Source organism: Corynebacterium sp. MSK006 (genome assembly GCF_030232385.1).
Taxonomy (GTDB): Bacteria; Actinomycetota; Actinomycetes; order Mycobacteriales; family Mycobacteriaceae; genus Corynebacterium; species Corynebacterium frankenforstense_A.
On sequence record NZ_JASPJZ010000021.1, the window covers coordinates 3,184 to 51,098 of the forward strand.

At 71.5% G+C, this 47,915-nt stretch carries 40 protein-coding genes, 1 tRNA gene and 1 other RNA gene; 29 read left to right on the forward strand and 13 right to left on the reverse strand.

All coding sequences use genetic code 11. From position 1 onward, the window contains the following. Positions 1–655 (reverse strand): 3-phosphoshikimate 1-carboxyvinyltransferase (locus tag QQA02_RS10440; RefSeq protein ID WP_502870993.1); only part of this gene is annotated, 655 nt, incomplete at its 3' end. 18 nt (positions 656–673) lie between these two features. On the opposite strand from QQA02_RS10440, the gene QQA02_RS10445 reads away from it, so the two are divergent. The 3 genes from QQA02_RS10445 to rsrA all read left to right on the forward strand — a co-directional run bounded on the left by QQA02_RS10445 (position 674) and on the right by rsrA (position 2,336). Further along, positions 674–1,348, forward strand: a complete 675-nt coding sequence (locus tag QQA02_RS10445) for an SOS response-associated peptidase (protein WP_284864249.1) — start codon at positions 674–676, stop codon at positions 1,346–1,348. Between the two features lie 61 nt (positions 1,349–1,409). After that, the gene (locus QQA02_RS10450) at positions 1,410–2,051 is read left to right on the forward strand and encodes a sigma-70 family RNA polymerase sigma factor (protein ID WP_284775607.1); all 642 of its coding nucleotides are present in this window, start codon (positions 1,410–1,412) and stop codon (positions 2,049–2,051) included. Positions 2,052–2,054: 3 nt separating this feature from the next. Further along, positions 2,055–2,336, forward strand: coding sequence for a mycothiol system anti-sigma-R factor (rsrA, locus tag QQA02_RS10455; RefSeq protein ID WP_284864250.1), 282 nt, complete (start codon positions 2,055–2,057; stop codon positions 2,334–2,336). A gap of 139 nt (positions 2,337–2,475) precedes the next feature. Here rsrA and QQA02_RS11730 read toward each other — a convergent pair whose 3' ends face one another. Together QQA02_RS11730 and QQA02_RS10460 are read right to left on the reverse strand one after the other, a co-directional pair. Beyond that, on the reverse strand, positions 2,476–2,550 hold the full coding sequence (locus tag QQA02_RS11730) for a 50S ribosomal protein bL37 (RefSeq protein ID WP_415684509.1): 75 nt from the start codon (positions 2,548–2,550) through the stop codon (positions 2,476–2,478). A 123-nt stretch (positions 2,551–2,673) separates the two neighbouring features. Further along, positions 2,674–2,931 carry a WhiB family transcriptional regulator gene (locus QQA02_RS10460; protein WP_075663404.1) on the reverse strand — a complete coding sequence of 86 codons (258 nt, stop codon included), beginning with the start codon at positions 2,929–2,931 and terminating at the stop codon, positions 2,674–2,676. 508 nt (positions 2,932–3,439) lie between these two features. On the opposite strand from QQA02_RS10460, the gene QQA02_RS10465 reads away from it, so the two are divergent. After that, positions 3,440–3,943: a hypothetical protein gene (locus QQA02_RS10465; RefSeq protein ID WP_284776091.1), complete on the forward strand. Its 504-nt coding sequence runs from the start codon at positions 3,440–3,442 to the stop codon at positions 3,941–3,943. A gap of 166 nt (positions 3,944–4,109) precedes the next feature. Here QQA02_RS10465 and QQA02_RS10470 read toward each other — a convergent pair whose 3' ends face one another. Further along, complete coding sequence (locus tag QQA02_RS10470; RefSeq protein WP_284864251.1) at positions 4,110–5,372, reverse strand: Rv3212 family protein; 1,263 nt, start codon at positions 5,370–5,372, stop codon at positions 4,110–4,112. Continuing rightward, on the reverse strand, positions 5,369–6,706 hold the full coding sequence (locus tag QQA02_RS10475; protein ID WP_284776096.1) for a DEAD/DEAH box helicase: 1,338 nt from the start codon (positions 6,704–6,706) through the stop codon (positions 5,369–5,371). The genes QQA02_RS10470 and QQA02_RS10475 overlap by 4 nt, the downstream gene beginning before the upstream one ends. 137 nt (positions 6,707–6,843) lie before the next feature. Between QQA02_RS10475 and QQA02_RS10480 the strand changes: the two genes are divergently transcribed. The 8 genes from QQA02_RS10480 (at position 6,844) to QQA02_RS10515 (ending at position 19,756) form a co-directional block, all read left to right on the forward strand. After that, the gene (locus QQA02_RS10480; protein ID WP_284776098.1) at positions 6,844–7,071 is read left to right on the forward strand and encodes a DUF3107 domain-containing protein; all 228 of its coding nucleotides are present in this window, start codon (positions 6,844–6,846) and stop codon (positions 7,069–7,071) included. A 90-nt stretch (positions 7,072–7,161) separates the two neighbouring features. Beyond that, positions 7,162–8,022 carry a DUF3152 domain-containing protein gene (locus tag QQA02_RS10485; protein WP_284864252.1) on the forward strand — a complete coding sequence of 287 codons (861 nt, stop codon included), beginning with the start codon at positions 7,162–7,164 and terminating at the stop codon, positions 8,020–8,022. Beyond that, complete coding sequence (locus QQA02_RS10490) at positions 8,019–8,975, forward strand: TIGR02569 family protein (RefSeq protein ID WP_284864253.1); 957 nt, start codon at positions 8,019–8,021, stop codon at positions 8,973–8,975. The genes QQA02_RS10485 and QQA02_RS10490 overlap by 4 nt, the downstream gene beginning before the upstream one ends. A gap of 3 nt (positions 8,976–8,978) precedes the next feature. Then, positions 8,979–12,197 (forward strand): PD-(D/E)XK nuclease family protein, encoded by a 3,219-nt coding sequence (locus QQA02_RS10495; RefSeq protein WP_284864254.1) that lies wholly within the window; start codon positions 8,979–8,981, stop codon positions 12,195–12,197. Then, positions 12,190–15,630 carry an ATP-dependent helicase gene (locus tag QQA02_RS10500; RefSeq protein ID WP_284864255.1) on the forward strand — a complete coding sequence of 1,147 codons (3,441 nt, stop codon included), beginning with the start codon at positions 12,190–12,192 and terminating at the stop codon, positions 15,628–15,630. Before QQA02_RS10495 ends, QQA02_RS10500 begins: the two co-directional genes overlap by 8 nt. A gap of 198 nt (positions 15,631–15,828) precedes the next feature. Next, positions 15,829–16,911 (forward strand): potassium channel family protein, encoded by a 1,083-nt coding sequence (locus QQA02_RS10505; protein ID WP_083666796.1) that lies wholly within the window; start codon positions 15,829–15,831, stop codon positions 16,909–16,911. After that, positions 16,908–17,684, forward strand: a complete 777-nt coding sequence (locus QQA02_RS10510; RefSeq protein ID WP_284864256.1) for an NAD(+) diphosphatase — start codon at positions 16,908–16,910, stop codon at positions 17,682–17,684. Before QQA02_RS10505 ends, QQA02_RS10510 begins: the two co-directional genes overlap by 4 nt. After that, on the forward strand, positions 17,681–19,756 hold the full coding sequence (locus QQA02_RS10515) for an ATP-dependent DNA helicase UvrD2 (protein ID WP_284864257.1): 2,076 nt from the start codon (positions 17,681–17,683) through the stop codon (positions 19,754–19,756). The genes QQA02_RS10510 and QQA02_RS10515 overlap by 4 nt, the downstream gene beginning before the upstream one ends. Here the strand turns inward: QQA02_RS10515 and QQA02_RS10520 are convergent. Further along, positions 19,695–20,657: a hypothetical protein gene (locus QQA02_RS10520; protein ID WP_284864258.1), complete on the reverse strand. Its 963-nt coding sequence runs from the start codon at positions 20,655–20,657 to the stop codon at positions 19,695–19,697. The genes QQA02_RS10515 and QQA02_RS10520 overlap by 62 nt on opposite strands. A 69-nt stretch (positions 20,658–20,726) precedes the next feature. Here QQA02_RS10520 and QQA02_RS10525 point away from each other — a divergent pair, with 69 nt between their 5' ends. Beyond that, entirely contained in the window at positions 20,727–21,263 is a 537-nt protein-coding gene (locus tag QQA02_RS10525) for a M48 metallopeptidase family protein (protein ID WP_284864259.1), read from the forward strand. Positions 21,264–21,268: 5 nt separating this feature from the next. On the opposite strand, the gene QQA02_RS10530 is transcribed toward QQA02_RS10525, so the two are convergent. Beyond that, positions 21,269–22,690, reverse strand: a complete 1,422-nt coding sequence (locus QQA02_RS10530; RefSeq protein WP_284864260.1) for a zinc-dependent metalloprotease — start codon at positions 22,688–22,690, stop codon at positions 21,269–21,271. Positions 22,691–22,773: 83 nt separating this feature from the next. Between QQA02_RS10530 and QQA02_RS10535 the strand changes: the two genes are divergently transcribed. Further along, a complete protein-coding gene (locus tag QQA02_RS10535; RefSeq protein WP_284864261.1) occupies positions 22,774–23,826 on the forward strand; it encodes a YlbL family protein in 1,053 nt (350 codons plus the stop codon). 72 nt (positions 23,827–23,898) lie between these two features. On the opposite strand, the gene QQA02_RS10540 is transcribed toward QQA02_RS10535, so the two are convergent. Together QQA02_RS10540 and QQA02_RS10545 are read right to left on the reverse strand one after the other, a co-directional pair. Beyond that, on the reverse strand, positions 23,899–24,621 hold the full coding sequence (locus QQA02_RS10540) for a hypothetical protein (protein ID WP_284864262.1): 723 nt from the start codon (positions 24,619–24,621) through the stop codon (positions 23,899–23,901). A gap of 91 nt (positions 24,622–24,712) precedes the next feature. Further along, positions 24,713–25,201, reverse strand: coding sequence for a PPA1309 family protein (locus QQA02_RS10545; protein WP_284864276.1), 489 nt, complete (start codon positions 25,199–25,201; stop codon positions 24,713–24,715). 354 nt (positions 25,202–25,555) lie between these two features. Between QQA02_RS10545 and QQA02_RS10550 the strand changes: the two genes are divergently transcribed. The 3 genes from QQA02_RS10550 to QQA02_RS10560 all read left to right on the forward strand — a co-directional run bounded on the left by QQA02_RS10550 (position 25,556) and on the right by QQA02_RS10560 (position 30,767). Next, on the forward strand, positions 25,556–28,552 hold the full coding sequence (locus QQA02_RS10550; RefSeq protein ID WP_284864263.1) for a UPF0182 family protein: 2,997 nt from the start codon (positions 25,556–25,558) through the stop codon (positions 28,550–28,552). Positions 28,553–28,784: 232 nt separating this feature from the next. Further along, positions 28,785–28,861 (forward strand) — tRNA-Met (locus QQA02_RS10555). Positions 28,862–29,621: 760 nt separating this feature from the next. Next, positions 29,622–30,767 (forward strand): YihY/virulence factor BrkB family protein, encoded by a 1,146-nt coding sequence (locus QQA02_RS10560; RefSeq protein ID WP_284864264.1) that lies wholly within the window; start codon positions 29,622–29,624, stop codon positions 30,765–30,767. Positions 30,768–30,776: 9 nt separating this feature from the next. Here QQA02_RS10560 and QQA02_RS10565 read toward each other — a convergent pair whose 3' ends face one another. Then, positions 30,777–32,048 carry an MFS transporter gene (locus QQA02_RS10565; RefSeq protein ID WP_284864265.1) on the reverse strand — a complete coding sequence of 424 codons (1,272 nt, stop codon included), beginning with the start codon at positions 32,046–32,048 and terminating at the stop codon, positions 30,777–30,779. A 198-nt stretch (positions 32,049–32,246) separates the two neighbouring features. Here QQA02_RS10565 and QQA02_RS10570 point away from each other — a divergent pair, with 198 nt between their 5' ends. Continuing rightward, complete coding sequence (locus tag QQA02_RS10570; RefSeq protein WP_284864266.1) at positions 32,247–33,296, forward strand: asparaginase; 1,050 nt, start codon at positions 32,247–32,249, stop codon at positions 33,294–33,296. Positions 33,297–33,493: 197 nt separating this feature from the next. Then, positions 33,494–34,603: a S1 family peptidase gene (locus QQA02_RS10575; protein WP_284864267.1), complete on the forward strand. Its 1,110-nt coding sequence runs from the start codon at positions 33,494–33,496 to the stop codon at positions 34,601–34,603. A 104-nt stretch (positions 34,604–34,707) separates the two neighbouring features. On the opposite strand, the gene hisN is transcribed toward QQA02_RS10575, so the two are convergent. Both hisN and QQA02_RS10585 read right to left on the reverse strand, forming a co-directional pair. Then, a complete protein-coding gene (gene hisN / locus QQA02_RS10580; protein WP_284864268.1) occupies positions 34,708–35,499 on the reverse strand; it encodes a histidinol-phosphatase in 792 nt (263 codons plus the stop codon). Positions 35,500–35,524: 25 nt separating this feature from the next. Further along, a complete protein-coding gene (locus tag QQA02_RS10585) occupies positions 35,525–36,355 on the reverse strand; it encodes an inositol monophosphatase family protein (protein WP_284776189.1) in 831 nt (276 codons plus the stop codon). A 164-nt stretch (positions 36,356–36,519) separates the two neighbouring features. On the opposite strand from QQA02_RS10585, the gene prfB reads away from it, so the two are divergent. From prfB to QQA02_RS10610, 5 genes are all read left to right on the forward strand, one after another. Then, positions 36,520–37,632: a peptide chain release factor 2 gene (gene prfB / locus QQA02_RS10590; RefSeq protein WP_284864269.1), complete on the forward strand. Its 1,113-nt coding sequence runs from the start codon at positions 36,520–36,522 to the stop codon at positions 37,630–37,632. A gap of 164 nt (positions 37,633–37,796) precedes the next feature. After that, entirely contained in the window at positions 37,797–38,486 is a 690-nt protein-coding gene (gene ftsE, locus QQA02_RS10595; RefSeq protein ID WP_284864270.1) for a cell division ATP-binding protein FtsE, read from the forward strand. A gap of 33 nt (positions 38,487–38,519) precedes the next feature. Next, on the forward strand, positions 38,520–39,422 hold the full coding sequence (ftsX, locus tag QQA02_RS10600; protein ID WP_284864271.1) for a permease-like cell division protein FtsX: 903 nt from the start codon (positions 38,520–38,522) through the stop codon (positions 39,420–39,422). A gap of 102 nt (positions 39,423–39,524) precedes the next feature. Beyond that, positions 39,525–40,022 carry an SsrA-binding protein SmpB gene (gene smpB / locus QQA02_RS10605; RefSeq protein ID WP_284864272.1) on the forward strand — a complete coding sequence of 166 codons (498 nt, stop codon included), beginning with the start codon at positions 39,525–39,527 and terminating at the stop codon, positions 40,020–40,022. Further along, complete coding sequence (locus QQA02_RS10610; RefSeq protein ID WP_284864273.1) at positions 40,019–40,408, forward strand: DUF488 domain-containing protein; 390 nt, start codon at positions 40,019–40,021, stop codon at positions 40,406–40,408. The genes smpB and QQA02_RS10610 overlap by 4 nt, the downstream gene beginning before the upstream one ends. A gap of 41 nt (positions 40,409–40,449) precedes the next feature. On the opposite strand, the gene QQA02_RS10615 is transcribed toward QQA02_RS10610, so the two are convergent. After that, complete coding sequence (locus tag QQA02_RS10615) at positions 40,450–42,147, reverse strand: AbgT family transporter (RefSeq protein WP_284864274.1); 1,698 nt, start codon at positions 42,145–42,147, stop codon at positions 40,450–40,452. Positions 42,148–42,465: 318 nt separating this feature from the next. On the opposite strand from QQA02_RS10615, the gene ssrA reads away from it, so the two are divergent. The 5 genes from ssrA to QQA02_RS10640 all read left to right on the forward strand — a co-directional run bounded on the left by ssrA (position 42,466) and on the right by QQA02_RS10640 (position 47,461). Then, positions 42,466–42,840: a transfer-messenger RNA gene (gene ssrA / locus QQA02_RS10620) on the forward strand. Positions 42,841–43,249: 409 nt separating this feature from the next. After that, positions 43,250–44,263, forward strand: coding sequence for a siderophore ABC transporter substrate-binding protein (locus QQA02_RS10625; protein WP_284864275.1), 1,014 nt, complete (start codon positions 43,250–43,252; stop codon positions 44,261–44,263). 255 nt (positions 44,264–44,518) lie between these two features. Then, positions 44,519–45,568 (forward strand): ABC transporter permease, encoded by a 1,050-nt coding sequence (locus QQA02_RS10630; protein WP_502870994.1) that lies wholly within the window; start codon positions 44,519–44,521, stop codon positions 45,566–45,568. Continuing rightward, a complete protein-coding gene (locus QQA02_RS10635) occupies positions 45,561–46,709 on the forward strand; it encodes an iron chelate uptake ABC transporter family permease subunit (RefSeq protein ID WP_284776159.1) in 1,149 nt (382 codons plus the stop codon). Before QQA02_RS10630 ends, QQA02_RS10635 begins: the two co-directional genes overlap by 8 nt. Further along, on the forward strand, positions 46,706–47,461 hold the full coding sequence (locus QQA02_RS10640; protein WP_284776158.1) for an iron ABC transporter ATP-binding protein: 756 nt from the start codon (positions 46,706–46,708) through the stop codon (positions 47,459–47,461). Before QQA02_RS10635 ends, QQA02_RS10640 begins: the two co-directional genes overlap by 4 nt. Positions 47,462–47,915 lie beyond the last annotated feature (454 nt).

A 47,915-nucleotide genomic window follows, 5' to 3' on the forward strand; every position in this document is an offset into this window, starting at 1 on the left:
GCACACCGGCGGTGCGCAGCATGTCGACGGTCATCTCGATGTGGGGTACCGAGGGCAGCCGCCCGCCCTGGTGGCGCACGGTGATGCCCTCCTCGAAGCAGGCGCCGGCCAGCAGCAGCCCGGAGACGAACTGCGAGGAGCCGGAGGCGTCAATGGTGACCTCGCCGCCGCGGGCCGCGCCCCCGCGTACCGTGCAGGGCAGCGCGTCGCCGTGGACCTCCACGCCGAGGTCGCGCAGGGCGTTGAGGATCGTGCCCATCGGGCGGCGGCGCGCCTGGGCGTCGCCGTCGAAGACCACGTAGGCGCCCTCCGGGGTCAGCGCGGCGATCGGGGGCACGAAGCGCATCACCGTGCCGGCCAGGCCGCACTCGACGGTGCCGCCGCGCAGCGGGCCGGGGTCGACGGCCACCGTCGTCGAGGCGGTGCCGTGACCGGGCTCGTCGGAGTGGATCCGCGCGCCGATGGCGCGCAGGGCCTCGGCCATTAGGTGGGTGTCGCGGGAGTGCAGGGCGCCGGCGATCTCCGAGGGGCCGGAGGCGAGGGCGGACAGCACGAGCGCCCGGTTCGTGATGGACTTCGAACCGGGTACATGTTGGCGCCAGCGGACCGGGCCGCGGGCGGCGGGGGCGGGCCAGGGCGGGACATTTTTACTCACACCCTCATAATAGAGAGCATGTGCGGAAGGTTCGTCCTGTTCACCACCGGGGAGCGCCTCCTCGACGCCGTCGGCACCCTGCCGGGCGTCACCGAGGTGCGTGCGCCGCGCGACACCCCGCCGGCGCGCTACAACATCGCCCCGACCCAGATCGCCCCCGTCGTCCGCCTCGGCGGCGAGGCCAACTCCGAGGCGCTGGTGGAGCCGGCGCGCTGGGGCCTGCTGCCGCACTGGAAGCGCGACGAGAAGGGCCCGACCCTGTTCAACGCCCGCTCCGAGACCGTCGCCGAGAAGCCCTCCTTCCGCGACGCCTTCGCCAAGCGGCGCTGCGTGATCCCCATGGACGGCTACTACGAGTGGCACGAGAAGGTGCCGCACTTCATCAGCCGCGACGACGGCGGGCTGCTGTGGGCCGCCGGGCTGTGGGACACCGGGCTGGACCAGCTGTCCTGCACCATCGTGACCACCGCCTCCGCCGGGCCGTTGGAGTGGCTGCACGACCGCATGCCGTTGCTTCTCGACGCCGCGTCGGCCGCCGCCTGGTGCACCGGCTCGGCCGGGTCCGCCACGGAGATGCTGGCGCCTGCGGTGCCCACGCTGCGCGCGCACCTTCAAGACCGGCCGGTGCGACGCGACGTCGGCAATGTCTCCAACGACTTTCCCGGGCTCCTCGACGCCGTCGAGGCGGAGTAGACGCGCCCGGGCCTAGAATGGTTCCCCGACCCCGACCGTGGAAAGGACGGTGGCCCGGCAGATGGCGGACAGTGACGTCGAGGACGACACGCGGCTGCGCGAGCGCTTCGAGAGCGAGGCGCTGCCGCTGCTCGACCAGCTCTACGGCGGTGCGCTGAAGATGACGCGCAACCCGGCCGACGCGGAGGACCTGGTCCAGGAGACCTACATGAAGGCCTTCCGGGCCTTCGGCTCCTTCAGACCGGGCACCAACCTCAAGGCGTGGCTGTACCGGATCATGACCAACGCCTACATCAACACCTACCGCAAGAAGCAGCGGCGCCCGCAGCAGACCTCGACCGACGAGATGACCGACCACCAGCTGTACACGACGTCCTCGCACGACTCCTCCGGGCTGGAGTCCGCGGAGGTCGCGGCGCTGAAGAACATCCCGGACCAGGAGATCGTCGACGCGCTGAACTCGCTGTCGGACGACTACCGCATGGTCGTCTACTACGCCGACGTCGAGGGGCTGGCCTACAAGGAGATCGCCGAGATCATGGGCACCCCGCTGGGCACCGTGATGAGCCGGCTGCATCGGGGAAGAAAACAGCTGCGCGGTTTGTTGAAGGGGGTGGCACACGAGCACGGCATCGGGCTCGACCACCCCGACATGGCCGAACCGGCGGAGAACGCCGCGAAGACGAAGAAGCAGGAGGCGTGAGCGATGACGTCCGGACACGACGGGCACGGCGAAGGGTGCACCTGTGACTGCGACAGCGTCGAGCGCAAGCTCGCCGCGCTCCTCGACGACGAGCTGACCGCCGCCGAGTGCGCGCAGCTGCGCGCGGAGATCACCGCGTGCCCCGAGTGCGCGGCCGGCCTCGAGCTCGAGGAGGCGCTGCGTACGCTGCTGCGCACCTGCTGCGGGGCGGACCACGCGCCGAGCCGGCTGCGCGAGCGGGTGACCTACCAGCTGCGGGTCACCACGGTGCGGCGGTACAACTAGCTGCGGTGGGGCCGCTCCGCGGCGGTGGGACGGCTCCGCCCTCCCGCCCAATAAAACGAAGGCGCGGCCGGGATCCTCTGGGGGATCCCGGCCGCGCCACCTTCGACTTCGCTCCGCCTAGCGGGGGCGGTCGATCAAGCTAGCAGTTGGGCCGCTTGCCGTGGTTCGACTTCTTCTTGCGGCGGTCCTTGCGCTTGCGTCCGCGCTTGCTCATGGGGCACCTTCCTTGCTGGGCGGTTGGGTTTCTTTGTCGCTCACACTGTAGTGCCGGCGGGCACGACCGCGGTAATCGGGGTCGGCCGATCAGGCGGCTCAGGGTGAGGGGAGCGGGTGGGGCCTAGACGGCGACGCGGGTGCGGCGGCCGCGCTTGTTGCGGCGCTTGAGCGCGCGGCGCTCCTCCTCGGACAGGCCGCCCCACACGCCGGCGTCCTGGCCGGTCTCCAGGGCCCAGGCCAGGCACTGGGAGGTGACGGGGCAGCGGTTGCAGACGAGCTTCGCCTTGGCGATCTGGGCCAGGGCGGGCCCGGAGTTGCCCACGGGGAAGAACAGTTCGGGGTCCTCGTCGCGGCAGACGGCCTTGTGACGCCAATCCATTTCGGGTCAGTCTCCTTAGGAAGTCTCGGGTTACAGAAAAATGCAGTGGGAAACGATCGGTGAACGGGACCGGGCGCACCAGAGACACATCCCCGCCCGCTCGTGGGGATGCGCATTGTTTAAGCTCTCGGGCGAGTGCGTGCGGGGCGGGATCGCACGGGGAACGGACCCCCGGCTCGCTCCGCAACGGTTCACTCGGCGTTAACCCGCTGGCGCTCTCGGGTTAAGGGCCGGTTTTCCAACCGGTTGCTTTTGCTGATTGTTGATCATGGCACGGTTACGTACTCTTGGCTAGAGTTACACCGAAAATGTGTCCGAAGTTACAGTATATACTTGGCCTCCGGCACGATCGGGGGCGGATATAGCTCTGAAAAATTACTGAGGGGAACCTTGGTAAAACGGTTTGGCCAGCGGAAACTAACCCGCGCGACTGAGTACGCGCGCCACGGCGGCGTCAAATTGCCTCGCCCCGGTCGCCCGGAAGGCCCCGCCCGATAGGATCGAGGCCGTGAACAAGACCAGTCCCAGCCCGAAAAGCGGACCCGCCACGACCCCGGCCCGTGCGGGCGGGCGCGTCCCCGTGCCCGCCACCGTGCGCTATGCCGGGATCATCGCCTGCGTGCAGTCGGTGGTCGTCATCGCCTACGCCATCCTGCTGCTTGCCCGGCAGGTCCTCGGCGAGCGCGGCGCCGACATCGTCAGTGAAGCCGGCGGCAACGCCGGTTGGGTCGCCACCGGCACCGCGGTCTTCCTGCTCATCGTCTTCGGCGGCGTCTTCGCCGGCGGTCTCGGGCTGGCCCGCGGCACCCACCGCTGGGGCCGCGGCCCGGTGATCATCCTGCAGATCATCTTCCTGCCGATCTCCTTCAGCATGTTCGGCGCCGGGGCCTGGCCGCTCGGCGTGGTCACCCTCGTCAGCGCCGTGGCCATCCTGGTCCTGCTGTTCAGCCCGGCCTCCGTGCACTGGGCCGCCGCGGCCTTCGACACCACCGGCCCCGAGCAGCGGCGCTGAGGCGGACACCGCAGACATCGTGGATCCGGCGGGCCCGCAGGGCCCGCCCGCCCACGCCGCAGGTACGCGCCGGCGGTGAGCGGCGCGACGTCGTCAATTGACCGGGAAACCCCCGCTCACCCGGAGAACCGGGTGCGCGGGGGTCTGCTCCGCGGGAACGGCGGCTTCAGAGCACGCGCAGGGCGGCCAGCTCGTCGTCGCGGCGCTCGATGACGCGGTCGCCGGCCAGGGCCAGGTCCACCTCGCCGGTGTAGCCGGCGCGGTCGACGGGGATGGTGTGCTCGACCTTCCCGGTGTCCCAGTCGGCCACGGCCAGGCCCTCGGCGGTGGGGTAGACCAGGCGGCCGCCGACGGCCACGCCGGTGCCCGTGGCGTCCTCGAGCACGTGGGCGACCTCGAGGTTGTCCGGGTGCATCAGGTGGAGGCGCTCGCCGTCGAACCAGCTCATGTGGTGCGGCAGGTCCGCGGTGCGGGGCAGGAAGAGGCCCTCGAGGGTGCCCTCGTCGGCGGGGGGGCCGATCACGGGGGCGTCGGCGACGTCGCGGGAGAGGCGCTCGGTGCCGTCCTGGGCGAAGCTGCGCAGGCGCGGGGCGGGGCCGGGCTCGAAGACGGCCGCGCCGTCCTGGCCGACGGCCACCAGGCGCGAGCCCGAGGCCAGCGCGACCTCACCGTCCATCTCGGGGGCGCGGGAGTCCTCCGGGGTGGTCGCCTGGAAGCGCAGCCAGGTGTGCTCCGGGTCGTCGGGGCAGTCCTCGGTCACCGCGAGCAGCTCGGTGCGGGTCAGCGCCGAGTTGATCACGCACTCCTCGTGGGGCTGCTGCTCCGGCTCCTGCTTGGCGGGCACGTCGCCGTACTCGACGGTGCGCACCAGATCCGAGCGCCACAGCTCGACGCGCTCGGGGGAGGCCACACCGACGCGGCTGTTGGAGACCACCGAGGCGACCTCGTCGGGCGCCGGGGCGGAGCGGGTCGCCGAGTAGGAGCCGTCGGCGGCGTGCAGGGAGACGGCGTCGCCGCAGCCGGCCTCGGCGGCCGGGTCGCGGAAGACAAGCACGGCCGTCGACCACGCCGCACCGGCCGCACAGAGTTCGCGGTCGGCGCGAGTGTAGGACCACAGCTGCGTGCCGTCGGGAGCCAGGCCGCGGGCGCCGTGCTCCTCGGGCACCACGGTCACGCCCTCGATGACGATCGGGCGGGTGGTGCCGGGCGGGGACAGGGCGGGGGTGGACCAGTCGGCCTCGACGGCGGTGGGCGAGGAGCCGGGCTCGTCGGGGATCGCGGCCGAGGCTTCGGCGACGGTGTGGTTGACCTCGCGCACGGAGGCGGTGAAGACCACACCGAGCACGGCGGCCACCGCGACGACGGCGATGACGGCTGTGGCGATCAGGTCACCGCGGGTGCGCCGCAGCGGCGCGCCGGCCCCGCTCAACGGCGGTTCCTTCCGCGTCCGCGGCCGCCGTGGCCACGTCCGCGGCGGCCGTGACCGTGGCCGCCACGGCCGCTGCGCTCCTCGCCGGGGGCGGGCAGGCCGAAGACGCGGCGGGCCCGGCCCACGCGGTCGGGGGCGTCGTCGGGAATGTCGAGCGCCTCGCCGAGCTCCGGGGAGGTGGAGAACCAGCGCGGCGGCTCGGCCATGTCCAGGCCGACCTCGTCGTTGATCGCGGACCACTTCGCGGCCTCGTCGTAGCCGATCAGGGTCACGGCGGTGCCGGAGTGGCCGGCGCGTCCGGTGCGCCCGATGCGGTGGATGTAGGTCATCGGGTCGTCCGGGGTCTGGTAGTTGATCACGTGGGTCACGTCGTCGACGTCGATGCCGCGGGCGGCGACGTCGGTGGCCACGAGGATCTCCACGATGCCGTCGCGGAAGGCGTTCAGCGACTTTTCGCGCGCGCCCTGGCCCAGGTCACCGTGCACCGAGGCGACGGTGAAGCCGCGGCCGGCGAGGTCCTCGGCCACCCGGGCGGCGGTGCGCTTGGTGCGGGTGAAGATGATGGTGCGCCCGCGCCCGTCGGCCTGCAGGATGCGGGCCAGCACCGCCGGCTTGTCCATGCGGTGCGACAGGAAGGCGACCTGCCGGGTCGAGGCGTGGGTCAGCCCCGACTCGGTGGCCTCGGCGCGGATGTGCACCGGGCGGTTCATGAAGCTGCGCGCCAGCGCCAGGATCGGCCCCGGCATCGTCGCGGAGAAGAGCATCGTCTGGTGCCGGTGGGTCAGGGTGGCCAGGATCTTCTCGATGTCCGGCAGGAAGCCCAGGTCGAGCATCTCGTCGGCCTCGTCGAGCACGAGCACCGCCACGCGGTCCAGGCGCAGCTCGCCGCGCTGGTGCAGGTCCAGCAGGCGGCCCGGGGTGCCGACGACGACGTCCACGCCGGCGTTGAGTGCGTCGATCTGCTCCTCGTAGGGGCGCCCGCCGTATATGGTGGTCACGCGCACCGGCAGGTTCTTCGCGGCGGTGGTCAGGTCGTCGCCGACCTGGTCAGCCAGCTCTCGGGTGGGGGCGACCACCAGGGCGCGCGGGGTGCCGTCGAGCTCCTCGACGTCGGCGGAGTCGAAGACGCGGTCGAGCAGCGGCACGCCGTAGCCGAGCGTCTTGCCCATGCCGGTGCGCGCCTGGCCGATCAGGTCGCGGCCGTCGAGCGCGATCGGCAGCGTGAGCTCCTGGATGGCGAAGGTGCGGGTGATCCCGGCGGCCGCGAGGGCCTCGGTGATCTCGGCGGCGACGCCGAGTTCGGCGAACGTGGGACTGGTACTGACGGCAGACACACCTAGATACTATCGGGCGCGGGCTATGATGGGCCCCATGCCTCGACCCGGGGCCCGGCCGTGCGACGGGCGGGCCCTTTTGACGGGCGGGCGAGCACGAACCCGAGACCAAGGAAAGCGAGCTCTGTTTCAGCAGCATGGAACTCAAGATCGGCTTCAAGGACACTCCGCGTGAACTCGTGATCGACGCCAAGGGCGACGCCGAGGCCGTCTCCGGCGAGGTGCGCTCGGCCCTCGAGCGCGGCGAGGGGATCCTGGAGCTGGAGGACCAGCGCGGCCAGCGCTACCTCCTCCGTGTCTCCGAGGTCGCCTACGCCGCCGTAGGCGCGGACACCCCGCGCACCGTCGGCTTCGCCGGGGCCTGACCCGGCCCGCCGGCGCCCGCCCCGCTGAGCCTTGAATGCCCCGGGCGCGCCGGCACCACCCCGCCCACTTCCTCGACCCCTGGTTGGCTGATGTCTCACGAACCCTGGTACGTCCGCTTCGCGCGGTCCTTCGGCTGGCGCGCCTACGCCATCCCGGTCCTCGCCGTGATCACCGTGTGGGTGCTCATCGACGTCTTCACCGGGTCCGGCATGTCCTCGCCCGAGCAGACCCCGGACCAGGCCGCTGAGTCCTCCACCCTGGAGACCGGCCCGAACCCGGCCGACCAGCCCGACCCGCGCATCGCCGCCGCCGAGCTGCCGGCCGGCGGGCCCTACGCCACGGAGAGCACCGGTGAGTACCGCCTGATCGGCCGGCCCGGCGCCGAGGCGGGCCGGGGCACCGAGAAGACGGTGCGCTACGTCATCGAGGTCGAGAAGGGCGTGGACACCTCGTCGACGGGCGGCGACGACGCGCTGGCGCACATGATCGACGCCACCCTGACCAACCCGGCCGGGTGGACCCACGACGAGCGCTTCCGCTTCGAGCACGTCGGTCCCGACGACGACCCGAACATGCGCATCCAGCTGACCAGCGTGGGCACCACCCACGAGACCTGCGGGCACGACCTGGCCATGGAGACCAGCTGCTTCTACAGCGACGGCAACCGCCTGGTCATCAACGAGGCCCGCTGGGTGCGCGGCGCCACGCCCTTCAAGGGCGACATCGGTTCCTACCGCCAGTACCTGATCAACCACGAGGTCGGCCACGGCATCGGCTTCGCCGCCCACCAGCCCTGCGGCGGCGACGGCGAGCTGGCCCCGGTGATGATGCAGCAGACCCTGAGCCTGAACAACGCCGAGCTGCACTCCTTCGACCCGGAGGAGGTCTACCCGGACGTCGACGAGACCTGCCGCTACAACCCGTGGCCCTACCCGAAGGTGCAGCCGTGACGCGGCGCGCAGAGCCCGGCCGGGACGGCACGGTCCACGACATCTCCGAGGCGCGTGGTACCCGACGGACCGGACGAGAGATTGACGACGCCCGCGACGCAGGCGCGGACCAGGCTTCCGTGGCGGCTGCGGCGGGCGTGCCCACCCACGTGGCGGCGGCCTTCCAGGCCGACGACCGGCAGGCCGCCGTGCCGCTGGGCGCGGCCTGGGACAACGGCTGGCGCCTGGGCACCGTCGCGCTCTCGCGCGCCGTGGGCCCGCACACCACCTGGTCGGCGCGGGTGCGCGAGCGCCTCGAGATCGACGGGCTGCGCGTGGTGCGCCCGGTGCGCGCCACCGACGGCCGCTTCCTGGCCGCCGGGTGGCGGGCCAACCAGTTCGTCGAGGGCGAGCCGGGCGCGCGCGTCGACGAGACCGCCGCGGCCGCCCTGCGCCTCGAGGCCGCGCTGGTCGCCGGCCTCGACGACGGCCTGCCGCTGCCCGAGTCGGACCCGGAGGACGTCTTCTGCGCGGCCGACCGGGCGGCCTGGTCGACCCACGAGCCGCGGGTGCTCGGCGGCGTCGAGGACGGCCTGCACCGCGACCTGCTGCTCGAGCTGCGCGCCGCGCTGGAGCCCGTCGAGGGCCCGGCGGTGCCCGGCCACGCGGACATGCTGGCCACCACCGTCTACGCGCCCGGCAACCCGCCGGCGCTGACCGACCTGGTCGGCGTGATGCACCCGCGCGGCTACACCGCCGCGCAGGTCATCGTCGACGGCCTGCTCGCCGGCGCGGTCGACGCCGGGGTGATCGCCCGCTTCCGCCACGTGCCGGACCTCCACCAGCTGCTCGTGCGCGCCGCGGCCTACCGCGTGTGGGTGCACGTGCTGCTCAGCAGGCCCGAGCCGGCCGCCTCCGCGGCGCTGGCGGAGGTCGTCGATCTGCTCCTGTCGCGCCCGGCTGGCACGCTGTGAGGCATGAGCGAACCCACTGACTTCTCCACGCCGCGCGTGCGCCTCGTGCGCCGCACGGTCGCGGACGCCCCGCGCGACTGGTCGCACCTGACCGACGGCCTGCCGGAGTCGGGCCTGTGGCGGGTCACCGGCCCGGCCGGCTCCGGGGTGACCAGCCTGCTGGTGGACACCGCCCTCAAACGTCTCGACGCCGGCGCAGACCCGGCCGGCGTGCTCGTGATCACCGCCGCCAAGGACGCAGCCGCCCGGGTACGCGACATGATCGGCCGACGCCTGGTCGAGCGCCCCGGGGCCCCGTACGTCTCTGACGCCACCCTGGTGCGACCGGTGCACTCGGTGGCCTTCGCGCTGCTGCGCGCCGGGATCGACGAGGAGATCCGCCTGATCACCGGCGCCGAGCAGGACGCCGTCATCCGCGAGCTGCTCCTCGGCCAGGCAGAGGACGGCACGGGCGCGTGGCCGGAGGACCTGCGCCCGGCGCTGACCTACCTCGGCTTCGCCCGGCAGCTGCGCGACTTCCTGCTGCGCGCCGCCGAGCGCGGCCTCGGCGAGGAGGACCTCGAGGCGCTCGGCGCCCGGCACGGCCGGCCCGCCTGGACCGGGGCCGGGGACTTCCTGCGCGAGTACCGCCGCACCATGAACCTGGCCGGCACCCGCCGGCTCAGCGCATCCGAGCTGGTCGCCCAGGCGCTGAAGCTGGTCACCGAGCGCCCCGAGGTCATTGAGCGTGCCGGGCTGCACACCGTGCTCGTCGACGACGCCCAGCACCTCGACCCGCGCTCCTGCGACCTGGTGGGCCTGCTGCTCGATCACGCCCGTACGACCCCCGGCGGGCTCGGCGTGCTCGCCGGCGACCCGCGCCAGTCGATCTTCCGCTTCCGCGGTGCCTCCCCGGCCTTCCTCACGGACACCGCCGTGGACCACGTCCTCGAGCTCCCCGAGACCCGCCGGCGCCCGGAGACGCGTCTCCTGGTCGCGGACACCGCGGCCACCGAGAACGCGGTGCTCGCCGACACCGTGCGCCGCGCCCACCTGATCGACCGCGTGGACTGGAACGAGATCGCCGTGGTGGTCCGCCAGGCTGGCCAGATCGAGCCGGTGCGCCGCGTGCTGCTCGCCGCCGGGGTGCCCGTGCACATCAGCGCCACCGACCTCGTGCTCGCAGAGCAGCCCATCGTCGCCGGCATGATCCTCGGGGTGCGCGCGCTGACCGAGGAGCTGACCCCCGGCGAGCTGCACGATCTGCTGCTCGGCCCCGTCGGCGGCGCGGACCCGGTCACCCTGCGCCGCCTGCTGCGCGGGCTGCGCCGCTTCGACATGAACGCCCGCGCCGTCGAGACGCTCGCCCGCCTGATCGACCCGGCGGCCGCCCCGGACGGGGAGGAGGCCGCACGCCTTGCCGAGGTGCTCACCGAACGCGAGCTGGCGGTGCTCGGACGCATCCGCGGCGTCCTCGTCGCCGGCCACGAGGCACTGGAGTCCCGCGGCTCGGTCGAGGAGGTGCTCTGGGCGCTGTGGCAGGCCACGGGTCTGGCCGAGCACCTCTCCGCGGTCGCGCTGCGCGGCGGAGCCGCCGGCTCCCAGGCGGACCGCGACCTGGACGCGATGATGGCGCTCTTCGACGCCGCCGGCGACTTCGTCGAGCGCCGCCCGACCGCCGGTGTGGAGTCCTTCGTGCGCCACGTCGCCGAGCAGGAGCTGCCCACCGGCGTGCGCGACCGGCGCGCGGACACCCCGCAGGCCGTGCAGGTGCTCACCGCCCACGCCACCGCCGGGCGCCAGTGGCGCCGGGTGGTCATCACCGGGGTGCAGGACGACCGCTGGCCGGCCCTCGGCGAGACCGGTTCCCTTTTCGAGCAGGAGGAGTTCGTCGACCTGGTCGACCGCGACGTCGACCCGGACCTGCCGGCCGACCCGGAGGCGCCCGCCGGGCGCCGCGAGAAGCTCGCCGAGGAGCGCCGGCTCTTCCGCGAGGTCGCCATGACGCGCGCCACCGAGACGCTGACGGTCACCGCCGTCGACGCCCCGGAGGCCGACGAGCCCACCGAGCCCAGCCGCTTCCTCGAGGAGTACGCCGCGGCGAGCGGCGGGGCCGTGCGCGTCGAGCGGGTCACCCGGCCCGGCGCCGTCGAGGAGGAGACCGGTGCCGCGGGTGCCGATGCCGCCGGTGCCGGTGCCGCCGACGGCCCGGACACCGGGGCCGCCGAGGGTGCCGGCCGCTTCGCCGTACTCTCCGTGCCCGACCTCGTCGCCGAGCTGCGCCGCGCCGTCTGCGACCCGCAGGCCGCCGAGCCGCGCCGCCGCCAGGCCGCCCGCCAGCTGGCACGCCTGGCCGAGGCGGGCGTGCCCGGCGCCGACCCGGAACGCTGGTGGTCGGCCCGCGAGCCCAGCGACACCCGCGATCTCGTCGCCCCGGGCCCGGTCAACCTCTCGCCGTCGCAGATCGAGAAGCTTTCCGAGTGCCCGCTGCGCGCCGGGCTCGAGCGCCTCGTCGAGGGCACCGAGACCGCCCCGCAGCTGACCCGCGGCTCGCTGGCGCACGCCTTCGCCGAGGCGATCGCCCGCGGCGTCGACGCCGACGAGGCGCGCCGCGTGGTCACCGAGGCCTTCGAGGACACCCTCTCGGTGCCCTCCTGGGCCCGGGAGAACGCCCTGGCGGACTGGAAGCGCCTGCTCGACCGCACCGCCTCCTGGATCGCCGTCCGCGACGGCCACTTCGACCTCGTTGGCGTCGAGACCGACGTCGAGGTGCCGGTGGCCCCCGACGTGGTCATCCGCGGGCGTATCGACCGCCTCGAGTGCGAGCGCGACAGCGGCGAGCACTTCGTCGTCGACCTCAAGACCGGCCGCAACGCGGTCTCGGTGAACGACGCCGAGGAGCAGGACCAGCTGCGCGCCTACCAGCTGGCGCTCTCCCGCGGGCGCGTCATCTCTGACCCCGACGACCCCGCGGCCGCGCGCGTGGTCGCCGGCGAGCCGCACCCGGCGATCGGCGGCGCCGTGCTCGTCTACCCGGGCACGGACCAGAAGAAGATCACCACCCGCGAGCAGACCGCCAAGTCCGCCGAGGAGCTCGACGCCTTCGCCGCCGAGCTGCCCGCCCTGGCCGAGGCCCGCCGCGGGCCGCGCCTGGTCGCCCACCTCAACCCGCACTGTTCGACCTGCCGGCTGGCCCCGGTCTGCCCGGCCCAGCCGCGGGGGAGGAGCGTCACCGATGCCTGAGTCCAACCCGCAGAACCGGATCAGCCCAAAGACCCTGGCGGCCCTGCTCGGCCAGCCCTCGCCCACGCCCCAGCAGGCCGCGGTGACCGGGGCGGGCCCCGGCCCGCTGCTCGTCGTCGCCGGCGCCGGCGCGGGCAAGACCGCCACCATGGCCGCCCGTGTCGTCTGGCTGGTGGCCAACGGCCTGGCCGAGCCCGACCAGGTCCTCGGCCTGACCTTCACCCGCAAGGCCGCCCAGCAGCTCGGCCACAAGATCCGCGGCCAGCTCGCCGAGCTCGCTGGCAGCCCCCGGCTCCGCGAGGTTGACCCGAGCGGCGCGCTCGCCGAGCGCCTGGCCGACGCCGCGCCGACGGCCAGCACCTACGACTCCTTCGCGGGCTCCATCATCCGCGAGTTCGGCCTGCTGCTGCCGGTCGAGCCGACCGCGCGCATCATCGGCCAGACGGAGCTCTTCACGATCGCCGCGCAGCTCGTCGAGGACTACACCGGAGTGCTCGAGACCACGGTGAGCACCGGTGCCGTCGTCGAGCGCGTGCTCGCCCTCAACGCTGAGATGGACAACCACCAGGCCGACCCGGAGGACGTCGCGGGCGAGGCACGCGCCTTCATCGCCAACGTCACCGAGCTGCCCAAGGGCCCGCGCCAGCGCGACGCGCTGAACAAGGACATGCAGAAGTGGGTCGACGCCCAGTGCATGCGCATCGACCTGTTGCCGCTGGTGGCCGCGCTGCGCGCCGAGCTGCGCGAGCGCTCGCTGACCACCTTCGCGCAGCAGATGAGCCAGGCCGCGCGTCTCGCGGCCACCCGCCCGAAGGTGCGTGCCGCGCTGCGCCGCCGCTACCGGGTGGTCATGCTCGACGAGTACCAGGACACCTCGCACTCCCAGCGCGTCCTGCTGCGCTCGCTCTTCGGCGCCGACCCGGCCCCGGCCGAGTCCCCGGCGCCGGCCGAGACCGGCGCGCTGACCGTCGACGCCGTCGGCGACCCGATGCAGGCCATCTACGGCTGGCGCGGGGCGACCGCCGCCAACCTGCTCGCCTTCCGCGAGGACTTCCCCGAGGGGGCCGCCCCCGCCCCGAAGGCCGAGCTGACCGTCAGCTTCCGCAACCCCGCCCGCGTGCTCGCCGCCGCCAACGCCGTCTCCGACAGCGTGCTCGGCTCCGCCGAGGGCACCGCACGCCCCGTCGCCCCGCTCGAGCCCTTCGGCGACGAGCCCGGCGAGGTCTCCCTGGGCTGGTACGAGACGATCGCCGAGGAGCGCGCCGCCGTCGCCGGGAGACTCGCCGCGCACTACCGCGCGGCCGCCGATGCCGGCGAGCACTTCACCGGCGCGGTGCTCGTGCGCAAGAACGCCCAGGCCGCCCCCATCGCCGCCGAGCTCGAGGCGCGTGGGGTGCCCGTCGAGATCGTCGGGGTGGGCGGGCTTCTCGACGTCCCGGAGGTCGCCGACGTCGTCGCCGTGGCGACGATGCTGGTGCGTCCCGAGGACAACGCCGCGGCCCTGCGCGTGCTCTCCGGGCCGATGGTCGGCCTCTCGGTCAAGGACCTGCAGGCCCTTGACGGCCGGGCCCGACAGCTGGCCCGGCGCTCCCGCCCGGCCCCGGCGGGGGAGGAGACCACGGGAATTTCCGACGTCCCGGACGCCGCCGCGTCCGTGTCCTCCCCGGAGGACGGCGCGGACACGGCCTGGGCGAACCTGCTCGCCGAGATCGACGAGGCGCTGCCCCCGGACGCCGAGCAGGTCGTGGGCCTGGCCGACGCCGTCGCCGACCTCGGCGAGGGCGCGGGCCTCAGCGAGGAGGGCGCCCGCAGGCTCGCCCGGCTCTCGGCGACCCTGCGCGCGCTGCGCACCCGCTCGATGGGCAAGCCCCTGCCGGAGCTCTTCGCCGACATCGAGTCGGCCACCAGGGTGCGCACCGAGGCGCTCGCCCGCGAGGACCCGGCCGCCGACGGCGCGCCGGGCACCGCGCACCTCGACCGGCTCGGCGCGGAGGTCGCCGCCTTCGCCGCCGTGCCCGGGGCCACCCTGCCGCGCCTGCTGGACTACTTCCGGCTCGCCCGCGACCACGAGGCCGGCCTCGCGCCGGGCGAGGTCTCCGTGCGCGCCGACCGCGTCCAGATCCTCACCGTGCACAAGGCCAAGGGCCTGGAGTGGCGCCACGTCGCCGTGGTGCACGCCGACGACCGGACCTGGCAGGCGACCCCGGAGACCTTCCTGACCCGGCCGCACACGCTGCCGCCGGAGCTGCGCGGCGACGCCGACGAGACCGTTCAGTTCACCCCGGACGCGGAGAACCGAAAGGAGTTCGAGACCGGCGCGAAGGCCTTCATCGAGGAGGTACGCGCCACCGAGGCCCAGGAGGCGACCCGCCTGTTCTACGTCGCGGTCACCCGCGCCGAGAGCACGCTGTCGGTCACCGGTTCCGCGCTCAACGACACCGCCAGCCGGCCCGCGGGGGCCTACGGGATGCTCGAGCTGCTCGCCAAGCACGACCCCGAAAGCGTCGAGGCCTGGTTCGACCCGACCGCGGAGGCCGACGAGGACGCGGAGGCCGCCGGGGACCCCGCCGCCGACGCCGCGGCGGAAGACGCGGCCACGCGCACCACGGCGACGCAGCCCGCGACGCCGGCCGATGGGACGTCGGCAAGCACAGGCCCCGCGCTCTTCCCGGCGGTCGACGCGGATGCCGAGGTGCGCGCCGGCGCCGAGCGGGTGCGCGCCGCCCGCGCGGAGCTTCCCGAGGCCGCCGACGACGAGCTGTCGACGCAGTGGGAGGCCGACGCCACCGCGCTGATCGAGGAGCGCCGCGCGCTCGACGCCCCCGACGTCGAAGTGGAGCTCTCCGGGAGGCTGACCGCCAGCGATCTGGTCAACCTCGGCCGCGACCCGGACGCTTTCGCCCGGCGCCAGCGCCGGCCGGTGCCGTTCAAGCCGAACTCGTACGCCAAGCGCGGCACGGCCTTCCACTCCTGGCTCGAGGAGCGCTTCGGCGGGCAGAGCCTCATCGACGAGGATCAGCTGCCGGGCCTCGGCGAGGAGGAGGTCACCCCGGCGGAGCTGGCGCACCTCAAGGAGCGCTTCCTGGACAGCGCCTGGGCCGAGCGCACCCCGGAACTGGTCGAGCACCCCTTCGAGCTGGCCGTCGGACGCTCCGTGGTGCGCGGGCGCATGGACGCCGTCTTCCGCGACCCCGAGGCCGGCTGGGTCATCGTCGACTGGAAGACCGGGGCGCCGCCGCGCGGGGCGGACCTGCGCGCCGCCGCCGTGCAGCTGGCCGTCTACCGGGAGGCCTTCCGCGAGCTGCTGGCCGCCCGCGGGCGCGGCGACGAACCGGTGCGCGCGGCCTTCCACTACGTCGCCGCCGGCTACACGCTCGAGCCCGCGGACCTGCCCGGGCGTGCCGAGCTGGAGGCCCTCCTCGACGTCGACTGAGCCGGCTGTCGCCGGGTACCGTGGCCGCGCCGTGGCGGCTGCCCGGTGACGCCGCGGCCGCGCCCCGGTGGCGGCCCGCCTGTCACGGGTGCGGACTAGGGTGTGGGGGACAGACCAACAGGACCGGACCATGCGAGGCCCGCGCGCCGCCCCGGAGGACCCCGAGGCGGCGCGCGGCGCCGAGCGGCAAGGAGCAACGTGGCCAAGAGGTTGCGCGAGCGGCTGCGCTCGGACGGGGAGCTCTCCGAGCTGCCCGTGCACTCCCTTCTGGGTGTCATCACCGTGCCCGACGCGGAGCGCAAGAACCCCAGCCCGTGGGCGCTGATCACCCGGCGCATGCTCTACGCGCTCATCCTGATCTGCCTGGTCGCACTGGTCGTCTGGCTGGACTCGGACGGCTACTCCGAGGACCTGACCTTCATCGACGCGCTGTACTACTCGGCCGTCTCCCTGTCGACGACCGGCTACGGCGACATCACCCCGGTGACCGAGTCCGCCCGCCTGGTCAACATCGTCTTCATCACCCCCATGCGGATCGCCTTCCTGATCCTCCTGGTCGGCACCACCCTGTCGGTGCTCACGGAGGAGTCGCGGCGGTCGCTGAAGATCCAACGCTGGAGGAACCGCGTGCGCAACCACACCATCGTCATCGGCTACGGCACCAAGGGCCGCTCCGCCGTGGCCGCGCTGCTCGCCGACGGTCTGCCCGCCTCGCAGATCGTGGTCATCGACACCGACCGCCAGGCGCTGGCCCGCGCCGAGCACCGGGGCCTGGTCACCGTCCACGGCTCGGCCACCAAGTCCGACGTGCTCAAGATCGCTGGCGTCACGCGTGCCCGCGCCGTCGTCGTCGCCCCGAACCTCGACGACACGGCCGTGCTGGTCACCCTGTCCGTGCGCGAGATGGCGCCCTCGGCGATGATCGTCGCCAGCGTGCGCGAGAGCGAGAACCAGCACCTGCTTGAGCAGTCCGGCGCTGACTCGGTGGTCATCTCCTCCGAGACCGCCGGGCGCATGCTCGGCCTGGCCACCGTGACCCCCTCGGTCGTGGAGATGATGGAGGACCTGCTCAGCCCCGACGAGGGCTTCTCGGTGGCCGAGCGCCCCGTCGCCGAGGACGAGGTGGGCGCGAGCCCCCGCAACCTCGCCGACATCGTGCTCGGCGTGGTGCGCTCCGGGGAGCTGTACCGCATCGACTCGCCCGAGGCGGACAGCGTGGAGCCGGGTGACCGCCTGCTCTACGTGCGCCGCGTGACCGGAGAGGACACCGCCGCCCAGTGATCGTCTACCTGCCCGTCGACCCCGACGGCCGCTTCCCGGTGGCCGCCGGCAGGCCCGTCTACTTCACCGCCCCCGAGGTCGTCGACCACCACCGTGCCGGCTGGCTCGCCTCCGGCGTGCGCCCCGGCGAGGTCGTCGTCTTCCGCGCCGAGGCCGACGCGGTCGCCGCCGAGCTGGCCCGGCCCGGGGTGAGCGCGGGGACCGCCCGCGCCTTCGCCGCCGACCCGGTCGTCGGCCGCGCCCTGGCGCTGCTGCGCAACCGCGAGCGTGTGCGCTTCGACCCGCTCGACGGCTCCGAGCTGACCTACGCCGACCCCGAGGGCCGTGTGGGCACCGGGGCGGGCGGCCACGAGGTCTTCCCACGCATCAGCCCCGCCGTCATCGGCGCGGTCATCCACAACGGCGCGGACGGGGAGCCTGAGGTGCTTCTCGCCCAGAACCGGCGCCGGCCCGGCTACCACTCGCTGATCGCCGGCTACGTCGAGGCCGGCGAGACCCTCGAGGCCGCCTTCGCCCGCGAGGTCCACGAGGAGACCGGACGGCGCGTGCGCGACGTGCGCTACTGGGGCTCGCAGCCCTGGCCCGTCTCCGGGTCCCTGATGGTCGGCATGGTCGCCCACAGCGACGACCGCGAGGCCGTGGCCGCCGGCGACGGCGAGGTCTTCGACATCCGTTGGGCCACTCGCGCACAACTGGGCGAGCTGACCCTGCCCGCACCCGGCTCCATCGCGCTGCGCATGCTCGACGCCTTCGCCGCCGGGGAGCTGGCATGACGATCGACCTCTCCGCCCTGGACGAGGACCAGCGCGTCGCCGCCACCGCCCCGCGCGGGCCGGTGTGCATCCTCGCCGGCGCCGGCACCGGCAAGACCCGCACTATCACCTACCGCATCGCCCACCTGATCGACTCCGGCTTCGTCAGCCCCACCCGCGTGCTGGCCGTGACCTTCACCCAGCGCGCCGCCGGCGAGATGCGCGACCGCCTGGCCACCATGGGCGTCGGCGGGGTGCAGGCGCGCACCTTCCACGCCGCGGCCCTGCGCCAGCTGCGCTACTTCTGGCCCCAGGTCGCAGGCGACCTGCCCTGGAAGCTGATCGACAACAAGTTCCCGCTGATGGGCCGCGCCGCCCGCGCCGTCGGCCTGCAGACGACCACCGAGACGGTGCGCGACCTGCTCGGCGAGATCGAGTGGGCCAAGTCCTGCCTGCTGACCCCCGACGCCTACCCGGAGGAGGTCGAGGGCTCCGACCGCACCCCGCCGGCGCCGGCGAAGAAGGTCGCCGAGGTCTACCGCCGCTACGAGGAGATGAAGGCCCGCCCCGACGGCATGTTGCTGGACTTCGAGGACCTGCTGCTGCACACCGCCGGGGCCCTGGAGAACTCCGCCGCCGTGTCCGAGGAGTTCCGCGAGCAGTACCGCAGCTTCGTCGTCGACGAGTACCAGGACGTCACCCCGCTGCAGCAGCGGGTGCTCAAGGCCTGGGTCGGCGAGCGCGACGACCTGACGGTGGTCGGCGACGCGAACCAGACGATCTACTCGTTCACCGGCGCCAGCCCGGACTACCTGCTGAACTTCTCCCGGGACTACCCGGAGGCCACCGTGGTCAAGCTGCAGCGCGACTACCGCTCCACCCCGCAGGTGGTGGACCTGGCCAACACGGTCATCTCCCGGGCCCACGGCCGGATGGCCGGCACCCGTCTGGAGCTGCGCGGCATGCGCGAGCCTGGCCCCGAGCCGGAGTTCCACGAGTACCCCGACGAGCCCACCGAGGCCCGCGAGGTCGCCGGGCAGATCCTGACCCTGCTCGACCGCGGGGTGCCCGCCTCCGAGATCGCGGTGCTCTACCGCGTCAACGCCCAGTCCGCCGAGTTCGAGCAGGCGCTCTCCGACGCCGGCATCGTCTACCAGGTCCGCGGCGGGGAGGGCTTCTTCCAGCGCCCGGAGATCCGCCAGGCCGTCACGGCCCTGGTGCGCGCGGCCAACTCGGACGCCGCCGCCCAGCTCGACGCCGTGCCGCTCGGCCAGGCGGTGCGCCACGTGCTCGCCCCGCTGGGGCTGACGCCCACCGAGCCAGCCGGCGCGCAGGCCCGCGAGCGCTGGCAGCTGCTGGGGGCGCTGGCGGACCTGGCCGACCAGCTGGCCGCCACCGACCCGGAGCTGAAGTTCCCCGGCCTGCTCGCCGAGCTGCGCCGGCGCGCCGAGTCCCGCCAGCCCCCGACGGTGGAGGGGGTCACCCTGGCCAGCCTGCACGCGGCCAAGGGGCTGGAGTGGGACGCCGTCTTCCTGGTCGGCCTGGTGGAGAAGACCCTGCCGATCAGCCACGCGATCAAGGCCGGCGACCACCAGATCGAGGAGGAGCGCCGCCTCTTCTACGTCGGCATCACCCGTGCCCGCGAGCACCTGCACCTGTCCTGGGCGCAGGCCCGTCAGGAGGGCGGGCGCGCCTCGCGCAAGCGCACCCGCTTCCTCGACGGGGTGCTGCCGGAGACCGCCGACTCGGTGCCTGCGGGACGGACCCGCAAGGGCTCGCGCCCGCACCGCTGCCGGGTCTGTGGCCGGCCGCTGCACACGAGCACCGAGAAGGTGCTCGGCCGCCACGAGGAGTGCCCCTCCGACATGGACGACGCCGTCTTCGAGGGCCTGCGCGAGTGGCGCTCGGCCATGGCCCGCGAGCACGAGGTGCCCGCCTACATCATCTTCACCGACGCCACGCTGATCGCCATCGCCGAGGCGATGCCGCGCACCGTCTCCGAGCTGCTGGACATCTCCGGGGTGGGCCCGGTCAAGGTGCAGCGCTTCGGGGAAGACCTGCTGAGCGTGATCGCCGGATACGACCGGAACTGACCGCCCAGCACACCGGGCAGCGCCGGTGCCGCGGCCAGAGGGACGTCTCCGGCGCAAGTCCGGCCCGCACCTGTGCGACCTCGCCGGGGGCGGTGCCGGCGACGTGCGCGGCCTCCCGATTGCCGACGCCCGCGCCTGCCGCACCGTGTGCGTGCACGCCGGCGTCTGTGGCACCGGGCGCCGGGGCGCCCGTCAGGGCCAGCGCCGCCCGCGCGGCGTGCGCCGCGGTGGCGGCGGCCAGTACCGCATCGGGGCGGGGCGGGCCCGTCGGAAATTGGGCGACCACCTGCACCCAGCGTGGGTCGTGCTCGGCGCGGTGCAGGTCGACGCACAAGGGGCACGGGCCCTCGCCGTCGACGTGGGCGGGGCCGACCCAGCCGCGGTCGTCGACGAGCGCGACCGGCAGGAAGGTCGGCGCCTCGCGGATGAGCGCCGGGGCGAGCGCGCGGGCGTGGGCGAGCCGGTCGACGGCGAGCACGGGCACGTGCGGTGCGGCGGGCGCGGCGGCCAGGTAGGCGGTGTCGGACTCGCCGCGCAGGGGCCGGCGCACCTGCGCCCCGGCGGCGGCGAGGAGCCCCGCGGTCGCCTCGGCGAGGTTGCCGCGGCCGAGCACCACCACCGTCGGCCGGCGCCGCGGCACGGGGACCACGAGGCCGCGGGCGAGCATGTCGTCGACGAGTGCGGCGGCCGCGGGCTCGGCCAGCCCGGCCGCGGCGAGGCGCTCGACGGCCTCGGCGGGGGAGTGCGGCTCGTGGAGGGCGAGCACGGCGGTGACCGCGGCGGCCGGGCGGGGCACCTCGGCGATGCCGGCCGAGCGCGCGTCGAGACCGAACTGCACGTGGCGGCGGTCGCGCACGAAGGCGTGCGCGGTGGGCGCCAGGCGCAGCACGGCGGGCGTCACGGGTCCCCCTTCCTTCCCCCGAAGGACGTGTCTTCGGCCGCCATTGCAGCACAGGTATCGTGGGCTGTCATGTCGAGTGAGCCCGAGGTGCGCGTGATCCGTTCGGCGCGGCGCCGCCGCACCGTGCAGGCGCGGTGGCGCGACGGCGTGGTCGAGGTGCGCGTGCCCGCGGCCATGACCCCGGCTGAGGAAGCCGAGGCCGTCGAGGGCATCGTGGCGAAGCTGGGGCGGCGCTCCGGGGCGGCGCCGCTTTCCGACGCCGCGCTTCTCGCCCGTGCGGACCGGCTCAACGAGGTACACCTGGAGGGCCGCGCCCGGTACAGCTCGGTGCGCTGGGTGGGCAACCAGAACACGCGCTGGGGCTCGTGCACCCAGTCGACGGGGGCGGTGCGCGTCAGCGACCGGCTGCAGCAGGTGCCGGACTACGTGCTCGACGCGGTGCTCATCCATGAGCTGGTGCACACCTTCGTGCCCGGCGGGCACACCGCGCAGTTCCACGAGTGGGCCGACCGGGCCCCGCACCTGGAGCGGGCCCGCGGTTTCCTCGAGGCCTACCAGCGCTTCGGGCCGGGTGCCGGGGGCACCGGCCGCGACGCGGGGCAGTAGGGGCCCTACTCGGCGGGCTCGTCGCCCTCGCCGTCGGCGTCGCCCTCGCTGCGGTTCTTCTTCTCCTCCTCGGCCAGCCGGCGCTCGAGCTCCTCGATCTCGCTGATCGGGTCGAAGCCCTCGGCGCCGCCGTCGTCGAGCAGGCCGTCGATGAACTCCGCGGAGTTGTCCAGGTCGTCTGCGGTCGGCAGGAAGTCGGGGTGGTTCCACACGGCGTCGCGGCGCTCGACGCCGACGGCGACCTCCGCGCGGCGCCACAGCTCCATGGCCTCGGAGACCTTCGGCGCACCGAACTCGATGCCGACGACCTTGGCGAAGGCCTTCTCAGCCGAGCCGCCGGTGGCGCGGCGGCGGCGCCACGCCTCGTTCATCGCGGCCGTCGACGGGATGCGCTCGCCCATCGCGTTGGTGACCACCTGCTCGACCCAGCCCTCGACCAGCGCCAGCAGCGTCTCCAGGCGGGAGACCGCGACGGCGTTGCGCGAGCTGATGCGCGGGGAGAGGTCCATGTTCTGCAGCTGCTGCATGGCCTCCTGGATGGCCTGCGGGTCGCCGGACTCGAGGTTCAGCCCGCGGGCGGCCTCCTCGATGTGGGAGGTGTCGATGACCAGGCCGGCGGCGTACTCCTCGACGGAGGAGACCAGCCGCTCGACCAGCCAGGGCACGTGGCGGAAGAGGCGCTGGCGGGCGGCCTCGCGCGCGGCGATGTAGACGAGCACCTCCTGGGCGGGCACGTCCAGGTCGGCGGCGATGGCGTGGATGTTGCCCGGCAGCAGCGCGGTGGTGCCCTCCGGGGCGACGGGAAGGCCCAGGTCCGAGCCGGTCAGCGCCTGGCCGGCGAGCTCGCCGAGGGCGTGGCCGAGTTGCAAGCCGAAGTTCATCCCGGACATCTGCTGCATCATCTGGGCCATCGGCCCGATCATCTGGCGGGCCTCCTCGGGAAGCGACTCCAGCTGCGCCTCGTTCATGTGCTCGGCGACGGGGGTGACCATGCGCTTCCACATCGGCAGGGTGCCCTCGAGCCAGTTCTCGGGCGTCCAGGCCACGGGGCGGGAACCGGAGGCCGGCAGCGTGGTGGCGTCGTCGAGCCACAGCTCGGCCAGCCGCACGGACTCCTCGACGGCGGTGGTGTCCTGCTCGCGCACGCCGCCGGACTTGCCGGTCAGCTCCTGGCGGGCGATGCGCAGGGCCATCTCGTAGTTGACGGGGCCGGCGCCCTCCGGCGAGTTCATCGACGAGCCCATCCCGGACAGCATCTGCCCGAACTGGTTGAGGATGTCGCCTAAACCGCCCGCGCCGGCGGCGCCGCCCGCCCCGGCGCCGGGAAAGAAGGCGCCGAAGGGGTTCTGCTCGCCGCGCTTGTCGCGGCCGTTGTCGTCGTCATCGTCGTTGTTGCCGAAGGTAAAACCGAATCCGCCTGAAGTCATGCCTCCAAACTACCGGCAGGCCGGGGCGGCGACCACGGTCCCGGCAACGCTGTCAGCGAACACGCACCTGTAGCGTGGTGGGGGTGAATCGCCGCCTTCGAACCGTCGTCTGGGGCGCCGTGCCCGTCGTGGCACTGGCCGCCCTGGTCTCGCTGGACCATGTCCCGGGCACCGACCACTCGCTGACCGTGCCCTACGTCGCCGAGGGCCCCGGGCCCAGCTTCGACACTCTCGGCGAGGTCGACGGCCAGGAGGTCATCGAGCTCGGGGGCGTCGAGGAGGAGGACACCGGCGGCCAGCTCAACATGACGACCGTGGCCGTGCGTTCGCAGCTGACCCTGACCCAGGCGCTGGGCCGCTGGCTGTTCAGCGACGACACCCTGGTGCCAGCCGAGCAGGTCTTCCCCTCGGACATGACGCGCGAGGAGATCGACCGCTCCAACCAGGTCGCCTTCTCCTCCTCCGAGGCCGCGGCCACCACCGCCGCGCTGACCCACCTGAACCGGCCGCTGGTCGTCGAGGTCGCCGGCGTGCTCGACGACACCTCGGCCTCCGGGGTGGTCGAGGAGGGCGACCGGCTGCTCGCCGTCGACGGGAGGAAGGTCGAGCGCCCCGGCGCGGTGCGCGACGCGGTGCTGGAGCACAAGCCCGGCGACGAGGTCACCCTGAAGCTCTCGCGCGGGGGCGAGGAGCGCGAGGAGAAGGTCACCCTGGGCGAGAGCCCCGAGGACCCCGAACGCCCCCTTCTGGGCGTGCTGATGGGCGCGGCCTCGGCCGACGGCATCGAGGTCGACTACAACCTGCAGGACATCGGCGGCCCGAGCGCGGGCATGATCTTCTCGCTGGCGGTCATCGACAAGCTGACCCCGGGCGCGCTGACCGGCGGGCACTTCGTCGCCGGCACCGGCACCATCGACGAGGACGGCTCCGTCGGCGAGATCGGCGGCATCGAGCACAAGGTGCGTGCCGCCCGGGACCTGGGTGCCGAGCTCTTCCTCGCGCCCGCGGGCAACTGCTCCGCGCTGGCCGGTCAGGACACCGGCGACATGACGGTGGCCAAGGTGTCGAACCTGGACGAGGCGATCGACACGATGGACGACTTCGCCGCCGGCCGCGAGGTCACCACCTGCGAGTAGTCCCCGGCGGGGGAGCGGTGCCGCCCACCCGCGCGCCGGGGCGTCGGCGGTCGGGTGTTTACTGCCGGGTGCTCAACCGCGCGTGGTCGTGGCCGACTCGCTCGGCTCGTCGCTCGACTCCGCGTCGGTCTCGGCCTGGCGCTTGTCTCCGCGGTCGCGCTCGCTGGGCTCGCGGTCGCCGGAGCGGTCGGGGTGCTCCGGGGCGGTCCAGTCCTCCGGCGGCTCGGCCAGGCCGAGCTCGTAGATGCGGTCCTCGGGGTCGATCTGGTCGGTGGAGGCCATCTGCTGGACCACCAGGCCGCGCTTGTTGTCCACCACGGTCAGGATCGCGGTGTTGCCCAGCGTGGACCAGCCGACGACGCGGTCCTTCTTGTCCTCGACCACCCGCGAGCTGCGCAGCTCGGTGAGCACCTGGGTCGTCGAGGCCGCCTTCGACTCGGAGGCGAAGAACTGGAACTGGCCGACCTCGCCGCCCGAGCACTCCACGGAGTCCTCCAGCCCGTTGGGCGTGCAGGAGTCGAACTGGTCGAAGAGTTCGTCAGGCACCAGCCCGGAGAACCGCTCGCGGGCCTTGGCCAGCTCGCGCTCCTCCTCGCTGGCGGTGGTGCTCGCGCTGGTCTCCGCGGAGGTGTCCGTCGTCTCCTCGGGGCTGCTTTCCGAGGTCGCGTTGGTCTCCGTGGCCGGTTCCGGCTCGGCGTCGTCGGTGCCGCACGCGGTGAGCGTGAGCGTCAGCGCGGCCGCGGCCGCCAGAGGCAGGCCTCGGCGGACGAGGCGGAGGCGGGCGTTAGCGGTCACGGCGGGACACCTTTCTTCGGCCGGGGGTTTTACGCCCGTCCATCGTAACCGCAGGCGGGCGCACGGGGGTCCTGAGGGCCGTGCCGGCCCGCTAGCCCTCGCCGAAGGTCGGGTCCTGCTCGAGGCCCTGGCGCAGCAGCGCGATGACCCCGGGGGCCACGCCGGGCCCGCCGCGCAGGTCGATCTCGTTCTCGGCGAAGGGGCCGCGGTCGGCGAGCTCGGCCTCGGTGGGGCGGCGCTGCAGCAGCGTCAGCTCCGCGCCCGAGCGCAGCACCCCGGAGAAGAGGCGCGCGCGGTAGGTCTCGGACTCCGCGCCGGCCGAGGAGTCGCGGAAGACGATCTCCTGGGCGAGCACCGCGCCGGCGACCTCGCCGGGCCAGGCGATGCGGCCGAGGTAGTCGAGCAGCTCGCCGGAGCCGGGCGTGATGCCCTCGGGCAGGCCCTCCTGGACGACCAGGGTCAGCGGGGCCTCCTCGACGTCGGCGACCTGGTCCGCCAGCAGGCGGGAGGGCACCAGACCGAACAGCGTGGGCTGCGCGTCCCAGCCCTCCGCGTGGACGAAGTCGACGGCCTCGAGCATCGCGCGGTTGAGCGCCTGGTGGCTCTGTGCGGGATCGTTCACTTCTTCTGTGCCTTCCTCTCGGTTCTCGCCCCCGTGTCTATGCCCCCCCATATTGTGCCCCGGGCGCCGGCGGTGCCGGGACGCGGGCGCCACGCGCCACGCGCCACGCGCCACGAGCCACGCGGCGTCGGAAAGCGACGCGTCACACGCCGCGCGTCACTGCGACGGCGACCACCGCGGCGTCGGAAAGCGAGCTGAATGGGACGGTGCATTTGGCTTGGAGCCCCGTTAAATTCGTATGGTGGAACGTACACCCGTCTGCGGGCGGGCAGTACCGCTTGTTACCGCCAACGCAACACCTGAGGAGACGTCTTGGCGAACGGATTAAGTACCCCCGCCGCCCCGATGCGGCGCCCGAACAAGGCGATCAGCACCACCATCGCGGTGATCGCCGTGCTGGTGATCCTGGCCCCGGTGCTCATCGGGGTCTACACCGACTGGCTCTGGTTCGGAGAGGTGGACTTCAGGGGTGTGTTCACCAAGGTCGTGGTCGTGCGGATCATCCTCTTCGTGGTGTTCGCGCTGCTGGCCGGGGCGATCGCCTTCGCTGCGGGCTTCCTGACCTGGCGCAACCGGCCCAAGGACCTCGGTGACACGGACCTGAACTCGCCGGTGCACCAGTACCGCATGGTCATCGAGCGCTCCGTGCGCCTGCTGCTGATCGGCGTGCCCGTCATCGTCGGGCTGTTCGCCGGCGTCTTCGGCCAGTCGACCTGGCGGACCGTGATGATGTTCCTCAACCGGCAGGACTTCGGCTCCACCGACGCGCAGTTCGGCAAGGACCTCGGCTTCTACGCCTTCCAGCTGCCGTTCCTGGAGCTTCTGGCCTCCTCGCTGTCTACGATCCTCATCGTCGCCTTCCTCATCGCGCTGGTGGGCTACTACCTGCTCGGCGGCATCCGCGTGGGCAACCAGGCCACCGGCGTGCGCGGCACGGTCAGCCGGCCGGCGCGCATCCAGCTGATGGTCACCGCCGGGCTGTGGATGCTGGTCAAGGTCTTCCAGTACTGGCTCGACCGCTTCGGCCTGCTGATCAACGAGAACCAGACCTTCACCGGCGCCAGCTACACCGACGTGCACGCCCAGCTGCCGGCCAAGATCATCCTGATGGTCATCGGCCTGGTCGTCGCCTTCGCCTTCTTCTCCGCCGTGGTGCTGAAAGACCTGCGCGTGCCGGCCCTGGCCACCGTGCTCATGGTCGTCTCCGCGCTCGTGGTCGGCGCCGCCTGGCCGCTGATGCTGGAGCGCTTCTCGGTCAACCCGAACCGCCAGCAGAAGGAGGCCGAGTTCATCTCCCGCAACATCGAGGCGACGCGCGAGGCTTACGGCCTGACCGACGACAAGGTCACCTACCTGGACAACTGGGGCGCGGACGGCGCGAGCAACGAGAAGGTCGCCAACGACGAGGAGACCATCTCCAACATCCGCCTGCTGGACCCGGAGATCCTCTCGCCGACGTTCACCCAGCAGCAGCAGCTGCGCAACTTCTACGGCTTCCCGGGCACCCTGGCGGTGGACCGCTACGAGGTTGACGGCGAGACCCGCGACTTCGTGGTCGCCGCCCGTGAGCTCGACCCGAACGCGCTGCGCGAGAACCAGCAGGACTGGATCAACCGCCACACCGTCTACACCCACGGCAACGGCTTCATCGCCGCGCCGGGCAACCAGGTCGACGAGGTCGCCCGCGACGTGGGTTCGACCCGTGGCGGCTACCCCGTCTACACGGTCTCGGACCTGCAGACCAACGAGATCGCCCGCGAGAAGGAGGCCACCGAGGAGCTCGGCATCAAGGTCGACCAGCCGCGCATCTACTTCGGCCCGGTCATCGCCTCGGCCAACGACGGCGCGGACTACGCCGTCGTCGGCGCCGACACCGAGCAGCCCGTCGAGTACGACACGGACAACTCGAGCTATACCTACACCGGCTCCGGCGGCGTGGGCATCGGCAACTGGGTCAACCGCCTGGCCTTCGCCGGCAAGTACCAGGAGCTGAACCTGATCCTGTCCGACCGCGTGGGCGGGGACTCCAAGATCATCTTCGACCGCGACCCGCGCACCCGCGTGGAGAAGGTCGCGCCCTGGCTGACCACGGACTCCAAGACCTACCCGGCCGTCATCGACGGGCGTGTGAAGTGGATCGTGGACGGCTACACCACGCTGGACTCGCTGCCGTACTCGACGCAGACCTCCCTGCAGGGTGCCACCGAGGACGCGCTGAACCCGGACGGCACCAACCAGCGCCTGGTCTACGACGAGGTCGGCTACATCCGCAACTCGGTCAAGGCCACCGTCGACGCCTACGACGGCACCGTGGAGCTCTACGAGTTCGACTCCGAGGACCCGGTGCTCAAGGCCTGGGAAGGCATCTTCCCGGACACGGTCAAGCCGAAGAGCGAGATCTCCGACGAGCTGCGCCAGCACCTGCGCTACCCGGAGGACCTCTTCAAGGTCCAGCGTGAGCTGCTCACCCGCTACCACGTCAACGACCCGACGGTGTTCTTCACCAACGACGCGTTCTGGTCCGTGCCCGGCGACCCGACGGCCGCCGAGGAGAACCAGAGCCTGGCCCAGCCGCCGTACTACGTCACCGCGCGCGACCCGCGCGACGAGAACGGCCAGGCGTCCTTCCAGCTGATCACCCCGTTCCGCGGCCTGAACCGTGAGTTCCTCTCCGCGCACATGACGGTGACCTCGGACCCGGACAACTACGGCGAGATCACCGTGCGCGTGCTGCCGACGAACACGCAGACGCAGGGCCCGAAGCAGGCGCAGGACACGATGATGTCCTCCGACGAGATCGCCCGTGACCGCACCCTGTGGCAGAACACCACGGACCTGCACAACGGCAACCTGCTGACCCTGCCGGTCGGCGGCGGCGAGATTCTCTACGTCGAGCCGGTCTACTCGCAGCGTAAGGGCCAGGAGTCCGCGTTCCCGAAGCTGCTGCGTGTGCTGGTCTCCTACAAGGGCCAGGTCGGCTACGCGCCGACGATCTCCGAGGCGCTGCAGCAGGTCGGCATCAACCCGAAGGCCGCCCAGGACATCACCGAGATCGACGGTGACTCCGACGGCGAGTCCGGCGACGCCGAGGACAAGAAGACCGGCGAGGCCGACAAGGACACCGAGGAGACGACCGGCCCGTCCGCGCCGGCCGGCGGCTCGGGTGCCGAGGGCGACGCCATCCAGCGCATCAACGACGCGCTCAACGGCCTGGAGAAGGCCCGCGGCGGCTCGCACGAGGAGTACGGCAAGGCGCTCGACGAGCTGGACAAGGCGGTGGAGGCCTACCACAACACCCAGGGCAACTAGCCCGCTTGCCGACGTCGCGCCCCACGGCGACCGCGCCCGCGGTCACCCTGGGGCGCTTCGTGTGCGTGGGGGCGTGCACCGCGGCTGTGTGCGGTCGTGTGCGCCGCGCGACACGTGTGCCGCTTCGTGGCTTCGTTTTTACGGGGTGCGCAGGGGATTTGGACTGTGGCGGGGTTCTGGTTAAAGTATGTATCCGTTGCCGCAAGGCATGGTATCCGGAACGGGTACGTGACGCGGGGTGGAGCAGCTCGGTAGCTCGCTGGGCTCATAACCCAGAGGTCGTAGGTTCGAATCCTGCCCCCGCTACCACTTGAAGCGCCGGCCGCAAGCGAGAAGCTTGCGGCCGGCGCCTTTTCTGTGTCCGGGTGTGCGGCCCCCCCCGGGGGGAGGGGTGCCGGGGTCGGGCACCCGGGTGGGGAATCCTCCGCGCAGGGTCTTGCCCCGCACAAAAGGTCCGGTAGTGTGCGTCTGTGAGCACCGGAAAATGATGACCGTCACAGCCGGGGACGCCTGGCTGCGTCTGGCGGTGGTCACGAGGAACCGGAAGGGCGAGACGGTGCACAACCACTTCTCCCGGAGGGTCGGTGCGGCCGCGGGTCTTTCGGCGGTCACTCCGGTGGCCTGTGGCGGTGACTCGGAGTAGACGTCGCGTGCGGTCGCCGGCGGTGCCGCCGGCAACCTGCCCTAGGTCAACTGCGCCTCCGCCGATGCGATGGACACGCTCTGCGGCACGGTCGACGGGGGCGAAGGTGACGGCGTATGGGCCCACCTCGTGCGGGTCCGCGATGGCCGTGGCCCAGCAGGCCCTGGTCCCCGGTACCCGGGGCCGGGCGTGGCCCCCGGACCCGACGGTGACCGCCCCGTGGGGAGCCACGACGCTCACCGTCATCAGCACGGCGGCCGGCGAGACCTGCACCCTGGCCTGCAGTGCCGGCACCGCGCGCAACCTGGGGGAGTACCGGGGCGGCGATGGTGTCTACATCATGTTCGAGAAGAAAAGCGCCCCGATGTGCCTGCTGCGCCGACGGCCGCCCGCGCCGGGCGAGGGACCGGCACTTATGCTGGAGCCATGACGACCCCGCGCTCCGGCGCCGACGGCGCCGTGGCACGCGGCGTCGGCAAGCGGCCGCAGATCCTGCCCTTCCGCCGCGAGGAGCTGGTGGAGACGCCCACCGACGAGGAGTACTCGGAGATCATCCGCGGCCACCGGTGGCTCGGCGGGGAGTCCTGGAAGCTGGTGCTGCGCCGCGTGACCCGCGAGTTCTTCGCCCGCGCGATGATGGACAAGGGCGCGCTGCTGACCTTCTTCTCGCTGCTGACCTTCGCGCCCACCGTCGTCGGCGCGTACTCGATCGCCACGCTGCTGCTGGCCAACGACACCGCCGCCACCAACCGGCTGATCACCCAGCTCATCCGCGACTACGTCCCGCCCGAGGCCGAGGAGACCGCCACCGACATCGTCCTCGAGATCGTCCAGCAGGCCGGCGATCACGTCTGGGTGATCGTGGTCAGCATCCTCGTCGCACTGTTCTCCTCCTCGGCCTACGTGCGGGCCTTCGCACGCAACGCCAACGCCATCTACGGCCGCGAGGAGGGCCGCCACCCGGTGCGCACCGTGCTGGTGATGTGGGCGCTGACCTTCGTGGTGGTCCTGGGCGCGGTTCTGCTGGCGGCGAGCCTGCTGCTCAACGAGATCGTCGTGCGCGACGTCTTCGAGCCCGTCGCCGAGCCGCTGGGCCTCGACGCCGCGGTCGAGTGGCTCGCCGGTGCGGTCATGCCGGTGTGGCGGTGGGCGCGTCTGCCCGTCGCCGTGCTGCTGAGCATGGTGCTCATCGCCCTGCTCTACAACTTCACGCCCAACGTGCGCTACCCGCGCTTCCGCTGGCTGAGCGTGGGCACCGTGGTCGCGGTGCTCGGCGGGGTGCTCGTCTACGCCGGTCTGACCGCCTACCTGCGCGTGTTCACCCGCATGTCGCTGCTCAGCGCCGTCGGGGCCGTCGTGGCGTTCCTCATCGCCCTGTGGATCTACAACATCGTGCTCATGGTGGGCCTGAGCCTCGACGCCGAGGTCGCCCGCGCCCGGGAGCTCGAGGCGGGCCTGGACTCGGAGGCGGTGATCCGTGTGCCACCGCGCGGGGAATCGGCGGCGCGGCGCCAACGCGACGTCGGAAAGCGACTGCGCGCGGCGGGCGAGGCCATCGGACCGGAGAACTAGCGCGCCGGGTCAGGCGGCGGCGGGCTGCGGCTCGCAGCGCAAGCCCGGCCGCTTGACCGGGACGAGCAGCAGCGCGCCGGCGGCGAGCACCACGGCGATGCCCACGATGCCGAGGCGGTCGCCGCCGATGGCGGTGAAGACCATGAACATCAGCGGTGCCAGCCAGCTGACCGCGCGTCCCGTCGTGGCGTAGAGGCCGAAGATCTCGCCGGAGTGGCGCTCGTCGGTCAGCCGGGCCAGGAACGCGCGCGAGGAGGACTGCGCCGGGCCGACGAAGAGGCACAGCATCAGCCCGAAGATCCAGAAGACCACCGGGCCCTGGCCGACGAGCAGCACGGCGGCGACGACGATCATCGCCAGCAGCGAGCCCATGATCACCGGCTTCGGGCCCACCTTGTCGTCGAGCCAGCCGCCGGCGGCCGCGCCCGTGGCGGCGACGACGTTGGCGGCCACCCCGAAGATCAGCACGTCGCCGGCGGTGAGCCCGTAGACGGCGACGGCGAGGATCGCGCCGTAGGTGAACACGCCCGCCAGCCCGTCGCGGAAGACGGCGGAGGCGATGAAGAAGTACGCGGTGTTGCGCTCGTGGACCCACAGCCGCTTCAGCGTCGCCCACAACTTGCGGTAGGAGCCCGCCCAGCTCAGCCTCTCGCCGGTGGCCGGGGCAGTCGGGGCCCGCAGGAACAGCGGCAGTGCGGAGGCGAGGAACCAGGCGGCAGCGAAGAGCGCGACCAGGCGGATGTTCAGCCCGCCGTCGGTGGGCAGGCCGAAGACCCCGCCCTCCCCGGAGACAAAGAGCACGAAGCACAGCAGCAGCACCACGATCCCGCCGACGTAGCCGAGCGCCCAGCCGATGCCCGAGATGCGCCCGACGGTGGCGCGGGTGGCGATCTGGTTGAGCATCGCGAAGTAGTTGACCTCGGCGAACTCGAAGGTGACCGAGGCGACCGCCATGACCGTGATGCCCACCCAGAACCACACCGGGGCATCGTTGCGTACCAAAAAGAGACAGGCCATCAGGGCGATGGTGACCAGCGTCCAGACCACCAGGGAGCGCCGGCGGGTGCCGTGGGCGTCGGCGCGCTGGCCCATCACCGGGGCGACCAGCGCGATCGCCGCGCCGGCGACGGCCAGGGCGATGCTGTAGTAGAACGACGGGGTCTGCCCGGCGTCGATCTGTGAGCCCACCGAGTCGGTCAGGTAGACCGAGAAGATGAAGGTCACCAGCACCGCGTTGAACGCGGCGGAGCCGAAGTCCCAGAACGCCCACGCCGTCTTCATGCCCGAAGCATAACCGCCGCGGGATCGGGGCGCCCGGCTCGCGGTAGGAGGTCACCGGGTGCAATCGGTCGTCATGGACGGGACGTTGCCGAGTGAAGTGATCCGCTCGAGGAAATATACCTAAATACTATGTAATTGAGTGTCGATTAATATAAACTTGAGTGAACTCCTGCCCCCGACCCTAAGGAAGTGCAACCCATGAAGATTCCTGTGCTCGCCTCGCTGGCCGCGGTGCTCGCCGCCGGCCTCATGCTCTCCTCCTGTACGAGCGCGGACGAAGAGAATACGGCCGCTGGCTCGGCCACTCCACCCGCTGACGCCGAAGGGAACGTGGTCGTGTTGACCACCGGAGGAACCATCGCCTCGACCCACGACGAGGACGGCGCCGTGGTGCCCACCGTCTCCGGCGACGAGCTCGTCGACTCCGTGCGCGACCGCATCGGCGACAAGGTCGAGGTCGAGGTCCGCCAGGTCGCCGAGCTCGATTCCTCGGCGATGACACTCGAGGACACCGACACCGTTCTCACGGCCGTCGCCGATGCGCTGGCGGGTGAGTCCACAACTGGCGTGGTGGTCACCCACGGCACCGACTCGATGGAGGAATCCGCTGTTGCCGTCGACGCCTTCCTCGCCGATTCCCGCCCGGTTGTCTTCACCGGTGCGATGCGGCCCTTCGATGATCCGGACCCGGACGGCCCGGCCAATCTCGCCGACGCCATCAACGCCGCCGTGGACCCCGCCAACCGGGACCGCGGGGCCTTCATCAGCTTCGGCGGTGATCTCATTCCCGCTCGCGGGGCCTACAAGCATCACACCGAGGCGGCTGACGGCTTCGCATCCAACGCGCCGGAGGATGCGGTCCGTCCCGAGGCTCTCGAGTTGACCTCTCTCGCCGACGTAGATGTGCGCACCGTCGCTGCCTACCCAGGTGCCCCGCGCGCGGTGATCGACGCCGCCGTGGTCGACGGAGCACGTGGCATCGTGGTCGAGGGCATGGGCGCCGGCAACGTCGGCACCGACCTGGCCGCTGGGATCATGGATGCGGTCAACCAAGGGGTGACCGTCGTGATGACCACCCGCGTGCCCGAAGGCAAGGTCGAGGGTGTCTACGGGGGTGCCGGAGGGGCTGCCACCCTCTTCGACGCCGGGGTGATTTCCTCGGGTCATTTCCGGGCCGCTCAGGCTCGGATTCTGTTGGCTGCCGCACTGGCGACGGACACCGATCCGGCCACGCTGCTGGAGATGTAGGGCGGATCACCATGGGGAGGCTGCGGGCCACGGCTGCCTGAGGCCCCTCCTTGGGGGGGAGCGACTGATAACGATCTGGCCACGCCGGCGCCGCCGCGCGTCATGCGACACCCGAGCGTCGCGCGGCGGTGGCACCATGAGTTCAGACAGAGAAGTTTCCGGGGCCTTCCGGCCCCGTCCCAGCCAGGAGTATGCCCATGCGTCCCGCCGTCCGCGCCCTCGCCGCCGCCACCGCGGCCCTGATCACCGTCGGGGGCCTGCTCCCCACCGCGCAGGCCGCGGAGCAGCCGGGCGCGGTCGAGCAGGCGCGGGCCACGCTCGCCGAGCACGGTGTGGCCACCGCGCCGCTGGACCCGGTCGTGGAGGCCGCCGTCGACGGTGCTGTCGCCGACGCGCAGGCGGCCGGCGAGCAGGCACGCGGCGCGATTGACGACGCCGCGGCGGGCGCCGTCGCCGGTATCTCCGACGCCGCCGCGGATGCTGGTTTCACCGGCGGGCCCGCCCCGGGCGTGGCCTACGAGCTGGTCCCGGACCCGTACGGCGAGGGCCCGAACTACCACTGGTCCACCGACCCGCTCGATCAGGTGCTCGCCGGGAAGCTCCCCGGCTCCGGGCCGGTGCTGCACCGCGCGCCGGGCAGCTACTTCGACGCCGCCCCGGTCCCGCCGGCGGCCGTCGACGCCGCCGAGCGCGGGCACGCCCTGATGGGCGCGGGCACCCCGATCTACGTCGGCGACGACTCGATGTGCACCTTGACCGCGGTGGGCACCGACGCGCAGGGCCGCAAGGTCGGCCTGACCGCCGGGCACTGCGGCGAGGTCGGCGAGCCTGTCTACTCCGCCGACGCGCTGGGCGTGGGCGCGGCCGGCACCGTGGTGGCCAAGGACCCCGAGTACGACTACGCCGTCGTGGAGCTCGGCTCGAACACCGAGCTGACCGACAACTACGGCGGGGTCAAAGTCAACGGTGTGGGCACCATGAACGCCGGCCTGGGCACCCAGCTGTGCAAGCAGGGCGTGGCCACCGGCTACACCTGCGGGATGACCTGGCTGGCCCAGCCCGGCTTCGCGATCACCCAGGTCTGTGCCGGCGCCGGCGACTCCGGTGCCCCGGTGCTCCAGGACGGCCGCGTGGTCGGCTCGGTGACCGGCGGCATGCTGCCCTTCTACGAGATCTCCTGCCGCACCCCGCTGCAGGGCCCGCTGTTCATGCCGACCCTGGTCAGCCCGATCGCCCCGGCCGTCGACTCGCTCAACCGCACCGACGCCTCGCGCCCCGGCTCCGGCTTCACCGCCTACCGCCGCTAGGCGGAGCACAGGCGCGCCGGGCCCGCCCCGCCGCCGCTACCGAGAGGAGAACCCCCGCCACCGAAAGACGGTGACGGGGGTTTGCCGTCGGCTGCGCGCGGTGTCTAGCGCGCGGTGCCCAGGGCGTCGAGCGCGCCCTGGTGCAGCAGGCTGTTGGAGGCCAGCGCGTCGCCGCCGTGCGGGCCGGGCGTGCCCTCCAGGGAGGTGAAGGTGCCGCCGGCCTCGGTGACCACGACGCTGAGCGCGGCGAGGTCCCACAGGGAGACCTCCGGCTCGGCGGCCAGGTCGACCGCGCCCTCGGCGACGAGGCAGTAGCTGAAGAAGTCGCCGTAGCCGCGCAGGCGCCAGACCTCGTCGGTCAACGCGACGAACTTCTCGCGCAGGCGGCGCTCGCGCCAGCCGCTCAGCGAGGAGAAGGACAGGGAGGCGTCGGAGAGCTCCGCCACCCCCGAGACCGACAGGCGCTTCGGGGAACCGGAGTTAACGCTGCGCCAGGCGCCGGAGCCGGCGGAAGCGTACCAGCGGCGCACCAGCGCGGGCGCGGAGACGACGCCGACGACCGGCTCGCCGTCCTCGAGCAGCGCGATGAGCGTGGCCCACACGGGCACGCCGCGCACGTAGTTCTTCGTGCCGTCGATCGGGTCGATGACCCACTGGCGGCCGGTCATCTCCGGGGTGCCGCCGAACTCCTCGCCGAGCACCGTGTCGGCCGGCCGTGCGTCGGTCAGCCGCTCGCGCAGGGCCTCCTCGCAGGCCAGATCGGCGTCGGAGACCGGGGTCATGTCGGGCTTTGACTCGACCGACAGGTCCGCGGCCTCGAAGCGCTCCAGCGTGATGCCGTCGGCGAGGTCCGCCAGCTCGAGGGCCAGGGCGAGATCGTCTCCGTAACTGCTCATGGTTCCCGATTCTAGGTGCCCGGGGTCACTGCGCGCCGCGCAGCAGCTCCTCGATCTCATCGACCACGCGCTTGTTGCCCGCCACCGACCAGACCACGCCGCCGGCCTCGACCTGGCGGGCCGTACCGCCGACGCCCTCGACGAGGGCCTTGCCCGGCAGCCAGTCCCAGGCCGGTACGGAGTGCTGCATCCAGGCGCCCACGCTGCCCTCGGCGACCCCGGCCAGGTCCACGGAACCGGCGCCCAGCATGCGCAGGGTGGCCGGCGCACCGGCGACGGACAGCCAGACGTCACGCACCGCGGCGTCGGCAAGCCAGGTCGGGTGGATGTAGGTCGCCAGGCTCAGCTCGGCCAGCGGGCGGTCCTCAAGGCGCGCCAGCGGCTTGCCGTCACGCACGGGCGCGGTCTCGGGCCCGCCGAACCAGGTGTAGCCCATCGCCGGGCGGTGCACGGCGCCGAGGATGAGGCGCTCGGGCTCGTCGGCGGGCCCCTCGACCAGGGCGAGGGCGGAGCAGTAGTAGTCCGAACCGGAGGTGAAGTTGTAGGTGCCGTCGACGGGGTCGATCACCCAGGTCCGCCCGCTGGTCCCGGTGCGGCTGGCCCCTTCCTCGCCGAGTACGCCGTCCTCGGGGCGCAGCTTCTCCAGTACGCCGGAGACCAGGCGCTCGGCGGCGCGGTCGGCGTCGGTGACCACGTCGGAGACCGAGGTCTTGCGCTCGGTGGTCACGCCCTGCTCGCGCATGCGCCAGGCCAGGCGCCCGGCGTTGAAGACCAGGGTCTGCGCCAGGCGCTCGTCCGAGTCGCCGTCGTGGGCGACGGCGAAGGTCGAGACCAGGGCGTCGACCATCTCCGACATGGTGTGCGCGGGGGCGCCGGTTCGGCCGGCGGCGTTGTCAGGGGCGGATTCGTTCGAGCTCGTCGGGGACGTGGAAGTCATGTCAGTCATTGTGCCGCCGCGCGCGCCGCCTGTACACCGGGCGGGGGAGGGACGGCGGGCGTCCGGGAGCTAAGATCGTCGCTATGCGACCGGATACCTCACAAGCCCTGCAGGACCTCGAGTCCCGCATGACCACCATCGAGAAGGTCATGGACCCCGGGGAGCTGTCCTCCCGGGAACGCGAGCTCGAGGCCCAGGCCGCCGACCCGAGCCTGTGGGACGACCCGGACCACGCCCAGCGGGTCACCTCGGAGCTCTCCAGCGTGCAGGCCAAGCTGCGTCGGCTGCGCGACCTGCGCTCCCGGCTCGAGGACCTGCCGGTGATGTACGAGCTCGCCGAGGAGGAGGGTGAGAGCACCGAGCTGGCCGACGAGGAGCTGGCCCAGGTTTCCGAGGCCGTCGACTCCCTCGAGGTCAAGACGATGCTGTCCGGCCAGTACGACGAGCGCGAGGCCCTGATCAACATCCGCTCCGGCGCCGGCGGCGTCGACGCGGCGGACTGGGCCGAGATGCTCATGCGCATGTACACCCGATGGGCGGAGTCGCACGGCCACAAGGTCGACGTCTACGACATCTCGTACGCGGAGGAGGCCGGCATCAAGTCGGCCACATTCGTCATCCACGGCGAGTACATGTACGGCCACCTCTCCGTCGAGCAGGGCGCGCACCGCCTGGTGCGCATCAGCCCCTTCGACAACCAGGGCCGCCGCCAGACCTCCTTCGCCGAGGTTGAGGTGCTGCCCGTCGTCGAGCAGACCGACCACATCGACGTGCCGGACTCCGAGATCCGCGTGGACGTCTACCGCTCCTCGGGCCCGGGCGGCCAGTCGGTCAACACCACCGACTCGGCGGTGCGCCTGACCCACATCCCGACCGGCCTGGTGGTCAGCTGCCAGAACGAGAAGTCGCAGATCCAGAACAAGGCCTCCGCCATGCGCGTGCTGCAGGCCAAGCTGCTGGAGCGCAAGCGCCAGGAGGAGCGCGCCGAGCTCGACGCTCTGGGCGCCGGCGGCAACGCCTCCTGGGGCAACCAGATGCGCTCGTACGTGCTGCACCCGTACCAGATGGTCAAGGACCTGCGCACCAACTACGAGGTCGGCGACCCGCAGAAGGTGCTCGACGGCGACATCGACGGCTTCCTGGACGCCGGCATCCGCTGGCGAATGGCCGAGCAGCAGGCCGCCGAGGAGGACTGACCCCGGCGCGGTGGGCGCGGTCGCGGTGACGGCGCCGCAGCGGCGCCGCACGATTGACGACGTCGCGCATGGCGACGTCGCCACATATGTAACAGCTGTTAACTCACGTATATTCTGGACACTGCTGTCACATCCGTAAGGTGTGTTCGCTAGAGTCGTTCGTTGTGATCACGTTCGACAACGTCACCAAGGTGTACCCGACCTCGACGCGCCCCGCCCTCAACAACGTCTCCATCGAGATCGACAAGGGCGAGTTCGTCTTCCTCATCGGACCGTCCGGCTCGGGCAAGTCGACCTTCCTGCAGCTGATGATCCGCGAGGAGAACGTCACCTCGGGCGACATCTGGCTGGGGGACTTCCACGTCAACAAGCTGCGCGGCAAGCAGGTCAACCAGCTGCGCCGCCGCATCGGCTACGTCTTCCAGGACTTCCGACTGCTGCCCAAGCTCAACGTCTACGACAACGTGAAGTTCGCGCTCGAGGTCATCGGCACCCGCCGCGACCGCATCGAGAAGGCGGTCCCGGAGATCCTCGAGATGGTCGGCCTGGCCGCCAAGTCGACCCGCATGCCCGGCGAGCTCTCCGGCGGCGAGCAGCAGCGCGTCGCCATCGCGAGGGCCTTCGTCAACCGCCCCCTGGTGCTGCTGGCCGACGAGCCGACGGGCAACCTCGATCCGGAGACCTCCGACGAGATCCTGACGCTGCTCTCGCAGATCAACCGCACCGGCACAACCGTCGTCATGTCCACCCACAACGCCCGCGCGGTCAACGACATGCGCCGCCGCGTCGTCGAGCTGCACCTCGGCGACCTGGTGCGCGACGACGAGCACGGCGTCTACGGCACGGTCAATTGACTGGCCCGGCTGAGAACTAAGGAGCATCCAGACGTGAAATTCGGATACGTCCTGCGCGAGGCCGTCAAGGGCCTGGGCCGCAACGTCACCATGACCGTCGCCCTGATCATCACCACGGCGATCTCGCTGGCCCTTCTGGCCACCGGTTTCCTGGTCACGGGCATGACCTCCGACACCAAGGAGATCTACCTCGACCGCGTCGAGGTCATGGTCCAGTTCGACGACGAGGTCTCCGGGCAGGACACCGACTGCTCGAGCGAGGCCTGCCGCGCCGTCTTCGAGAAGCTCGAGGGCGCCGACGGCGTCGACGAGGTGACCTTCCGCTCCCGCGAGCAGTCCTACCAGCGCTTCGTCGAGGTCTTCGGCGAGTCCGACCCGCGCCTGGTGGAGGAGACCTCCCCGGACGCGCTGCCGGCGGCCTTGCACGTGCGCCTGGCCGACCCGCTGGACACCACCCCGCTCGACCCGGTCCGCGACATGGACCACGTCGCCGAGGTCGTCGACCAGGTCGACGACCTGCGCGGGGCCACCGACAACCTCGACGCCGTGCGCAACGCGACCTTCCTGCTGGCCGCGATCCAGGCCGTCGCCGCGATCTTCCTGATCGCCAACATGGTCCAGATCGCCGCCTACAACCGCCGCGACGAGATGTCGATCATGCGCATGGTCGGCGCCTCGCGCTGGTACACCCAGGCGCCGTTCGTCCTCGAGGCCGTCTTCGCCACGATCATCGGCGCCGCCCTGGCCACCGGCGGGCTGCTGCTGGGCAAGGGCCTGGTCATCGACAAGGCACTGCGCGGCCTCTACGAGGCCCAGCTGATCGCGCCGGTGACCACCGCCGACATCTGGCTGGTCATGCCGGTCGTCGCGGTCGTCGGCGTCCTCTTCGCCGCACTGACCGCACAGGTCACGCTGCGCGCCTACGTCCGCAAGTAACACCGGACGGGTGCGCGCAGGCGCACGGGCGCGGCGCACGCGGCGTCGGAAATCGGGCGCGGGGTTTGTCCCGCGCCCGTTCGCGTAGACTGGGACGCCGTTATGGGCAAGAAAAAGAAGAAGTCGTCGAAGGCCGGCCCCGGGGTCATCGCGACCAACCGGCGCGCCCGCCACGACTACAACATCCTCGAGACGTACGAGGCCGGCGTGCAGCTCGTCGGCACCGAGATCAAGTCGCTGCGCGAGGGCAAGGCCTCCCTGGTCGAGGCCTTCGCCACCGTCGACGACGGCCAGGTGTGGCTGCGCCAGCTGCACATCCCCGAGTACTCCATGGGCTCGTGGACCAACCACTCGCCGCGGCGCACCCGCAAGCTGCTGCTGCACCGCCGCGAGATCGACTCGATCGAGGGTAAGGTCCGCGACGGGCGCCGCACGCTCGTCCCGCTCCGGCTCTACCTGAAGAACGGGCTGGTCAAGGTCGAGCTCGGCCTCGCCGAAGGTAAACAGGACTACGACAAGCGCCAGGCGATCCGCCGGCGCACCGAGGAGCGCGAGATCACGCGCGAGCTCGGCCGCAAGGTGAAGGGGATGACGGCATGACGGTTCACGTGGTGAAGGTCCACGACCTGCTCGACGGCTCGGCTAAGGCGCCGGACACCAAGGTCCTGGTCGACCGGATCTGGCCGCGCGGGGTGTCCAAGGAGGACCTCGGCCACGACGAGTGGCTCAAGGCGGCGGCGCCCTCGAAGGGGCTGCGCACCTGGTTCGACCACGACCCGGAGAAGTTCGAGGAGTTCACCCGGCGCTACCGCGCCGAGCTCGACGCCGCGTGCACGGACACCGAGACGCAGGACGACGCCCGCGAGGACGTCGCCCGGCTGCTCAAGCTGGCCGGCGACGGCGACGTCAGCCTGCTGTACGCGGCCCACGACCGCGAGCACAACCACGCGGTCGTGCTCGCGGACTGGATCCGCGACCACGCCTAGGCTGCGGGCCTAGGTCGCGGGGAGGCCAGGCCGCGGGCCGCCTAGCCGGCCGGGTACTCCATCGGGGTGCCGGGGCCGAGCGGCAGGCCGGTGTAGTACCAGGCCAGGAAGAACAGGAACCATCCGACCATCATGGTCACCGCGTAGGGCAGCGAGAGGCTCATCAGCGTGCCCAGGCCCGCCTTGCGGTAGTACTTCTGCAGGAACATCAGGGCCAGGGCGAAGTACGGGCTCATCGGGGTGACTATGTTGGCGGGGGAGTCGCCAATGCGGTAGAGCATCTGGGTGACCTCGGGGGCGATGCCGACGAGCATGAACATCGGCACCACCACCGGCGCCATGAGCGCCCACTGCGCCGAGCCGGAGGTGATCAGCAGGTTGATGGCCGCGACCAGCAGCACGAACAGCGCGAAGAGCAGCGGCGTGGGCATGTCGATGGCGGTCAGCGCCTCGGAGCCCTTGATGGCGGTCCACTGGCCGAGGTTGGACCACTCGAAGTAGGCGAGGAACTGCGAGACGGCGAAGAAGAGCACCATCATCGGCACCAGGGTCTCCAGGCCCTTGGCCATGAAGCGCGGCACGTCGCCGCCGGAGGTGATCGAGCGGGTCACCAGTCCGTAGACGAGGCCGGCGGCGAAGAACATCACGCCGATGACGGCGCCGATGTCGGTGATCAGCACCGACTCCATCGCCGCGTTGTCGGGGCCGAGGAACGGAGAGCCGGGGATGAACAGCAGCGCGATGTAGGCCGCGAGCATTCCCAGGATGAACAGGCCGGTGACCTTCAGACCGCGGATCTCCTCGGCGGCAAGCTTGAGGCCCTCGTCGTCGGGGGTCTCGATGTGGTCCGGGGTGGTGAAGCTGGCGGCGTCGTCGTCGACGTGGTCGTGGTTGACCAGCTCGCGGGCCTTGTCGTTGATGAACAGCTCGGTCACCGCGGTGATCAGCAGCGCGAGCACGATCGCCGAGGGGATGACGAAGAAGTAGTTCGCGAGCGGGGAGACCTTGTAGGACTCGTCGATGAACGCCGCCGCCGAGGTCGAGATGCCGGCGAGCAGCAGGTCGGTGATGTTAAGCAGCAGCGAGGCGTTGAAGCCGCCCGAGGAGGCGGCGAAGGCGACCATCGCGCCGACGATGGGGGAGCGGCCCACCGCGCTGAAAGCGGCCGCGCCCAGCGGGATCATGATCACGTAGACCGCGTCGGAGGCGATCGAGCCGGTCACCGCGGTCAGCGCGACGACGAAGGTGAGCACCATCGGGTGGCGCACCCGGCCGACGGCCCCGCGCATGGCGGCGCCGAGCAGCCCGGAGTGCTCGGCGACGGCGATGCCGAGCATCACGATGAGGATGACGCCCAGCGGCGGGAAGGTGATGAAGTTCTCCACGGCCTCCGAGACCATCTTCTGCAGCCCCTCGGCGGAGAGCAGGTTGGTCACCTCGACGGTCTCGCCGTCGGAGGGGTTCTCGGCGCGCATGCCGAGCTTGTTGCCGATCCACGAGCTGATCAGCACGACCACGGAGAGGATGACGAAGAGCCAGAACGGGTCGGGCAGCTTGTTGCCCACGCGCTCGACCAGGCCGAGGAAGCCGCCGGGGCGGTGCTCGCCGTCCTCGGGGTGGTTCTCGCCCTCGGTGCGGCGTTCCTCGTCGCGCTCGATCTCCGCGGCGTCCTCCAGGTCGCCGTCCTTCAGGTCGGCGTCGGTGCGGCGGCCGTCCTTGTCTACGGGGTGTGCCGGCATGGGCGCTCCTCACGGTGGGCACGGCGGGTGCCGTCCCCGGGTCGGGGTCAGTCGTCTCAGGTCGGTGATGGGACACCTCGGGCGGACATTCTCGGGGTGGCACCGGAGGCGCCGCCGCGCGGGTGTGTCGGCAGCCACAATATCTCCCGGGGGTCTCGCGCGGGTGGGAAAGGGGGGTGAAACCCTCGCCCGTGACGGCCGTGACCTCGGGCGGTGTCCGGGTGGTGTTCGGGCGGTGCTTGCGGGAGTAGGGCCGGCGGGCGTACAGTTAAATCTCCTGCGGAAGGTGGCACACCTCCCGTCCGCAGGACACGAAGAGGGGCTGATCATTGGTTTCGACTTCGTCGATTGAGCCAGGGGAAGCGTGCCGGTGCAGGCTGGAGACCACCGTAAGCGTCGCAGCAACCTGATAAGCGCCGAGAACACTCAGCGCGACTACGCCCTCGCTGCCTAAAGCGAGCGCGTGTCTGTCAGCCCGGATACGTCCCTGATCCGGAGTCTGGCATCGACTAAGGGACTTGCCGCCGGGTCGCGTCAGCGGGGCCCGGCGGGACTTCCACCGCTGACTGGGCCCGTCATCCGGACGTGTTCGCCTGATCCGGAGGGCCGAGCAGAGACTCCGCGCGAACTGCGCACGGAGAAGCCCTGGCGAGGTGGCGAAGGACCCGGGTTCGAGTCCCGGCAGCTCCACCGAGGAAGCCCCCGGCCGTTTCGGCCGGGGGCTTCGATCATGTCCGAGCCCGCGGACCTGCCCGGGGTCGGCGGGCCTGCGGGGCTCGGCGCCCGGCGGGCGCCCCACCTGCGGTCCGTCGGGGGAGCGGCGCACTACACGTGTGGTGAACTCCCGAACCACTTCGGGTTAACTCGAAGTAAAGAAATTCGGATAGGGGGTAGGTGGCAGGGGTGGACATCTGATTACTTTCGCCGCGCCTGACCGGGTTTTTGGAGGTTGCCGCCAAGCAGATGGGGTTAGCCTGGCCAAAGTCGCAACGCTCCGTTATCGTCTGCGGACAGAAGGTTACCGTAGCCTTAGCTACGGTAGATCGTCCTTCCGGCCTGCTCCCCAAGGCAGGCCCGAGAACCACCTCAGGAAGAGAGACAGATGGCCAAGATCCGCCACACCCTGACCGCCCTCGTCGCCGGCGCCGCGCTCGTGCTGACCGGCTGCTCCAACGACGGTGAGGGCTCCGGCTCCTCCACCTCCGCCGCCGCGGACGGCTCCGCCACCGAGAGCACCGCCGCCGAGTCGGTGACCGTGGAGGACAACGAGGGTGAGAAGACCATCGAGAAGCCGATCGAGAGCGTCGCCGTCCTGGACAACCGCTCCTTCGAGATTCTCGACCAGTGGGACGTGCCGATCACCGTCGCCGCCCGCCAGCTGGTGCCGTCCACCCTGCCGGACCTGAAGAACGACGAGAGCATCCTCGACGTCGGAAACCACAAGGAGCCGGACCTGGAGCAGATCGTCGCGGGTGACCCGCAGCTGATCGTCTCCGGCCAGCGCTTCCAGAAGTACGACGAGCAGATCGAGCAGATGAACCCCCAGGCCACCCTGGTCGAGTTCGAGCCGCGCGAGGACAAGCCGCTCGACGAGGAGCTGGCCCGCCACACTGAGAACCTGGGCAAGATCTTCGACAAGGAGGACGAGGCCCAGAAGCTGATCGACGACTTCAACAAGGCCCTGCAGCGCGCCAAGGACGCCTACGACGGCGAGTCCACCGTCATGGCCGTCAACGTCTCCGGCGGCGACATCGGATACGTCGCCCCGCACGTCGGCCGCACCTACGGCCCGCTGTTCGACCTGATCGGCTTCAAGCCGGCCCTGCAGATCGACCACGCCACCTCCGACCACAAGGGCGACGACATCTCCGTCGAGGCCATCGCCGACTCCAACCCGGACTTCATGCTGGTCCTCGACCGCGACGCCGCAGTCAGCTCCGCCGAGGGTTCCAAGCCCGCCAAGACCGTGATCGAGGAGTCCACCCCGCTCGAGGGCGTCACCGCCGTCAAGGACGGCCACGTCTACTACGCCCCCGACGACACCTACACCAACGAGAACATCATCACCTACACCGAGATCCTGAACGGCATCGCCGATCAGCTCGAGGCCGCGTAGAAGTAGCACGGCCGGCGCCCGGGAACGTCGAGCAGACGCCGGGCGCGCCGGGTGACGACGGGCCGCACCGCCTCCGGGCGGGGCGGCCCTCATTCATGTCCGGCGCAACCATGCGCCGGGCGCCAATTAACCGCACACGCTGCAGCTTCGCGACGTCGGCAAGCCTAAGCTAGGCTGCATGGGAGACCCAGAGGACGCCCGGCCTCCGGCGCGTCCCCGCACATCTTTCGCCGAGAGGCGGATGGGAGACACTTCTTGAGTACCGCAACCGCGCGCCAGGCCGGCGGACCCGGCCGAACCGCCGGGACGGACGAGCCCGGCGACACGCGCCGACGCACCCGCGCCGGCAGGCGCCGCGGGCGCCACGGCTGGGCGCTGCTCATCGGCGTCCTGCTCGTCGCGGCGCTGCTGGCGGCGTCGCTGTTCACCGGAGTCTACGACATCATCCACGCCGAGGACGGCTGGGAGATGTTCGGCAAGACCCGCGTGCCGCGCACCATCGCGCTCGTGCTCGCCGGCGCCGCCATGGCAATGTCCGGCCTGGTCATGCAGCTGCTCACGCAGAACCGCTTCGTCGAGCCGACCACCACCGGCACCACCGAGTGGGCTGGCCTGGGCCTGCTGCTGACGATGTTTCTCATCCCCGGCGCCTCCGTGTTCACCCGCATGATCGGCGCGGTGATCTTCGCGTTCGTCGGCACGATGGTCTTCTTCCTCTTCCTGCGCCGGGTCTCGCTGCGCTCTTCGCTGGTGGTGCCGATCATCGGCATCATGCTCGGCGCCGTGGTCAGCGCGATCTCGACGTTCTTCGCGCTGCAGACCGACATGCTGCAGTCGCTGACGATCTGGTTCGCCGGTAACTTCACCTCGGTCTTCGAGGGCCAGTGGGAGGTGCTCTGGATCGTGCTCGTGGTGCTGGCGATCGTGTGGGTCTTCGCCGACTGCCTCACCGTCGCGGGCCTCGGCGAGGACATCGCCACCAACGTCGGGCTGAACTACAACCAGATCATGATCCTGGGCACCGGCCTGATCGCCGTGGCCAGCGGCGTGGTCACCGTGGTCATCGGCCAGCTGCCGTTCCTCGGGCTGATCGTGCCGAACATCGTCTCGCTCTTCCGCGGCGACGACCTGCGCAGCAACCTGCCGTGGGTCGTCCTCGTCGGCATCGCGGTGGTCACCGTCTGTGACCTCTTCGCGCGCACGGTCATCGCGCCCTTCGAGGTGCCGGTCTCCGTGGTGCTCGGCATCGTCGGCGCCGTGGTCTTCGTTGCTCTGATCCTTAGGGGGCGCAAGCGCAATGGCTGACACGATTTCCGACGCCCGCGTGCACGCCGCACAGGCGGCCGAGCGCACCGCAGGCGCGGACGGCGGCGCCGGGGGCGCCGCCGTGCGTGTGGACCGCGGCACGCTCGAGGGCCACGCCGGGGGCGGGCGCGGGGGGCGGGCGAAGCGCTCGGGCTCCTTCGCGTCCGCGAAGGCGCGGCGCAAGTACTGGATCATCCTCGCGGTGTGCGTGGTGCTCGCGGTGGTCTTCACCGCCGGGCTGCTCGCCTACGGCAACCCGATCCCGTTCGGCGACCCGCGCTTCTGGCTGATCGCCAAGCGGCGCGCGGACTCCGTGATCGCGATGGCGCTGGTGGCGCTCGCCCAGGCGGTGGCCACCGTCGCCTTCCAGACGGTGACGAGCAACCGCATCATCACGCCGTCGATCATGGGCTTCGAGTCGCTCTACAAGCTGATCCACACCAGCACCGTCTTCTTCTTCGGTGCGGCGGGGCTGACGGCCGGCTACTCGGCGGGCAACTTCGTCTTCCAGCTGGTGATCATGGTCGGCATGTCGCTGCTGCTCTACAGCTGGCTGCTGACCGGCGACCGCGGCAACATCCACGTGATGCTGCTGGTCGGCATCGTCATCGGCGGCGGGCTCGGCTCGCTGGCGACCTTCATGCAGCGCCTGCTGACCCCGAGCGAGTTCGACGTGCTCACCGCGCGCCTGTTCGGCTCCGTCAACAACGCGGACCCGGACTATTACCCGGTGGCCGTCCCGCTCGTGCTCATCGCTACGGCGCTGATGATGCTCAACGCCCGCACCCTCAACGTCATCGCTCTGGGCAAGGCCCAGGCGACCAACATCGGCGTGAATCACAAGGCCAACACGATCTACGTGCTCATCCTGGTCTCGGTGCTGATCGCCGTCTCCACGGCGCTGGTCGGGCCGATGACCTTCCTCGGCTTCCTGGTGGCCACGCTGGCCTACCAGTTCGCCGACACCTACGACCATCGCTACATCATCCCCATGGCCGCCCTGATCGGGTACGTGGTGCTCACCGGCGCCTACTTCCTGATGAACCACGTCTTTTACGCGCAGGGCGTGGTCTCCATCGTCATCGAGCTCGTCGGCGGCACGATGTTCCTGTTCGTCATCCTCCGGAAGGGGCGCCTGTGATCAAGCTCAGCCACGTTCGCAAGAACTACAACGACGAGGTCGACATCGGACCGGTCGACCTGGAGATCCCGGACGGCGGGATCACCGCCCTCGTCGGGCCGAACGGTGCGGGCAAGTCGACGCTGCTGACCATGATCGGCCGGCTGCTCGACATGGACGAGGGCTCCATCGAGGTCGCGCACTTCGACGTGGCCAAGACCAAGTCGAAGGACCTGGCCAAGATCATCTCGGTGCTGCGCCAGGAGAACCACTTCATCACCAAGCTCACGGTGCGCCAGCTGGTCGGCTTCGGACGCTTCCCGTACTCGCACGGCCGGCTGACCGCCGAAGACGAGGAGATCATCGACCGCTACCTCGACTTCCTCAACCTCACCGAGCTGGAGGACCGCTACCTCGAGCAGCTCTCGGGCGGCCAGCGCCAGCGCGCCTACGTGGCGATGGTGCTGTGCCAGGAAACCGACTACGTGCTCCTGGACGAGCCGCTGAACAACCTCGACATCTCCCACTCGGTGCAGATGATGAAGCACCTGCACCGCGCGGCGCGGGAATTCGGGCGCACGATCATCGTCGTGCTGCACGACATCAACTTCGCCGCGCGCTACGCGGACTACGTGTGCGCCGTCAAGGACGGGGCGATCGTGGAGTTCGGCCCCGTGGCCGAGGTGATGGACTCCGAGAAGCTCACGAGGATCTTCGGCACCGACATCGAGGTCATCGACGGTCCCTGGGGTCTGCTGGCCTGCTACCACTAGGCGGACGGCGGCCGGGGCGGCTGTAGACCGTCGGGTTACGGGGGAAAGTACACACCGGGTACCGGGCTTGGATGGCCCGTACCCGGTGTCTTCGGTTGCTGGGGTTGCGGGGACCGACGGAGAGGGGAAGTGCCGCCGGTACCGCTGCGGAGCGTGCACAGGCAGGAAATGCAGTCCGAATGCGCGTGGCAACCGTGCAGATGTCGCGGATAAAAACCCTGATTCACCTGGGGATTTGTCAAGGTGTGGGGTTCGGGGTAACTTATCACCCCGTCGCCGCGAAAGGCACCGGCTACCAGGTCAGATGCTGACCGGTCACGGGGTCTCGAGATGGCGGCGGGTACCGTGGGTTAACGCGAGGTTGACGGAAGTCAGCGACGGTGTTAACCTCGGTGGAACCGAGCTTCCGGGGGTCATCGCCTTCAAAAGGGTGTTGGTCCTGGTGTGCTTGTGT

Bases quoted from the DNA above. Each gene is read 5' to 3' on its own strand.
- QQA02_RS10445 (WP_284864249.1), top strand. From the start codon at position 674: ATGTGCGGAAGGTTCGTCCTGTTCACCACCGGGGAGCGCCTCCTCGAC.
- QQA02_RS10450 (WP_284775607.1), top strand. From the start codon at position 1,410: ATGGCGGACAGTGACGTCGAGGACGACACGCGGCTGCGCGAGCGCTTC.
- rsrA (WP_284864250.1), top strand. From the start codon at position 2,055: ATGACGTCCGGACACGACGGGCACGGCGAAGGGTGCACCTGTGACTGC.
- QQA02_RS10460 (WP_075663404.1), bottom strand. From the start codon at position 2,931: ATGGATTGGCGTCACAAGGCCGTCTGCCGCGACGAGGACCCCGAACTG.
- QQA02_RS10480 (WP_284776098.1), top strand. From the start codon at position 6,844: ATGGAACTCAAGATCGGCTTCAAGGACACTCCGCGTGAACTCGTGATC.
- QQA02_RS10485 (WP_284864252.1), top strand. From the start codon at position 7,162: ATGTCTCACGAACCCTGGTACGTCCGCTTCGCGCGGTCCTTCGGCTGG.
- QQA02_RS10495 (WP_284864254.1), top strand. From the start codon at position 8,979: ATGAGCGAACCCACTGACTTCTCCACGCCGCGCGTGCGCCTCGTGCGC.
- QQA02_RS10500 (WP_284864255.1), top strand. From the start codon at position 12,190: ATGCCTGAGTCCAACCCGCAGAACCGGATCAGCCCAAAGACCCTGGCG.
- QQA02_RS10515 (WP_284864257.1), top strand. From the start codon at position 17,681: ATGACGATCGACCTCTCCGCCCTGGACGAGGACCAGCGCGTCGCCGCC.
- QQA02_RS10525 (WP_284864259.1), top strand. From the start codon at position 20,727: ATGTCGAGTGAGCCCGAGGTGCGCGTGATCCGTTCGGCGCGGCGCCGC.
- QQA02_RS10530 (WP_284864260.1), bottom strand. From the start codon at position 22,690: ATGACTTCAGGCGGATTCGGTTTTACCTTCGGCAACAACGACGATGAC.
- QQA02_RS10545 (WP_284864276.1), bottom strand. From the start codon at position 25,201: ATGCTCGAGGCCGTCGACTTCGTCCACGCGGAGGGCTGGGACGCGCAG.
- QQA02_RS10560 (WP_284864264.1), top strand. From the start codon at position 29,622: ATGACGACCCCGCGCTCCGGCGCCGACGGCGCCGTGGCACGCGGCGTC.
- QQA02_RS10565 (WP_284864265.1), bottom strand. From the start codon at position 32,048: ATGAAGACGGCGTGGGCGTTCTGGGACTTCGGCTCCGCCGCGTTCAAC.
- QQA02_RS10570 (WP_284864266.1), top strand. From the start codon at position 32,247: ATGAAGATTCCTGTGCTCGCCTCGCTGGCCGCGGTGCTCGCCGCCGGC.
- QQA02_RS10575 (WP_284864267.1), top strand. From the start codon at position 33,494: ATGCGTCCCGCCGTCCGCGCCCTCGCCGCCGCCACCGCGGCCCTGATC.
- hisN (WP_284864268.1), bottom strand. From the start codon at position 35,499: ATGAGCAGTTACGGAGACGATCTCGCCCTGGCCCTCGAGCTGGCGGAC.
- QQA02_RS10585 (WP_284776189.1), bottom strand. From the start codon at position 36,355: ATGTCGGAGATGGTCGACGCCCTGGTCTCGACCTTCGCCGTCGCCCAC.
- prfB (WP_284864269.1), top strand. From the start codon at position 36,520: ATGCGACCGGATACCTCACAAGCCCTGCAGGACCTCGAGTCCCGCATG.
- smpB (WP_284864272.1), top strand. From the start codon at position 39,525: ATGGGCAAGAAAAAGAAGAAGTCGTCGAAGGCCGGCCCCGGGGTCATC.
- QQA02_RS10610 (WP_284864273.1), top strand. From the start codon at position 40,019: ATGACGGTTCACGTGGTGAAGGTCCACGACCTGCTCGACGGCTCGGCT.
- QQA02_RS10615 (WP_284864274.1), bottom strand. From the start codon at position 42,147: ATGCCGGCACACCCCGTAGACAAGGACGGCCGCCGCACCGACGCCGAC.
- QQA02_RS10625 (WP_284864275.1), top strand. From the start codon at position 43,250: ATGGCCAAGATCCGCCACACCCTGACCGCCCTCGTCGCCGGCGCCGCG.
- QQA02_RS10635 (WP_284776159.1), top strand. From the start codon at position 45,561: ATGGCTGACACGATTTCCGACGCCCGCGTGCACGCCGCACAGGCGGCC.